45 protein-coding genes, 1 tRNA gene and 1 pseudogene are annotated in these 45,793 nt (G+C 67.7%); 16 read left to right on the top strand and 31 right to left on the bottom strand.

Annotated elements, in window-relative coordinates; genetic code table 11:
- Positions 1 to 125: 125 nt before the first annotated feature.
- Positions 126 to 1,307 carry an ABC transporter substrate-binding protein gene (locus ACWGST_RS11620; RefSeq protein WP_452046823.1) on the bottom strand — a complete coding sequence of 394 codons (1,182 nt, stop codon included), beginning with the start codon at positions 1,305 to 1,307 and terminating at the stop codon, positions 126 to 128.
- 110 nt (positions 1,308 to 1,417) lie between these two features.
- A complete protein-coding gene (locus ACWGST_RS11615) occupies positions 1,418 to 2,512 on the bottom strand; it encodes an ABC transporter ATP-binding protein (protein ID WP_452046822.1) in 1,095 nt (364 codons plus the stop codon).
- Between the two features lie 130 nt (positions 2,513 to 2,642).
- On the opposite strand from ACWGST_RS11615, the gene ACWGST_RS11610 reads away from it, so the two are divergent.
- A complete protein-coding gene (locus ACWGST_RS11610) occupies positions 2,643 to 3,455 on the top strand; it encodes a FadR/GntR family transcriptional regulator (protein ID WP_452046821.1) in 813 nt (270 codons plus the stop codon).
- Positions 3,452 to 4,267: a PDC sensor domain-containing protein gene (locus tag ACWGST_RS11605; protein ID WP_452046820.1), complete on the top strand. Its 816-nt coding sequence runs from the start codon at positions 3,452 to 3,454 to the stop codon at positions 4,265 to 4,267. The genes ACWGST_RS11610 and ACWGST_RS11605 overlap by 4 nt, the downstream gene beginning before the upstream one ends.
- 1 nt (position 4,268) lies before the next feature.
- On the opposite strand, the gene ACWGST_RS11600 is transcribed toward ACWGST_RS11605, so the two are convergent.
- Entirely contained in the window at positions 4,269 to 4,928 is a 660-nt protein-coding gene (locus ACWGST_RS11600; protein WP_452046819.1) for a TetR/AcrR family transcriptional regulator, read from the bottom strand.
- 83 nt (positions 4,929 to 5,011) lie between these two features.
- Between ACWGST_RS11600 and ACWGST_RS11595 the strand changes: the two genes are divergently transcribed.
- Together ACWGST_RS11595 and ACWGST_RS11590 are read left to right on the top strand one after the other, a co-directional pair.
- The gene (locus ACWGST_RS11595; protein WP_452046818.1) at positions 5,012 to 5,965 is read left to right on the top strand and encodes an alpha/beta hydrolase family protein; all 954 of its coding nucleotides are present in this window, start codon (positions 5,012 to 5,014) and stop codon (positions 5,963 to 5,965) included.
- 323 nt (positions 5,966 to 6,288) lie between these two features.
- Positions 6,289 to 6,864: a dihydrofolate reductase family protein gene (locus ACWGST_RS11590; protein ID WP_452046817.1), complete on the top strand. Its 576-nt coding sequence runs from the start codon at positions 6,289 to 6,291 to the stop codon at positions 6,862 to 6,864.
- Here the strand turns inward: ACWGST_RS11590 and ACWGST_RS11585 are convergent.
- Together ACWGST_RS11585 and ACWGST_RS11580 are read right to left on the bottom strand one after the other, a co-directional pair.
- Positions 6,854 to 7,447: a dihydrofolate reductase family protein gene (locus ACWGST_RS11585; protein ID WP_452046816.1), complete on the bottom strand. Its 594-nt coding sequence runs from the start codon at positions 7,445 to 7,447 to the stop codon at positions 6,854 to 6,856. The genes ACWGST_RS11590 and ACWGST_RS11585 overlap by 11 nt on opposite strands.
- A gap of 332 nt (positions 7,448 to 7,779) precedes the next feature.
- Positions 7,780 to 8,400, bottom strand: a complete 621-nt coding sequence (locus tag ACWGST_RS11580; protein ID WP_452046815.1) for a hypothetical protein — start codon at positions 8,398 to 8,400, stop codon at positions 7,780 to 7,782.
- A gap of 158 nt (positions 8,401 to 8,558) precedes the next feature.
- Between ACWGST_RS11580 and ACWGST_RS11575 the strand changes: the two genes are divergently transcribed.
- Positions 8,559 to 8,963, top strand: a complete 405-nt coding sequence (locus ACWGST_RS11575) for an SRPBCC family protein (protein ID WP_452046814.1) — start codon at positions 8,559 to 8,561, stop codon at positions 8,961 to 8,963.
- Positions 8,939 to 9,304, top strand: a pseudogene (locus ACWGST_RS11570) (DUF1990 family protein); the annotation flags it as partial. The gene ACWGST_RS11575 and the pseudogene ACWGST_RS11570, both read left to right, overlap by 25 nt.
- Before the next feature lie 111 nt (positions 9,305 to 9,415).
- Here ACWGST_RS11570 and ACWGST_RS11565 read toward each other — a convergent pair.
- From ACWGST_RS11565 to ACWGST_RS11530, 8 genes are all read right to left on the bottom strand, one after another.
- Entirely contained in the window at positions 9,416 to 10,819 is a 1,404-nt protein-coding gene (locus tag ACWGST_RS11565) for an aromatic amino acid lyase (protein ID WP_452046813.1), read from the bottom strand.
- Positions 10,820 to 10,978: 159 nt separating this feature from the next.
- Complete coding sequence (locus ACWGST_RS11560; RefSeq protein ID WP_452046812.1) at positions 10,979 to 11,923, bottom strand: 3-carboxyethylcatechol 2,3-dioxygenase; 945 nt, start codon at positions 11,921 to 11,923, stop codon at positions 10,979 to 10,981.
- Positions 11,924 to 11,951: 28 nt separating this feature from the next.
- Complete coding sequence (locus tag ACWGST_RS11555) at positions 11,952 to 12,818, bottom strand: alpha/beta fold hydrolase (protein ID WP_452046811.1); 867 nt, start codon at positions 12,816 to 12,818, stop codon at positions 11,952 to 11,954.
- Positions 12,815 to 13,840 (bottom strand): 4-hydroxy-2-oxovalerate aldolase, encoded by a 1,026-nt coding sequence (dmpG, locus tag ACWGST_RS11550; protein ID WP_452046810.1) that lies wholly within the window; start codon positions 13,838 to 13,840, stop codon positions 12,815 to 12,817. The genes ACWGST_RS11555 and dmpG overlap by 4 nt, the downstream gene beginning before the upstream one ends.
- Positions 13,837 to 14,787 carry an acetaldehyde dehydrogenase (acetylating) gene (locus tag ACWGST_RS11545; protein WP_452046809.1) on the bottom strand — a complete coding sequence of 317 codons (951 nt, stop codon included), beginning with the start codon at positions 14,785 to 14,787 and terminating at the stop codon, positions 13,837 to 13,839. Before ACWGST_RS11545 ends, dmpG begins: the two co-directional genes overlap by 4 nt.
- A gap of 1 nt (position 14,788) precedes the next feature.
- The gene (locus tag ACWGST_RS11540; protein ID WP_452046808.1) at positions 14,789 to 15,571 is read right to left on the bottom strand and encodes a 2-keto-4-pentenoate hydratase; all 783 of its coding nucleotides are present in this window, start codon (positions 15,569 to 15,571) and stop codon (positions 14,789 to 14,791) included.
- Positions 15,571 to 17,400, bottom strand: a complete 1,830-nt coding sequence (locus tag ACWGST_RS11535; RefSeq protein ID WP_452046807.1) for an FAD-dependent monooxygenase — start codon at positions 17,398 to 17,400, stop codon at positions 15,571 to 15,573. Before ACWGST_RS11535 ends, ACWGST_RS11540 begins: the two co-directional genes overlap by 1 nt.
- A gap of 97 nt (positions 17,401 to 17,497) precedes the next feature.
- Entirely contained in the window at positions 17,498 to 18,715 is a 1,218-nt protein-coding gene (locus tag ACWGST_RS11530) for an amidohydrolase family protein (RefSeq protein ID WP_452046806.1), read from the bottom strand.
- A gap of 181 nt (positions 18,716 to 18,896) precedes the next feature.
- Between ACWGST_RS11530 and ACWGST_RS11525 the strand changes: the two genes are divergently transcribed.
- Together ACWGST_RS11525 and ACWGST_RS11520 are read left to right on the top strand one after the other, a co-directional pair.
- Complete coding sequence (locus ACWGST_RS11525) at positions 18,897 to 20,129, top strand: M24 family metallopeptidase (RefSeq protein WP_452046805.1); 1,233 nt, start codon at positions 18,897 to 18,899, stop codon at positions 20,127 to 20,129.
- Positions 20,126 to 21,034: an alpha/beta fold hydrolase gene (locus ACWGST_RS11520; RefSeq protein ID WP_452046804.1), complete on the top strand. Its 909-nt coding sequence runs from the start codon at positions 20,126 to 20,128 to the stop codon at positions 21,032 to 21,034. Before ACWGST_RS11525 ends, ACWGST_RS11520 begins: the two co-directional genes overlap by 4 nt.
- Here ACWGST_RS11520 and ACWGST_RS11515 read toward each other — a convergent pair.
- On the bottom strand, positions 21,000 to 22,184 hold the full coding sequence (locus ACWGST_RS11515) for a PucR family transcriptional regulator (RefSeq protein WP_452046803.1): 1,185 nt from the start codon (positions 22,182 to 22,184) through the stop codon (positions 21,000 to 21,002). The two genes, ACWGST_RS11520 and ACWGST_RS11515, sit on opposite strands and share 35 nt — an antisense overlap.
- A gap of 122 nt (positions 22,185 to 22,306) precedes the next feature.
- Here ACWGST_RS11515 and ACWGST_RS11510 point away from each other — a divergent pair, with 122 nt between their 5' ends.
- Positions 22,307 to 23,755, top strand: a complete 1,449-nt coding sequence (locus ACWGST_RS11510; RefSeq protein WP_452046802.1) for a peptide MFS transporter — start codon at positions 22,307 to 22,309, stop codon at positions 23,753 to 23,755.
- 100 nt (positions 23,756 to 23,855) lie between these two features.
- Here the strand turns inward: ACWGST_RS11510 and ACWGST_RS11505 are convergent, their stop codons facing one another.
- The 4 genes from ACWGST_RS11505 to dcd all read right to left on the bottom strand — a co-directional run bounded on the left by ACWGST_RS11505 (position 23,856) and on the right by dcd (position 26,596).
- Positions 23,856 to 24,275, bottom strand: a complete 420-nt coding sequence (locus tag ACWGST_RS11505; protein WP_452046801.1) for a hypothetical protein — start codon at positions 24,273 to 24,275, stop codon at positions 23,856 to 23,858.
- A gap of 28 nt (positions 24,276 to 24,303) precedes the next feature.
- Entirely contained in the window at positions 24,304 to 25,554 is a 1,251-nt protein-coding gene (locus ACWGST_RS11500) for a type II toxin-antitoxin system HipA family toxin (RefSeq protein ID WP_452046800.1), read from the bottom strand.
- On the bottom strand, positions 25,551 to 25,847 hold the full coding sequence (locus tag ACWGST_RS11495) for a helix-turn-helix domain-containing protein (RefSeq protein WP_452046799.1): 297 nt from the start codon (positions 25,845 to 25,847) through the stop codon (positions 25,551 to 25,553). Before ACWGST_RS11495 ends, ACWGST_RS11500 begins: the two co-directional genes overlap by 4 nt.
- Before the next feature lie 143 nt (positions 25,848 to 25,990).
- Positions 25,991 to 26,596 carry a dCTP deaminase gene (dcd, locus tag ACWGST_RS11490; RefSeq protein ID WP_452046798.1) on the bottom strand — a complete coding sequence of 202 codons (606 nt, stop codon included), beginning with the start codon at positions 26,594 to 26,596 and terminating at the stop codon, positions 25,991 to 25,993.
- 80 nt (positions 26,597 to 26,676) lie between these two features.
- On the opposite strand from dcd, the gene ACWGST_RS11485 reads away from it, so the two are divergent.
- The 4 genes from ACWGST_RS11485 (at position 26,677) to ACWGST_RS11470 (ending at position 29,972) form a co-directional block, all read left to right on the top strand.
- Positions 26,677 to 26,750 (top strand) — tRNA-Gly (locus tag ACWGST_RS11485).
- Positions 26,751 to 26,846: 96 nt separating this feature from the next.
- Complete coding sequence (locus tag ACWGST_RS11480) at positions 26,847 to 28,217, top strand: TrkH family potassium uptake protein (RefSeq protein ID WP_452046824.1); 1,371 nt, start codon at positions 26,847 to 26,849, stop codon at positions 28,215 to 28,217.
- On the top strand, positions 28,210 to 28,908 hold the full coding sequence (locus ACWGST_RS11475) for a potassium channel family protein (RefSeq protein ID WP_452046797.1): 699 nt from the start codon (positions 28,210 to 28,212) through the stop codon (positions 28,906 to 28,908). The genes ACWGST_RS11480 and ACWGST_RS11475 overlap by 8 nt, the downstream gene beginning before the upstream one ends.
- Before the next feature lie 359 nt (positions 28,909 to 29,267).
- Positions 29,268 to 29,972: an SOS response-associated peptidase gene (locus ACWGST_RS11470; protein WP_452046796.1), complete on the top strand. Its 705-nt coding sequence runs from the start codon at positions 29,268 to 29,270 to the stop codon at positions 29,970 to 29,972.
- A 7-nt stretch (positions 29,973 to 29,979) separates the two neighbouring features.
- On the opposite strand, the gene ACWGST_RS11465 is transcribed toward ACWGST_RS11470, so the two are convergent.
- From ACWGST_RS11465 to ACWGST_RS11440, 6 genes are all read right to left on the bottom strand, one after another.
- The gene (locus tag ACWGST_RS11465) at positions 29,980 to 30,375 is read right to left on the bottom strand and encodes an SHOCT domain-containing protein (RefSeq protein WP_452046795.1); all 396 of its coding nucleotides are present in this window, start codon (positions 30,373 to 30,375) and stop codon (positions 29,980 to 29,982) included.
- Between the two features lie 54 nt (positions 30,376 to 30,429).
- On the bottom strand, positions 30,430 to 31,908 hold the full coding sequence (locus ACWGST_RS11460) for a DUF2252 domain-containing protein (protein ID WP_452046794.1): 1,479 nt from the start codon (positions 31,906 to 31,908) through the stop codon (positions 30,430 to 30,432).
- Positions 31,909 to 31,940: 32 nt separating this feature from the next.
- The gene (locus ACWGST_RS11455; RefSeq protein WP_452046793.1) at positions 31,941 to 33,563 is read right to left on the bottom strand and encodes an MFS transporter; all 1,623 of its coding nucleotides are present in this window, start codon (positions 33,561 to 33,563) and stop codon (positions 31,941 to 31,943) included.
- A gap of 40 nt (positions 33,564 to 33,603) precedes the next feature.
- Positions 33,604 to 34,452 carry a class II glutamine amidotransferase gene (locus ACWGST_RS11450; RefSeq protein WP_452046792.1) on the bottom strand — a complete coding sequence of 283 codons (849 nt, stop codon included), beginning with the start codon at positions 34,450 to 34,452 and terminating at the stop codon, positions 33,604 to 33,606.
- A 119-nt stretch (positions 34,453 to 34,571) separates the two neighbouring features.
- Positions 34,572 to 35,915 (bottom strand): serine hydrolase domain-containing protein, encoded by a 1,344-nt coding sequence (locus ACWGST_RS11445; RefSeq protein ID WP_452046791.1) that lies wholly within the window; start codon positions 35,913 to 35,915, stop codon positions 34,572 to 34,574.
- A 61-nt stretch (positions 35,916 to 35,976) separates the two neighbouring features.
- Positions 35,977 to 37,332 (bottom strand): ATP-dependent DNA helicase, encoded by a 1,356-nt coding sequence (locus ACWGST_RS11440; protein ID WP_452046790.1) that lies wholly within the window; start codon positions 37,330 to 37,332, stop codon positions 35,977 to 35,979.
- A 159-nt stretch (positions 37,333 to 37,491) separates the two neighbouring features.
- On the opposite strand from ACWGST_RS11440, the gene ACWGST_RS11435 reads away from it, so the two are divergent.
- On the top strand, positions 37,492 to 38,538 hold the full coding sequence (locus tag ACWGST_RS11435; RefSeq protein ID WP_452046789.1) for a hypothetical protein: 1,047 nt from the start codon (positions 37,492 to 37,494) through the stop codon (positions 38,536 to 38,538).
- Positions 38,539 to 38,556: 18 nt separating this feature from the next.
- Here ACWGST_RS11435 and ACWGST_RS11430 read toward each other — a convergent pair whose 3' ends face one another.
- From ACWGST_RS11430 to ACWGST_RS11405, 6 genes are all read right to left on the bottom strand, one after another.
- Positions 38,557 to 40,524: a cytochrome c oxidase assembly protein gene (locus ACWGST_RS11430; protein WP_452046788.1), complete on the bottom strand. Its 1,968-nt coding sequence runs from the start codon at positions 40,522 to 40,524 to the stop codon at positions 38,557 to 38,559.
- Positions 40,525 to 40,616: 92 nt separating this feature from the next.
- Complete coding sequence (locus tag ACWGST_RS11425; protein WP_056007305.1) at positions 40,617 to 40,904, bottom strand: HU family DNA-binding protein; 288 nt, start codon at positions 40,902 to 40,904, stop codon at positions 40,617 to 40,619.
- A gap of 308 nt (positions 40,905 to 41,212) precedes the next feature.
- Positions 41,213 to 41,518, bottom strand: a complete 306-nt coding sequence (rpsN, locus tag ACWGST_RS11420) for a 30S ribosomal protein S14 (RefSeq protein WP_452046787.1) — start codon at positions 41,516 to 41,518, stop codon at positions 41,213 to 41,215.
- A gap of 3 nt (positions 41,519 to 41,521) precedes the next feature.
- Positions 41,522 to 41,689 (bottom strand): 50S ribosomal protein L33, encoded by a 168-nt coding sequence (gene rpmG / locus ACWGST_RS11415; RefSeq protein ID WP_022892462.1) that lies wholly within the window; start codon positions 41,687 to 41,689, stop codon positions 41,522 to 41,524.
- Positions 41,689 to 41,925 (bottom strand): 50S ribosomal protein L28, encoded by a 237-nt coding sequence (gene rpmB, locus ACWGST_RS11410; RefSeq protein WP_056007296.1) that lies wholly within the window; start codon positions 41,923 to 41,925, stop codon positions 41,689 to 41,691. Before rpmB ends, rpmG begins: the two co-directional genes overlap by 1 nt.
- 234 nt (positions 41,926 to 42,159) lie before the next feature.
- Positions 42,160 to 42,840 carry a hypothetical protein gene (locus ACWGST_RS11405; protein ID WP_452046786.1) on the bottom strand — a complete coding sequence of 227 codons (681 nt, stop codon included), beginning with the start codon at positions 42,838 to 42,840 and terminating at the stop codon, positions 42,160 to 42,162.
- Between the two features lie 204 nt (positions 42,841 to 43,044).
- Between ACWGST_RS11405 and ACWGST_RS11400 the strand changes: the two genes are divergently transcribed.
- Positions 43,045 to 44,499, top strand: coding sequence for a glutamate decarboxylase (locus tag ACWGST_RS11400; protein WP_452046785.1), 1,455 nt, complete (start codon positions 43,045 to 43,047; stop codon positions 44,497 to 44,499).
- Here ACWGST_RS11400 and ACWGST_RS11395 read toward each other — a convergent pair.
- A complete protein-coding gene (locus tag ACWGST_RS11395) occupies positions 44,489 to 44,659 on the bottom strand; it encodes a hypothetical protein (protein WP_452046784.1) in 171 nt (56 codons plus the stop codon). The two genes, ACWGST_RS11400 and ACWGST_RS11395, sit on opposite strands and share 11 nt — an antisense overlap.
- Positions 44,660 to 44,754: 95 nt before the next feature.
- Here ACWGST_RS11395 and ACWGST_RS11390 point away from each other — a divergent pair, with 95 nt between their 5' ends.
- Positions 44,755 to 45,696 (top strand): amino acid permease, encoded by a 942-nt coding sequence (locus ACWGST_RS11390; RefSeq protein ID WP_452046783.1) that lies wholly within the window; start codon positions 44,755 to 44,757, stop codon positions 45,694 to 45,696.
- Positions 45,697 to 45,793: the final 97 nt, after the last annotated feature.

Here is a 45,793-nt window from a genome sequence, read left to right as displayed (position 1 = left end):
CCCTTTCGGCGGCGGGCTCTTTGTTTTATACCCCCCGGGGCGGGGGGGGGGCCTGGGGGGGTCCTTGCGGGGGCGGGCGGGGGTGGGGGGCCGGGGGGCGCGGCCCCCGCCCCCCGGCTCGGGTGTCAGCCCTTGATCTCCTGCCAGGCCTGGGTCCAGGCCGAGTAGTCGACGCACTCGACATCGGTGCGACCGTCGACGCACTCGGCGATCGGGGTCGTCCAGTACCAGATCTGCGAGGCGTACTCCTCGTCACCGGCGTGGTAGGCCTCGCACGATCCCTCGGAGCGGAAATCGCACGCCGCCTGGTTCGAGGGCGCCTCGCCGAAGTACTCGGTCGCCGCGGCGTTCGCCTCGGGGCTCGCGATGTGGTCGAGCCACGCGTAGGCGCAGTTCGGGCTCTTCGCGTTCGAGGCGATCATCCACGTGTCGGACCATCCCGTGGCGCCCTCGTCGGGCAGGGTGACCGCGGTCGACGCGCCCTCCGACTCGAGCACGTTCTGGATGACCTGCCACGTCGTGCCGACGACGGAGTCGCCGGACTGGAAGGCCTGGATCTCCTTCAGGTAGTCCGACCAGTACTCGCCGATGGAGGCGCGTTGCTCCTTCAGCAGATCGACGGCGGCCTGGAACTGGGTCTCGTCGAGCGCGTAGGGGTTCTCGATGCCGAGCTCGGGCTGGTGCGCCATCAGGTACATCGCGGCGTCGGCGATGTAGATCGGCGAGTCGTATGCGGTGACCTGCCCGGCGTTCGCATCGGCCTTGTCGAAGACGACGTCCCACGAGGTCGGAGCCTCGGTGAAGGTCTCCGTGTTGTACATGAGGAGGTTGGCGCCGTACCCGTGCGGCACGCCGTACGAGACCCCGTCGACCGAGTTCCACGCCTGGTCTTTCAGGAAGGGGTAGATGCCCTCGTAGTTCGGGATGAGGTCGGTGTTGACCGGGGCGACGTCGCCCGCGGCGATGAGGCGCAGCGTCGCGTCGCCCGAGGCGGCGATGACGTCGTACTCGCCCGACTTCATGAGGTTCACGGCCTCGTCGGAAGTGCCGTAGGTCTTCGAGGTGACCTCGCAGCCGGTCGCCTCCTCGAAGCTGCTGACCCAGTCGACCGCGGGGTCGTTCGACCCGTCTTCGACGTAGCCGGGCCAGGCGAGGATCGAGACCTGCCCTTCCATCTCGCCGAGCTCCTTCGCGGCCTCGCCGCCGCCACCGCCGCCGCCCGAGGTGCCGCAGGCCGTGAGCATCGCGACCGAGGCGATCGCGAGTCCGACGGTCGCGCTTCGTCGCGCATTCCGCATTCGCATCATGGTTCTCTCCTTGTTTCTCTTGGTGAAGCCTGGTTGCCGACGTGCCCGAATTCGTCAAGATATGGGCAAGTCGATGGGTGGTGCAGTGGGTTGACAGACGAATGGATGTCTCAGCCGGACGTGCCGGGGAACATGGCGCCCACCGCCGCGGTCGGCGTGGGGTTCTGCGCCCCGATCGGCGCGCCGTGCACCGCCACGACGTCGTCTTCGTGCCACGAGACGACGACCCGGTCGCCGCGCTCGTCGTCGTGCAGACGACCGCGGACGTTCTGCTCGAGCACGCTGACGCGAAGACCGGCATCGAGGTCGATGACGATGCGGACGCCGCTGCCGAGGTAGATCGCCTCGACGACGGTGCCGGGTGCGTTGTGCACGCCGGGCCCGCTCTGGGGCGTGGCGCTCACGGTCATCTTCTCGGGCCGGAGCGAGTGGTGCCCCTCGCGCCCGATCAGTGCCATCGAGCGCTGCTCGTCGAAGAGGTTCGAGGTTCCGACGAAGTCGGCGACGAATCGCGAGGCGGGGCTCTCGTAGAGTTCGGCCGGCGTGCCGAGCTGCTCGATGCGACCGGCGTTGAACACCGCGATGCGGTCCGAGAGGGTGAGCGCCTCCTCCTGGTCGTGCGTCACGAAGATGAACGTGATGCCGAGTTCGCGCTGGATCTGCTTCAGCTCGACCTGCATCTGCTCGCGCAGCTTGAGGTCGAGCGCGCCGAGCGGCTCGTCGAGCAGCAGCACCTTCGGCTCGACGACGGTGGCCCGCGCGAGTGCGACGCGCTGGCGCTGGCCGCCCGAGAGCTGTGCGGGTGTTCGATCGGCCATCTGCTCGAGCCGCACCGACTCGAGCGCGCGCATCGCCCGCTCGTTCCGCTGCCGCTTCCCGATGCCGCGCACCCGCAGCCCGTAGGCCACGTTCTCGAGCACCGACATGTGCGGGAACAGCGCGTAGTCCTGGAAGACGGTGTTGACGTCGCGGTCGAACGGCGCCCGCTTCGTGACATCCTGCCCGAACAGCTGGATCATGCCGCTCGTGGGCTGATCGAAGCCGGCGATGAGGCGAAGCACCGTGGTCTTGCCCGACCCCGACGGGCCGAGCATCGAGAAGAACTCGCCGGGGGCGATCTCGAGGTCGACGTGGTCGACAGCGGTCACCGCGCCGAATTCCTTCGTGAGTCCGGTGAGGCGGATTGCCGGCTGCGGGGTGGTCATGGACATCTCCTTCGATGTGCTCGCCAATCATCTGGCGCCAGATGATAATGAATCATATGGCTCCAGATGTAAAAGTCAACCCCTCGTGTTACGGTCGTCACACCGTCATCGACCGACGCCTGGAGGACGGATGCCACACGCCACCGGCCGCGCCGACGCCACACGCGCGGTCGTCTTCTCACCGCTCGACGCCGCCGGGCGCGCCGAGCTCGTCGAGCAGCGACTCACCGACGCGATCGTCGCGGGCGTGCTGCGCGACGGCGAGCGCCTGCCGAGCGAGTCCGAACTCGCCCGCAACCTCGGCGTCGCGGTCGTCACCGCCCGCGAGGCGCTCCTCTCGATGCGAGACAAGGGCCTCGTGCACACCAAGCGCGGCCGCGAGGGCGGCAGCTTCGTGACCCATGATCGGGATGCCTCGGTGCGCGTGATCGACGGCCGACTGCGTGCACTCAGCCGCATCGAACTGCGCGACATCTCACTGCACTACGCCGCGATCGCCGGCATGGCCGCCGAGGTCGCGACCGACCGGGCCAGCGACGACGACCTCGCGAACCTCGTCGCGATCGACGCGCGCTCCGACCTCTCGACGCCGGGCGGCGCCCGCCGGGCCGTCGGCCGATTCCAGCTCGAGATCGCGGCGGTCAGCCAATCGCCTCGACTCGTGCGCGAAGAGCTGCGCCTGCAGGCCGAGAGCGGTACGCTGCTCTGGCTCTGCCTGCGCGAACCGCAGTATCGTGAACGAAGCAGGCAGGCGCGTCTCGACGTGATCCGGGCCATCCACGATGTCGACCCGGCTGGGGCGCGTCGGGTGACGACCGAGCACATCGCCGGGGCCGTCGACTGGCTCATCGACGAGAAGGAGCGGCTCGAGGCATACGTGACCGACCCTCGACCGGCAACAGAATCCTCAGGCAACGAAGCACTGGAAGGAGCCCGCTCATGACCGCGACCCCCACGGCCGCCGCCGCGGTCGACGTCATCGCGCAGCGCGTCGCCTCGACGATCGATCCCGTGTTCGCCCTGATCGACGGGTGGCGCGACACGCTCGAGGCGAGGCTCGCCCGGTCGCCCGCGCCGAACTCCGACGAGCTCGATGCGTTCGTCGCCGAACTCGTGCGGCCCGCACTCGACCATCCCAGCGCCGGCATCACCGGCGCCGGATTCGTGGCGGCGCCCGGCTTCCTCGCTGTCGACCCCTGGCACCTCGCCTGGTGGTTGAGCGGCTCGAACACGTTCCGCGCCGGCCCCGACGGAGGTGTGCGCCGCCTCGAGGTCGTGAACGATCCCGATGCCGAGCAGTTCCGCGACTACACGAGCCTCGAGTGGTGGCGTGTGCCCGCCCGCACCGGCACGCGCCACCTCACCGGCCCGTACGTCGACTACCTCTGCACCGACGACTACACGGTCACGATCACGACGCCCGTGCGGCTGGCCGGCGAGATGGTGGGCCTCGTCGGCACCGATGCGTACGTCGCGCGCATGGAGCAGGAGCTGCTGCCGGTGATCCGCGAGGCGGAGCATCCGTGCACGCTCGTGAACGCCTCGGGACGTATCGTCGCCTCGACCGACTCGCGGCGCGCGACCGGCGCGCTGCTGCGCCTCGACGGCCTCTCCGACGCGCTCGCGCCCCTGCGCCAAGAGGCCTGGGTGAACGATGGTGCGGGTTCGCCCCGGGTGGACGCCGTGCGCCTACCCGGCGCACAGCTCGTCGTGCCGTGCGGCGACACCTCGCTGGCGCTCGTGATCGAGAGCTGAGTCAGGCGGCGAGGTCGTCGACGTCCGCGAGCCGGGCGAGCAGCGCGTCGTCGGCTCCGGCGGCCCGAAGCCGTGCGACGAGCGCACGGCGCGCCAGCACATACGGCTGGTTCGAACCGCCGAGCAGCGACCGCATGTTCGCGGCGTCGAGCAGCGCGGTCGCCTCGAAGGCGAACTGCTGCGGATCCTCCCCCGCGCCGACCTCACCCTGCACGATCGCGTAGCTGAACGAAGCCGCGATGTAGCCGTTCCATCCGGCCAGGCCGGCGGCGAGCGCGTCGCGCACGGGCCCCGGCTTGGCGTCGAATTCCGAGGTCGTCGCGGCGAAGAAGCATCCACCCGTGAAGACACGCCCGCGAGAGTAGGCGAGCCAGCCGTCGAGCAGGGCGACGACACGACGGATGCCTCGGGGCTCGACCCGTGCCGGTTCGATGACGCTCTCGACGAAACGTAGCCGGGCCGCTTCGACGGCGGCGAGCTGCAGGCGCTCCTTCGTGCCGAACAGGCTCGCGATGCCGCTCTTGCTGACGTGGGCGGCCTCGGCGAGACGCCCGATCGTGAGGCCGTCGAGCCCCTCGATCGAGGCGAGATCGACGGCGTAGTCGAGCACGTGGCGTCGCGAAGCCTCGCCCCTCAGCCGCCGACCGTCGGTTTCGATCATGCCTTGATTGTACGCACGATCGTCTGTAAATTATCAGTACGAACGTTCGTATTGTTGATTTGACCCTGTTCGAGGAGAGACCCGTGTCAGCAGCAGCATCCGCCATCGCCACCGGAGTGCGTACGGCAGCGCGCGTCTCCCCAGAGCTCGGCGCCGCCCTCGCCCTGCCGCTCTTCATGCGGGTCGGCCGGCGCACGCCGGTCGCCGCGACCGACCTCGCGACGCACCGATCGGCCCGACGCGGCACCGTGCGCATCCCCGGCATCCGCGGTACGGGCGTCGACGTCGTCACCTACGAGTGGGGCGCCGGCGAGCGCTCGGTGCTGCTCGCGCACGGGTGGCAATCGCGCGCGAGTGTGTTCGGGCCGCTCGTGAGGGAGCTCCGCAGCGAGGGATTCCGTGTACTCGCCTTCGACGCGCCGGCGAACGGAGACTCGCCGGGCCGCCGCACGTACCTCGTCGACCACCTCGACGTCATCGCCGAGCTCACTCGCCGCGAGGGGCCGTGGCACGCGCTCGTCGGCCACTCGTTCGGCTCCCTCGCGGCACTCGTGGCGGCGCAGGGCGGAGTGCCGACGACCCGGGTCGTCGGCATCGCCGGGGCCGCCGATCCGCGGGTCTTCGTCGAGGGGTTCGGCGACCTGCTCGGTCTCGACGCGGTCACCCGCGACGCCCTCGCGGCACGGTTCGCCGATCGCGTCTTCTCCGGGAGGCCCGACCCGTTCGAGCGCTACTCGGCGGTGCGGCATCCGCTGCCCGATGCCATGCCGCTGCTGCTCGTGCACGACCGCGGCGACCGGCGCGTGCCGTTCACCGAGTCCGAGCGGCTGCTCGAGGCGAACGCGTCGCAGGCGCGACTGCTTGCGACCGAGGGGCTCGGGCACAACCGCGTGCTGCGCGCCGACGCGACGCTCGACGCGGTGATGGAGTTCGTGCTCGCCGACGAGCGGGCGCTCGGCGCGACAGGCGCAGGCGGCAATGCTCTGGCCGGCGTGCCGGTGGGTACTCCGCGGCGAGATCGCCGAGCCGGTAGCTGAAGTCTGCCCCGGTACGTGGGGTCAACGAGTCTGCCGGCGTCTTCGTCGACACCCCGGACCCTCACGACCCAGGCTGTGGCATCAGCATAGGCCCGACCGCGTCAGGCAGTCCGAGAGTTTGCTGCGAACTTCTCAGCGGCCATGAACGCCTCGAGAGCTGAGTGGGGCGCGCTCGGTCTGCGGCCCGATTCGCATCACGGCGTTACAGTGGGTGCGTTCGGGGCGCCCATGCGAAACGGCGCCAGCGGTCGTCTCAGTACCGGTCCGGTGCATGCAGGGCGCGCATCATGCATGCACGGCGCGCATCAAAGGAGAGCAACGCGATGAGACCACTTCGATACTCGATCAACGTCACGCTCGACGGCTGCTGCCATCACGAGGCGGGGCTGCCCCCCGACGAGGAGTCGATGCGCTTCTGGACCGCTGAGATGGAGCGAGCCGATGCCCTCCTCTTCGGCCGGGTGACCTACGAGATGATGGAGTCGGCGTGGCGGAAGCCGGCCACGGGCACATGGCCCGGCTGGATGAGCGAGTGGGAGATCCCGTTCGCCGAAGCCATCGACCGGGCGAAGAAGTACGTCGTGTCGAGCACGCTGAGCGGGGCCGATTGGAATGCCGAGCTGGTGGGTGGCGACGTGGGGCCGGCGGTTGAGCGGCTCAAGCAGGAGGCGGGCGAGGGCCTGTGGGTGGGCGGCGTGACACTCCCGCTGGCGCTGGCGGATCTGGGACTGATCGACGAGTACGAGTTCGTCGTGCAGCCCGTACTCGCCGGGCACGGGCCGACGTTGCTCGCCGGTCTGCGCGAGCGCATCGAGCTCGAACTCGTCGACCGCAACGAGTTCCGGTCAGGGGCGGTCGCCATGCGATACCGGCCCATCGACGCACCCGCTAGCCGGTAACCGAACGGCGCACCTGATAGCGCAGGTGCAGCACCCGGCTGCCCTGAACGACGACGTCCGGGTCTTCCAGCAGGTGCTGCGAGTCGACGGAGCCGAAGTAGCGCTTGCCGGACCCGAGCACGACGGGTGCGACATCCATGCGCACCTCGTCGACCAGGCCCGCGGCGAGCATCTGGCCGCCGACGTCGCCGGCCGCGACCTCGACCGTGCGGTCACCCGCGAGCTCCTTCGCCGTGCTCACTGCCGCCTCGATGCCGTCGACGAAGCGAAACGGCGCCGTGGAGTCCCAGCCCTCGGGCGCCGGCCGGTGCGTCACGACGACGACATGATCGACCCCGCTCGGCGGCGTTCCGTCCCAGCCGTCCGTGAGGTCGAAGACGTGGCGCCCGGCGATCGTCACCGCGATCTCGTCCCAGTAGGGCCGGATGTGGTCGTATGACGCCTGCGACACGTTCAGCACGCCGCTGTCATCGAGTGGCACGTCACCGCTGACCAGCCACTCGAACAGCGGGCCGGGATCGTCGTTCTCAGCCGCGATGAAGCCGTCCACCGAGACCGACGCATTCATGACTAGCTTGCCCATGGGTTCCTCCTCTGTTCGGAGTCCAAGTCTCGTGTGTCGTGAGCGGTCGCGCTTGTGAGAATTCAATCCGCCGGAAGGGGCCAGAGCCGGCGGCGACCTCGCCCCAGTCGACAGGTGCGGCGACGTCGATCGCCAACACCATGGCGGTGAAGCGGTAGCTGCGTGCCAGCCGCTTCGGCGTGACGCCGACGACATCCTTGAACCGCTTCGCCAAGTAGGTGCTGCCGGTGTCGCAACTCGGCCGCGGCCATCGGACTCCACGCTGACATTATCGCCGACCGTGCGTCTGGCGCGACGGGTCGCTTCGGGCTGCTCGTGCAGGCCAGGTGATTTCAGCGATCGAACTCCGGTCGGACTTCGGCGAAGGCTCCCACCTCTTGGCGCATGAGCACGACGAGGCGCCGGCCTTCTTCGAGCCAGGTGTTGTCGGGTTCCCAGTCGATGCCACCACGCTCCCAGTCGTCGTACCACGCGCAAAGGCCGTCGGCGAGCGTGTGCGACATGCCATAGTCGGACGGCTTCATCGAGTACTGGTCAGTGAAGCTCTCCCACAGCGGCCACCGGTGGCCGTGGTCGGGAAGGACTCGAATCACGCGTCGTCCATCAGGGAGCAGCGGAGGCTCTCCCCGCGCCGACTTGGCCATGAGGTATCGGTTCTGCATGGTCGCGCGCATTCGCCACTCCGCCGCGGTCGTCGGCGTGCTGTTGTAGTCCATTCCGGAGAGCCAGACCAACCCGCGACCCAGGTCCGCTTTCTCGACGACGAGCGCGATCGACCACAGCTTCCCGTCCTTGCCCGCCAATGCCGCCGCCTCGAGTACATCGTGGATCTGGGCGTCGACGAAGTCGAGCGTGGTCACCGCGTTCCCGGGTCCATCGAAGAGATAGAGCCGGAATCGGGCACTGAGATCCTCCCAGGATGAATCCCGCTCATCGACCTCGAACGCGCGCACATCGGCAGGGTATCGCCGCTGCCTGCTTCTCCGCGTCTACCGAGCGCTCGAGCGTGCGGAGGTCCGCATGATCCCGCGCCATCGGACGCGTCTGAGCAACGATCTCGATCGCCGTTCCCATGGCGGGTCGGAAGCGACGCGCCTGAGAGGATCGATGCGTGGTCAGTTCCTTTGCGATCGTCACTCGAACGGCAGTTCCGGTCGAGCAGCTGTTCGACGTGTCCTTGAGCATCGACGAGCACCTGGCGTCGATGGCGCACTCCGATGAGCGCGCGATCGGCGGTGTAACCGGCGGGTCGATCGGACTCGGCGAGACCGTGACCTGGCGTGCGAGGCATTTCGGGATCTGGTTCACGATGACCTCGCAGATCACCGCCCTCGAGCGACCCACCCGGTTCGTCGACGAGCAGACCCACGGTCCGTTCCGGTCGTTCCATCACGAGCACTCGTTCAGCCGTGACGGCGAGGGCACCGTCCGTATCGTCGCTCCGAGGTATCGACCCGGGTCGGCGGCGGCGAGGTCTGGGAACGCGTCGCACGCGATGTCCTTCGTTGGAAGGTGAAGACCCGCAGCGGGTTCTTTGTTGCCGACTCGCGACCGGTCTCACCCGGCACGGAGGTCACGATCACAACTCGAGTGGCCGGGATCACCATCCACGAGCCCGTCCAAGTGGCGACGGTCGTCGCGACCGAATCACGCGTGGGGTTCTCGTACCGAACGCTTCCAGGCCACCCCGTCGCGGGCGAGGAAGCATTCATCGTCCACCGCGTCGGCGAGGACGTGTTCCTCACCATCCGATCGCTCACGCGCCCGGCGCCGCAGCAACCGTGGCGAGCGCTCTACCCGCTCCTTCGCATCGCTCAGCTGATCGCCCGTCGCCGATACCTCCGCGCTCTCCGGTGACCTTTCGAGCTCCAGGAGGGCGACTCGTGACCAGACGAGATCGGATGCCTCGCCTCGCGCGATCGGGTCGATGAAGGTGCGGGGCGGTTCAGCGTGACGAAGTCGGCGCGTTCACACGAGGCCTTCGAACGTCTGGTCATCAATCAGGGATCGGACGCTGGTGAGGCAGATTCCGAAGTCGATCGGGCTGGTTCCCACCGGGAAGGCGCTGAGGATCTGCCCCATCAACGACTGAAGAGCGGTAGGAACTGGGCGGTCCGTACGCGTGATCGTGTGCGCTGCCACGACGGCGAGTACCGCGAGAGTCACGTCCAGTGCTTCGCCGGCTTCTCGCGCGTGACGCCAAGCCAACAGATCGGGTGTACCCGTATCGGTCTGCGGCGACCCTCCAAGCCCGATAAACGATGGCTGAGCGGCGGCTCGCGCTTCCTCGGCCCATCCAAAAGCAGTGTGGTAGAGGAGACCGACCTCATGCTCGGGCTCCGTCGCAGCCAAGCCAGTAGGCAAGTCGCACAATCGAGAAACTTGCGCCGCTGCGAGTTGTGCGAGGTCGGCCGACGAACGCGCGATCGCATCCATGGTCGGCGCGGCCCAAGGGTTGTGGTAACCGCCATTGGGGACGATCTGCCCCACTGGAGGACGTAGGTCAGGACCCACGAAGATCGGGTTATTGGACGACGCCTGCAGGGACAACGTTGCCGCGACTTCCGCCTCTGCGACTACCCTCCGCGCCCACCCGACCACTCTCGGCGCGCTTCTGAACGATACCGGCGCTTGGTACTGCAGTCGCACCGTCGCGCCGCCCTCGAGCAACTCACGAAACCGTGCCACGGTCGTTGCCTGATGCTCGTCGAGCCACGCTGTCTCTAACAGCTGGTCGTAGTGACCCAGGGGTGCCAGGACCGCTTCAGCAGACAGTGCAAAGATCGCCTCGACCGCGCGGAGCCGATCTCCTTGCGCGATGGTTGCGTCAGCGAGCGCCGCAGAGGCCACTGGTGATCCGTTCACCACCGCCATTCCCTCGCCCAGCTCGAGGGTCCCGTTGAGAGTCGCTCGAAACAGGTGGCCGAGAGGGATGATGTCGCCCGGCTCACCACTGCCGCGTTCGGGAACGAACGGCATCTCTCCATCTAGCAGGCCGAGCATTCTGCGGAGTGTGTCTGTCCTGAGTGGGGCCGTTCCGTTCAGTACGTCGCTCAACCGGGCCAGGACGATCGTCCTGACAAGACGCTCCGGGAGCCCCGGGCCGACGCTGGCCGGTGTTGCCGGCAACCGTCTTGCGTACTCATTTCGGTCGTGCTCCGCCATGACGATCTTGGCGCCGAGGTGGTGTTTCGTCGTGATGCCATACAGGTGCCGATCCAGGTTCGCGTTGACGAAGTCAAGGAACTGCTCTCGCCGACCGCTGATCCTCTCCAGAGCCTGCGGCGAGAGCCGAATGTCCGCCCTTTTCCATGCCACTTCTCGAACCACGTCCAAAGTCAGGTCACGGCTGCATTCGATTTCGATAACCATCTCTGTCTGTCCTTCTCTTGTGTCGTGGGCTGACCCTGTCGCCTCAGGGCTCGCGTGCCGGTAGTACCGTTTGATGGTCTGAGCGCTTGTTTGCGGCGGTCCAGGATCTGGGCCTTCAGTCGCCGCGAGAAAGCCGCGCCTGATGCCACGTCACAGCGATCAGGCGGCTGGACGCGCCAACGTGACGCCGAATCCCGCGATGTACTCCCTGATCGGTTTGTAGAAGGAGAACTCCACGGCGTACTGACCGGATGCCGCGAGCGCTTCGTATCCGGCGATCCACGTGCGTACCTCATGCGAGCTGTTGCCGGCGACCTCGGTCATCCAATCCGGGCTCCACGCGTCCAGCGGCGAGAGGTCGCCGGAGGCGAGGATCCGCATGAGCTCCTGATCCCATTCGGGCGCGAGCTCCTTGATGCCGGATTCGCCGCGGACGAACGCGTGAGCGGCGGCGATAACGCGCTGCTGGCGGGCATCGCGCGCTTCGGGCGTGAGGTGCCGCCCGCCGCCGAGCAACTGCGCGCGCTGCTCGGGAGTCGCCGTCGCGATGCGCGGCACAGGAGGGTCGTGGGAGAGCCCGCCGGACGCGAGGAACAGCACACGCTCGTCGCGATCGCGGAAGAAATCGCCGATCGCGCGCCCGAGATCGCGGATACGACCGATCGGTACAAACGGCGCAGCGACGGAATTGATGAAGACCGGGATAACGGGCTTTGCCCCGATGTCACCGTAGATGACCTCCATCGGCTGCACAGCGCCGTGATCCACCTCCATGCGCAGCGAGATGGCGGAGTCCACACCCTGGCCGAGCACGTACTCGGCCATCTGCTTGGCCAGCTCGGTTGGCACGTCAAGCGGACCGGCCTGGCTGCCGTAGTCGCCGATCGAGACCGCGTCGTAGCCGATGCAGTAGGGCGGCATCAGCTCGTAGAAGAACCCGTTGTAGTGATCAGGACCGAAATTGACGACCACATCGGGATCGAACTCGGTGACGAACGCGCGCACCGCGGCAAAGGCCGCATCCACAGCATCCTTCACCTCGGGCGCGGGCTCGATGTATTCGAGCAGGGGGCTGTGCGACATCGTCGCGAGTGCTACCGGCATCCTTGTGCTCCTTGCGTGGGAATCGTGATCAGTTCGGCTGGCCGAGGCCGTGAGCGCGGAGGTACTGACCGACGACCATGTTGAACTCGCGCGAGCGCTCAACCTGCGACCAGTGACCACACTGGCTGAAGATGTGCGCGTCCGCGTTCGGAATGATGTCAAGCAGTTCCCATGTGCGTGAAACGGGAATGACGACGTCCTGCATCCCGTGGATGAGGAGCACCGGAATGTCGAGCACGCCGAGCACATCGAAATCCAGAGGCAGTTCGATTCGGTCACGATCCCGAGCCGCGACGACCTCGCCGAGGCGAGCCGAGGCGGTGTCGTTGAGCGCAGACTGGTACCGCAGCGACACGAGCTCGTCGGTCACGAGGGACTTGTCGACCACGAACATCTCGAGCGTCTTTCGAATGCCTTCCTCCGTCAGTACCGGATTGGAATGACCCTGGAGCGCGCCCGTGAGCTTGGCACCGCCGGTGCCCATCGACACGACGCCCAGAAGCCGTTCCGGGAAGTCGATCGCGAACTGCAGCGCGAGCCAACCACCAAGGGAGTTGCCGACGATCCACGTCTTCTCGATGCCGAGCGCGTCGAGTACCCGGACCGCGTGGCGCACCCATTCGCGGATGCCGTACTCGGCGCCCTCGGCGGCGACGCTCTGCCCGTAGCCGATCGTGTCGATCGCGATGCACCGTCCGAGCTCCGACAGCTCGGGAAGATTCAACCACCAGTTCGCAGCGGCCGTGACCCCGGTGCCGGACCCATGCAGGAACAGGATCGGGGCCCCCTCGCCGAGTTCGTGGTAGTGAGTCAGCTCGCCCGGGGCGGTCTCGAGCCAGCGATCCTCGAGGCCGAAGAATGAAGCGGTCTTGTAGTCGGGAACTGTTGCGCTCATGCGAGCACCTCATTTTCACGCGCCCCGAGAAGATCGAGGGCGACATCAGTGATCATGTCCTCTTGGCCGCCGATGAGATTCCTCTCACCGACGCGCACCAGGATGTCGCGGGCATCGAGCCCGTATGTCTCCGCAGCCCGCTCCGCATGGCGGAGGAAGCTGGAGTATACGCCGGCGTAGCCGAGCGTGAGCGTTTCGCGGTCGACCTGTACCGGGCGATCCTGCAGGGGCCGAACCAGGTCGTCGGCGGCATCCTGCAACATGAACAGATCCGCGCCGGTCTTCCACCCGCACAGCTTTGCGACGGCGATGAACGGCTCGATGGGGGTGTTCCCCGCGCCGGCACCGTGGCCACCGAGCGAAGCATCCACCCGATACGCGCCCTGTTCGACCGCAACAACCGAGTTCGCGACAGCGAGCGACAGGTTCTGGTGGGCGTGGATGCCGATCTGAGTACCTTCATCGAGTACGTCCTTGAAGGCACGCACACGCTCGCGGACGCCGTCCATCGTGAGACGTCCGCCCGAGTCGGTGACGTAGATGCAGTTCGCGCCGTACGACTCCATCAGCTTCGCCTGCGCGGCGAGAGCCGGGGCGTCTGACATGTGCGACATCATCAGGAACCCCGACACGTCCATGCCCCACTCCCGCGCCGTTGCGATGTGCTGCGCCGAAACATCCGCCTCGGTGCAGTGCGTCGCCACTCGCACCGAGCGCACGCCCAGATCGAAGGCGCGCTTGAGATCGTGGAGGGTGCCGATGCCGGGAAGGATGAGCGTCGTGAGCACGGCACGATCGATCGCGCTGGCCGCTGCCTCGAGCCACTCCCAATCCGTGTTGCTTCCCGGTCCGTAGGTCAGTGACGACCCGGCGAGGCCGTCGCCGTGCGACACCTCGATCGCATCGACCCCGGCGGCATCCAGCGCCCCGGCGATACGGGAGACCTCGTCCGGCCTGATCCGATGCCGGATCGCGTGCATCCCATCTCGCAGGGTCACATCCTGCAAGTAGATCTTGGTCATGCGACGGCCGCCTTCTTCTCTCGTGCGTGCGCGAGGCTCTCGGCGGCCTTCACTGCCGCGGAAGTCATGATGTCGAGATTTCCGGCGTATGCCGGTAGATACATCGCCGCGCCCTCGACCTCGAGAAACACCGACACGCGTGTGAATTCCCCATCTCGGGACTCTGCGGGAACGAGGCGATTCAGCTCGACACCCTCATCGAGGAACTGCACAGGCTGCTTGAGTCGGTATCCAGGTACGTACTCTGCAACCCGGTCGACCATGGCTCTTACTGCTACGGCGACCTCCTGCCGCCCGCCCTCGTCGAGTCGGCCGACGATCACCTGCACCGTGTCGCGCATGATCATCGGCGGCTCCGCAGGATTCAAGACGATGATCGCTTTACCCACGGCCGCGCCGCCGACCACTTCGAGCGCTCGGGATGTGGTCTCGGTGAACTCGTCGATATTCGCGCGTGTGCCCGGGCCCGCTGATCTGGAGGCGATGGACGCGACGATCTCGGCGTAGAGAACCGGCGCCAGCTGGGATACGGCGGCGACGATGGGAATCGTCGCTTGCCCCCCGCAGGTGACCATGTTGATGTTCCCGGCATCGAGGTGCGCATCCAGGTTGACCACCGGCACCACGTACGGGCCAATTGCCGCAGGAGTGAGGTCTACGAGGAGCCTGTCGTACGGAGCGAGGGCGGCGGCGTTGTGTTCGTGTGCCCCGGCAGACGTGGCGTCGAACACGATCTCGATCTCATCGAAGCCGTCCAACGCGATGAGTCCTTGGACCCCCTCGTGGGTAGTGGGGATGCCGAGGCGATCCGCGCGAGCCAGCCCGTCGGAAGACGGATCGATGCCGACCATCGCCGCCATCTCCAAGGTCTCGCTCAGACGTATCACCTTGAACATGAGGTCCGTTCCGATGTTGCCGGACCCGATGATTGCTACTTTGGTTCCCATCTCACTCCTTCGATGCAGTCGCGGTCACGGTGCCGAGCGAGGAGATGCGCGCGGTGGCAGTCGCACCCGGCACGAAAGGCACCATCGGGCCTAGCGCCCCGGAGAGGATGACCTCACCCCTCCGGAGGGGTCGTCCCAGATCGTGCGCGATCTGCGCTACCCAGATGAGGGCTCTCCGCGGGTCGCCCATGCATTCGCTGCCGTTCCCGGTCGAAACCACGGCGCCGTCGATGAGCATCTCCATCTTCACAGCGACGGTGTCGACGTCAGCGAGTGGCCGGCGACTCTCTCCAAGCACGAACATCCCGCCGGACGCGTTGTCCGCAACAGTATCGACGATCGAGATGTCCCAACTCCGGACCCGGCTGTCGACGATCTCCAGGGCGGGGCAGACGCACTCGACCGCGTGCAGAACTTGAGCCGGATCGGACACATCCTTGCCGAGCACGAACGCGATCTCGGCCTCGATGCGTGGCTGAATCAGCCGAGAGGAGGGCACCTCACCAAGGCCGGTCGCATCCATTCCTGCGAGCAATACGCCGAAGTCCGGCTGCTCTACGCCGAGTTGACGCTGCACCGCTTCAGACGTGAGCCCCACTTTGCGACCCACACGCGGGTTCCCCAGCGATTCCGAGGCTCGCAGCACGCGCTCTTGCACTTCGTAAGCTGCCGCCAGATCCTCGCCCAGTTCATCCCTAACGGGGTCGACGGCCACGCCATTGCGGGCCGCCAGCAGGAGCCGGCCTGCAGCGCGCGCAATCAAGTCCTCACGCAATGTTGCCATCACTGCGCCTCCACCACTCGCGCCGCCCTGCCCAGGAGCGCCTCGAGCACCTCGGTAAGCGTCTGGCGTGAGGCCGCCGCACTCCCCACTCCGGTCTTTGCACGCCAGGCCACAACTCCGTCAGGGCGAACGAGGACGGCGCCCGACTCAGCAACATCCCGCACCCGCTGCCACTCCAGGTAGAGGTCCTGGGCGTCCGAGCCGCCTACGACAATGGCACGCAACGCGGGATGGGACATCTCGTCAACCGCTTCGACCCAGGCTGAACCTGTCGGACCGGTCAGGAGCGTCAGGTAAGGACCCTCGACGACATCGAGCGTTGAGATCCGGCGACCGTCCGCACCGACAAGCCACACGTGCGGAATCTTCGCCCCGGGACGTGTGGTCGCCTGTGCATACAAGTCCCGGTCGCGCAAGAAGAGTTCGGGCTCGGCGTCGACGTCTTCGATGATCGCGCTGGATGCATACCGCTGGTTCATCTCCACGCCTTGCGCGTTGAACTCGTATTGCTTGAGGTCGATCGCTGCCTCCAGGGCTGCACGAGTGGTCTCTCCCTCGGGTGTGGCGGCGCGGGCTTTCGCGACCCCGGACATGCCGCCAGCAATCCCAGCGAGGGCTTCACGGATCGGTGCATAGTCACGGCGCGACTGGTTGGCGCGCGCGACGATCTGGGCGCCCACGGGCGCGCGTTCCGCGGTATAGGAATCGAGGAGCCCCGCTTGCGCACGACCATGAATCACGAAGGCGAGCTTCCACGCGAGGTTGAACGCATCCTGGATGCACGTATTGGAACCAAGGCCGCTCGACGGCGGATGCCGGTGCGTCGCATCGCCTCCGCAGAAGATCCGCCCTGAGGAGTAGACCGGCGCGACGGCCTCGTTGACGTACCACGGGCTGATGGAGATGATCTCCGGCTCGAAGTCCGGGTCGCCTACGTAGCTGCGGATTCTCGCGGTTGCGGTCTCAACACTCAGGTCCGGGTCGCCCTTGCTGATGTCGATCCCCCAGCCTGCGATCCACTCGTCCCAGGGGCTGACGGCACGCAAGAGACCGAGTCCGATCTCCCCCACAGCGGCATCCGTGTTCACAATCCAGTTGAGGACGCTGGGCCGATGAGCCACATACGAGCTGAGATCCCCTCGGAACTGCGCATAGACCGCGCCAGCGCGGGCGAGGACGCCGTGAACCTCAAGTCCCGCATCCTGCATGACACGCGACTTCGCGCCGTCCGCTCCCACGAGATAACGCACCCGCTGGGTGTACTCCTCGCCGGTGAGGCGGTGCACGAGGGTGACGGTGACCCCGCATTCGTCTTGGACGCTGCCCCGATACTCCGTATTGAACGAGATCGCGGCGCCTCGCCGGCCGGCGGCATTCACGAGTATCGGCTCGACGAGAGTCTGGGGGATGTCGAGCATGGTGCAGGGACTGGAGCGCTCGTAATCGCCGGACCGATCATCACCCGTCCCCCACGTGCGCATCCGGAAAAGCTCGGGTCCCACGAGCGAGGTCGTGAACAGCGTGTCGCCCATCGACTCCCATGGCGTCGCCTGGCGCTTGATCTCCTCCTCCACGCCGAGGCTGCGAAGAACTTCCGCAGCACGGAGATTCGTGATGTGTGCGCGGGGCGTGGCTGCCAACCAGTTCTGGCGCGAGATGGCATGAACCCTCACGCCGTAAGTCGCGAGAGCCAAAGCGCTCGTTGCCCCCATCGGCCCGAGCCCCACCACGAGAACGTCCGCGTCAAAATCATCGTCTTTCCGATGCATGATTCCTCTTATTCCCTTGCCGTTCGTGTAGTCACGAACGATCTGCTTTTCATGAATCAACGCTGTCTGCGTCTGGTCGACGTGTCTGGGCCGGACGCTCCATCGTGTTTGGGTCCGACAAGCGACCCCGCCCGAACTGCTTCAACGCTGTCGACAGCTACGCGACGACGGCACCGCCTTTGACGACGAGATCCACGTTCTGGAACACGCGCACGTCATCTGCATCGCGAATGCCTTTGATCGCGATGAAGTCGGCAAAGCGCCCCGGCTCGATGGCGCCGACTTCCTCGGTGCCTATCGCGTCTGCTGCGTTGAGGGTCGCTGTCCGCAGGATCTCGATGCCCGGCATACCCGCCTCCGCGAAGTCGACCATCTGGATGGCGTTCGCACCGTGCGGGAAGATGATCGCGTCGGTGCCGTAAGCGAGTCTCACACCTCGACGCACGGCTGTGCGCAGCGCCTCCATCGAGATCTCAAGCCCCTCGTGCACCTTGCGCCGTACCTCGGCGGGGAAATCGGATGCGCCATGGCTCTCAACCCACTTGATGACGAACGTCGTCGGAACGTAGAAGGTGTCGCGCTCGAGGAGCAGGTCGAAGATCTCGTCGCCGTCGATGTACGAGCCGTGGTCGAGGGTGCGCACACCCGCGCGCACCGCGCGCATCGCGCCGAGCGTCCCATGCGCGTGAGCCGCGACGTACTTGCCGTAGAGCGCCGCCTCCTCCACTGCGGCCCGGATCTCCGCCTCGCTGAATTCGGGAGCTCCTGGCGCGGTGCCTGCGGTGAAGCCGGCGCCTGTCGCGATGATCTTGATGAGGTCTGCACCACCGTGGATGTACGTACGCACGGCTCTACGCACTTCATCGACCGAATCGGCGACGCCGATGCGGAAGTCCGGCGGAAGTGGGATGTCGCCGACGAGGTCGGTGATCTCGCCGCCGCCCGTCGAACTTGTGACGTACCCGCCCGTCGTGAACATGCGGGGGCCCGGCACGATGCCGTCATCGATCGCGTCGCGGAGGTCGCAATCGATGAAGGCGCGGAACGTGCCGAGGTCACGAACGGTCGTGAAGCCCGACCGCAGCGTCGCGGCGGCATTGCGCACGCCTTGGAGTGCCGCCCACGACGCCGACTTCGTGATGAAGGGTGCGGAGCTGCCGTGGTCGAGACTCCCGATGAGGTGCGTATGCAGATCGATGAGGCCTGGAGCAACGAGATGGTCGCGCAGGTCGACGTAGTCATCAGGCCGCTGACCGCTGCCCCACGGCTCGACCGCGACGATCCGGTCGCCCTCGATGACGATCGCTCGGTCGTCGAGCAGCTGCAGGTTGCGCACATCTGCGAGTGTTCCTGCGCGATAGGTGGTGGTCGACATCGTTCGGTCCTTCCATTGGCGACTCCGGTCAGTCTCGTCAAAGGGAGTGACAATCTATTTGGACAAATGTTGGATGCTCATCGTCATCTAGTGAACAAGCGTGCAAGACGACTCGGACGGGTGCGGCGAAGAATCGAACGGAGGCGCCAAATGGGCGCTGACTCCGACGAAAGCGACACTCATGACGCATCCATCGCTCGCCGAGCCGACCCGTGAGAACTCCATCGGTTCCCCCGTCGAGCTCGCGTTCGACGCCGCCGAATACGACCGCCGGCTCGGTGTGCTGCGCGAGTCCATGTGCGTTGCGGGCGTCGACGTCGCCATCATCACGGCCCCAGACACGATGGCGTGGCTGCACGGCTACCGTGCGCGCTGGTACCGGCAGCACACCTCGACCTCGATGCCGCCTGCGCAGTGCACGATCGTGCACGCGAACGAGGACGTCTACTTCATGATCGAGGCGGGCTACCACCTCGACGTCGTCGCTGCGAACTCGGTCGTGCCCGAGATCCGTCCCCTCCCCTCATCCTTCGAAGAGGAGGTGACGCTGGCCGAGTACGTCGCCTTCCTCGAGCACGAGTTCCGCCGCGAGGGGTGGCAAGGCGCGACCGTCGGCATCGAGCGCTGGTCGTGCATCCCGAGCCCCGCGGTCGCCGACGTCGTCGAGGGCATGCTCGAGAGCATCGGCTGCCCCGTCGTCGACACAACGATCCCGTTCCGCTCCGCGCGCGCCAAGAAGTCGGCGGCCGAGGTCGAGAAGATCGAGCGCGCACAGCGGGCGTGCGACGCAGGCATCCTCGCCCTGCAGACGGGTGCGACGCGCGAGATGACCGAGCTCGAGGCGTGGGCGCTCTACACGTCGGGCATGGTCGCCGCGGGCGGCGAGCCCGCGGCCCTGCACGAGACCGTCGCGACCGGCACATCCCTCTCGGGGCTGCACCGCTTGAGCGGCCGCACGCCGCTCGGCGCGAGCTACCTCTTCCACCCGGATGCCGCGGCGGCGTACGACGGATACCACGCTCGCGCGACGCGACCCCTCGTCTTCGGCGCGGCGCCCGCGGAGGACATCGCGAACGCAGCCGTGCAGGCCGAGTCGTTCGAGGTCTTCGCCGAACACGCGGTGCCCGGCACCCCCTGGCGGAACGTTCAGGACAAGCTCCGCGAGCACTATCGTCGTGCAGGCCTCGAGCCCGCTGGCTCCGGCTACGAGCTCGGCGTCACGGTCGCACCCGCCGACTGGGTGGGCGAGTTCGCGTGGACGATCGGCTCTGAGAACGATGCTGTCATCGAGGCCGGGATGGTCATGACCTACGAGACGTGGAGCACCGTCGTGCTCGTCGACACGATCGTGTTCGAGGAGACGGGCCCACGCTTCCTCTCCTCACTGCCACGGACCGTGCTGGAGGTCGCGTGAGCGGCGCGGCGCGGTCGACCGTACCGTGGACCGCCGAGCGCTTCGTCGCCGACGGACACGGCGGGTCGCTCCGCGTACGCCAATGGGGGCCGGATGACGCGCCCGCGGTCGTGTTCCACCATGGCACGCCGAGCACGGGAGCGGCGATCCCCGGCGGCTGGGATGCGCCGGGCGAGCTCGGCATCCGGGTCATCAGCTACGACCGCCCGGGCTACGGCGGCTCGACCGCGCGAGCCGGGTACGCCATCGCCGACGGCGTCGAGTGGGCGCGGCGCGCGGCCGACGCGTTCGGCGTCGACATGTTTGCAACGATGGGCACGTCGGGCGGGGGACCGTTCGCGGCCGCGACCGCCGCGCTCGCTCCCGATCGCGTCACGCGGCTCTGCGTCTGCGTCGGCATCGGCCCCGCGCAGGAGCCGGGGTTCGACTCGAGGGCGGGCATGCTCGCCGCGACCGTCGAGGAGATCGACGCTGCGTCGGGCGGCGAGGCGGAGCTGCGCGCCTTCATCGATCGGCTCGGTCGCGGTGAGGGCGATCTGAGCGCGTGGATGTCGCAGCTCCCGGCGCGCGATCGCGCGATCCTGGGCGACGCGGCCGTGCAGCACGAGGAGGCGGTCGAGCACGAGGAGTGGACGACCGCGGGAGTTGAGGGCTGGGTGAACGACGACCTGGCGATCTTCAAGCGCCCGTGGGGGTTCGATCTCGCGTCGATCGCGGTGCCGACCTTGCTCGCATACGGCGCGGCCGACGTGCTCGTGCCGCTCTCGCACGGTGTCGCCTACCAGGCAGTCATCCGCGGCGCGCGACTGTCGATCGCGCCGGATGCCGGCCACTGGCTACGCCCCGAGGAGCGCGAGCTGCTCGTCTGGCTCACCCGCGACGACGGAGCTGGATCCAGGCGTTGAGGGCGAAGCGCGTGTCGCCGTCGTCGAGGTCGATGCCGTAGGTGTCGGCGAGTCCGCGGAGCCGGTAGTAGACGGTGCCGCGATGCACGTTGAGCCGCGCCGAGATCTCGGCGACGCTCCCGCCGGCGTCGAAATACGTCTCGAGCAGCTCGAGCACGTCGGCGGGAGCTGCCTCGAGAGCCGCGAACAGCGGTGGCAGTAGGTGGGGCGGGGGAGTCGAGAGCATGGCGCTGATGGCGGCCGGCATTGCGGCATCCGCCCAGTGGATCGCGGCGTGTCCCGTACGCCGGGCAAGGCCGGCCGCGACGCTCGCCTGGTCGAAGGAGCGCCACACGTCAGCGAGGGCGGATACTGCACTGCCGACGCCCACCCTCGCGGCATCCGCGAGTCCTGGGTCTTTGAGCTCACGCACGATGTTGCCGCAGATCGTGTCGAGCGAGTCCCGCGGCGGGCGGTTGCGGTAGCCGACGATGATGATGGTGTCGGGCGTGGACGGCGCGAACGCGTAGGAGTCGATCGTGGGCGCGGCCATCGCCCGCCAGAGCGCTTCGAAGATCGTGCGCCGCGGCGATGGGCCGGACCATGCCGTCCACTGCACGGGGAGATTGAGGACGAGCGCGACGAACCAGTTCGATCGGTTGAACATACCGAGGTCCTTGAGCTCGAGAGCCGCCGACTCGCGCGTCGGCTGATCGTCGGCGAGGAGCATGATGGTCTGCGACTGGATCTCGTCGTTGACCGAGCTGATCGACTCGAACATGTTGTGCAACATGTGCTCGAGGGTCTCGACGGCGTCGGCGATCGCGTAGCAGTCGGGAGGAAGCAGGGGCCCGGTGACCGTGACCCACAGGTAGCCGAGCACCTCGACGCGGGAACGGATCGGCACGCATATGCGCGGGTTCACGAAGCCCGACTCCACGTGCGGCTCGACCATGGTCGGCGCGTGGCGCGTGTTGAGTCGGAGGGCGCCGAGGTGCTCACGCTGGCGGGCGTCCGGCTCGCGATCGACCAGCGTCCTGAGTCGCGCGGGATCGACGTCGCCGAAGTGCGGGCTGGATGCAAGAAGGTGGAAGGCGGCGTCGTCGAGCACGACAGATCGCGTGAGGGCGATCGAGAGGCGATCGATCGTCTCCTGCAGGGCATCAAACATGTCAGCTAGCCAAACGTTCGAACGGAGGCTTCAATCTTACGACGTGTGTTCAGAGAGTTGACTCATCGGCTCTACTTGAGTTGTCCCGACAGCATCCCCATCACATTGGAGTGACCATGGCCGTGACCGACACAGGTGTCGAAGCCCCGCAGCAGCCGCACCGGACGATCCTCGGCCTGCCCGTCAAGGTGTGGCCCGTCTCGATCATCGGGGTCTTCGAGAGCTTCGCCTTCTGGGGCACCCAGACAGTCCTCGTGTTCTACGTGTACTTCGCGGTCGGCGACGGGGGGCTCGGGCTGCCGACGAGCCTCGCGATCGCGGTGTCGTCGGCGTACGGCGGCAGCGTCTTCCTCGCGACGGTCTTCACGGGCTGGGTCGCCGACCGTCTCCTCGGCGCCGAGCGCACGCTCCGGCTCGGAGCAGTCGTCGCCTTCGTGGGCTACGTGCTCCTCGCGTTGATCCCGGGCGCACCGGGACTCATCGCGGGACTCGTGGGCATCGCGTTCGGCACGGCCGCGATGTGGGTGAGTGAGGGGACGCTCGTCGACGCCGCGGTCGCCGACGAGGAACCGAAGCGGGATGCGGCGTTCACCGTCTATTACCTCGCGACCGCGACGGGCGCGCTGCTCGGCATCACCCTTTCGGGCGTCTTCCAGTCGACGGTCGGGTTCCGCATCGGCTTCGGCATCACGGCCGTCGCGCTGCTCATCGGCCTCGCCATATACCGTCCGTTCCGCAAAGGCATCGCCGCGATCGCGCCGGCGCCGAGCGGGAGCGCCGCCCGATCGACCACCCTCGTCGTCGCGATCGTCATGGCGATCGTGCTCGCGCTCGTGGGTGCCACCGTCGTCGGCGTCAACCCCGCGCTCATCGTGCTCGTGCCGAGCGTCATCCTCGCGCTCGTCTTCTTCACGCGCTTCTTCGTGAGCGACCGCGTGAGCCACGAGGAACGCGCCGGCATCCGCCGCTACCTGCCCTTCTTCGTCGCGACGCTCATCTTCTGCGCCCTCTACCAGCAGCTCTACACGACGGTCGCGATCTACTCCGAGGAGAACACCGACCGCTTCGTCTTCGGCATCGAGCTCCCGCCCTCGACGATCCTCGGCATCGCGCCACTCTGCACGATCGTCGTCGCGCCCATCCTCGCAACCATCTGGGGTCGCCTCGGTGAGCGCCAGCCGGCTCTGAGTAGCAAGTACGCCGGCGCGTTCGCGTTCTGCGCGATCGGCCTCGGGCTGCTTGCCGCGGCATCCGGCTCGTCTTCGCTCACTCCACTCATCGTGCTCGCGACCGTCGTGTTCATCTTCGGTGCGTCGGACATGGTCGTCTCGCCCGCGGGCATGTCGATGGCCACCTCGATCGCGCCCAAGAGCTTCCAAGCGCAGACGCTCTCACTCCACTACCTCGCGGTCGCGATCGGTACCGCGGGTGCGGGCATGATCGGCGAACTCTACCGCCCGGGCGAGAACGAGACCGCGTACTTCTGGACGCTCTCCGCGACGGCGATCGCGATCGCGATCTTCATGGTCGTCGTTCGCGTCATGAGCCGCAGGAGTGCGGTCGCCCGCTAGGCATCCATTTCCCGACCCAGCCGCGCATCTACCGCGCGCGAGCGGCGATCAGCGTCAGAGTATCGAACTGTGTAGGAAGACGCCATCTACCGCGTGCTAGTCAGCACGGAGATGCACCTCGTCGGCGCAGGCCGACTTCCGGCGTGCTCCCAGTTGTGAAGTTCCGACCGAAACGGGTCCCGTCCGGCAGGCGAGCTTCGCGACGTCGCTTGTCCGTGCCGGCCGCGAGGCCGCGCACGGACTCTCGCGGAGCGGCCGCCGGGTTCGCGAGTCCGCGATCGGCGTGATCGCGTTCCAGTGCGAATACGAACTGCTCCCGCGCGTCATCCCGGTCAGCCGCGACAACCTGCAGGCGGTTGGAGTTTCGTCCGCGGGTCATGCCCACATAGACGCCCGCCGCATCCATTGCATCGCCGAGGATCGTGTTGGACTCGCATACAGTTGCGCCCTGCATCCCGTAGGCAGTCGACGCGTACGCCAAGTGGGTGTGCTCGGCGACGTACTCCTTCGGCAGCCGCACAGTGGCCGTTCTCGCTGAGCAGCGGACCTCAGGCTTCGCGGAGAGTGCGGAGCCCGGCGGTGAACGAGTCCCCGAAGCGCCCGAGTTGCGACTGCGGCACGTCGTTCCCGGTCGCGACCTCGCGCCATGCGGCGAGCGCGTCAGCTACCTCGGCGAGTACGGCCCGTGCCTCGACCGGGGGTAACCGACACGCGCGGGCGAGTTCGATCAGCCCGTCTCCTTCGTCGACGGGCAGGTCGGCGCCGGCGATCGTGGTCTGGCGCAGCTCTGGGTCGGGGTTCGGGTTCACATCGAAGGCCGGGCTCAACGTCCAACCTCCTCGAGCGCGGAGGAAGCCGTGGTTACGGAGGTGGTCGTCGGTGTTGTTCAGCCCGACGCTGACCGCGACCCTCCGAAAGAGTTCGTGCGCGTCATCCGTCGCTCGAGCACTGATCTCTGCGAGACCATCGGCGATGTCGACGTAGTCGGCATGTTCGCCGTCGCGATGCTCGAGCATCGTCATCGCGCTGGCATAGCCGATGCGGTGGTCGTTGTCGTCGCGGTCGAACCGCTCGAGTAGCAGCACATGTCGGCTATCGACTCGTACGAGACGATGGCGCGCGACCCGAACACCGGCAGCGGCCGCGAGATCGAGCGCCGTCGCCTCCCAGGCCATGACGTCCCAAGCGTCCTCGAGGTGCGGGAACTTCGCGATCAGTTGACGATCGTTCTCATCGAGCACCGCGGCCTTCGGCCTGGCTCCGCCGAGCGAGCCGGTCCCTGCGGCGAGAAGTAGCTTCACCGCCTCGAAGTCATCGTCATTGTCACTTGCTGCCGCATCCGCCGCCCGCATGAGCTCGGGCAGTCGGACCATCCGCGGCACACCGTGGCCCGGGTCGAGGAACGGGGCTGTCGGGTCTTCACCGGACCGATATCTGAGCGCGCCTTGGCGGGTGATGTCGCTGACGCCGGCCAGGTAGTCCGCGTCGTCGAAATCGCGTGGTCTCCGCGACTCATGGCGGGCGAGGGTGCGCTCGCGCTTCTTGATGAGGTTGCGACCCCAACGGTCCGGCGCTGAGTCCGCGAACGCACCCGGGAGACCGGGCGTCTGCTGGGTGCCGGAGACGAGGGGGAATGCGGGATCGAGCTGATAGGCCCTCGTGTGCTCGAGGTATGCCGGGTCGTACTGAAAGGTCGTGGAGGTGAGGTTGCCGCGGCTGCGATGGAATTGCGCGCGGCCGACCAGCGCTGTTGCGCCGTCGAGTTCGACATGGACTTCGAGCGCGCCGTAGCGCGTCATCGGACGCGCTTCCGCTCGAGCTGGCCCGCTCGGGCTCGGCCGAGGTCGGTGTCGAGTGGATCCAGCGCTGCCGTGAGCGTGTCGAGAATGCCGAGGGCGCGCGCCACGCGCAGCACCACATGGAAGCTCACACTCGGATCACCATGCTCGAGCTTGCGAAGGGTGCCTCGAGTGACGTCGGCCCGGTCTGCGACCTGCGCGGCGGTGAGCCCCAGAATCTTGCGCCAGCCGGCGAAGTCCTGGCCGATCTCGCGGGCGGACCTGAGGATCACGGCGGGAAGGTTGGAAGCCATGAGGATCTCCCGAGGTAATGGTAAGCGTCTTACCCATTATATGAGTTAGTGGCCTGATTAGTGACCATTATCTGGAAGGTTCAGACACGTGCGCATGACCCGCTGAAACAAGAAAACCACCGGTCCACCGGCGGTTTGAGACCTCAGTCCCCCACAGCCCCCGCGTCAGTACCCCCGACATCCGTGCGGTGAAAGCTCTGAAATGAGCGCGACGCCGTCGGCCCACGCTGCCCCTGGTACCGCGAGCTGTACTCAGCAGACCCGTAGGGCCGCTCGCTCGGCGACGACAGGCGGAAGAAGCACATCTGCCCGATCTTCATGCCCGGCCAGAGCTTGATCGGCAGTGTCGCGACGTTCGAGAGTTCGAGCGTGACGTGGCCGGTGAAGCCCGGGTCGATGAACCCGGCCGTCGAGTGCGTGAGCAGGCCCAGGCGACCGAGCGAGCTCTTGCCCTCAAGGCGCGCGGCGACGTCGTCGGGCAGGGTCACGGCCTCGTAGGTCGAGGCGAGCACGAACTCGCCCGGGTGCAGGATGAACGCCTCGTCGGGCCGCACCTCGATGAGGTGGGTGAGCTCGGGCTGGTCTTCGGCCGGGTCGATGAAGGGGTACTTGTGGTTGTCGAACAGCCGGAAGTACCGATCGAGACGCACATCGATCGACGAGGGCTGCATCATGCCCGGTTCGTACGGGTCGAGTCCGATGCGGTTCGCGTCGAGTTCGGCCCGGATGTCACGATCTGAGAGCAGCACGCTGCCAGCGTAGCAACGCACTTGCTAGGATGACTGACGATGCCTCTGCAGCCAGATTTTCAGGCCGGCGGATGCTTCGTGCCGATGTAGTTCAATGGCAGAACTTCTGCTTCCCAAGCAGATAGCGCGGGTTCGATTCCCGTCATCGGCTCCATATGTGATCCGCTCCGGAACTTCGCTGTACACAGCAGATGAAATGGCGCCGCCCCCTGCGCTCCGCCCTTGCACGGGCTACAGTTTCCCGGTGACCATTCGCGCAGCCGCAACCGCGAGACGGCAACGGCGCCGACTCGTGCCGATCCGGCTGCATCCGGCCCAGACGGTCGTCGCGGGTTTCGCTGTTGCTGTGCTGGTCGGCACCGCGCTGCTCATGCTGCCGATCTCGAAGGCCGGCCCCGGCGGCGCCTCCTTCGTCGACGCACTGTTCACAGCGACGTCGGCGGTCTGCGTCACCGGACTGACCGTTGTCGACACACCGACCTACTGGACTCCGTTCGGGCAGGTGGTCATCATGCTGCTGATCCAACTCGGCGGACTCGGCATCATGATCTTCGCCTCACTCATCGGCCTCATCCTCGCCCGCAAGCTGTCGGTCCGCTCGCGGCTCAACACTGCCGCTGAGGCGAAGGCGGTCGGCTTCGCCGACGTCCGTGGCCTGGTCCGCGGCATCCTGAAGATCACCGTGTTCATCGAACTCGGCGTCTTCGTGCTCCTCGGCGTGCGATTCATGGTCGGCTACGGGTACGGCCTCGGCGAGGCGGCCTGGCATGCCGGATTCCTCGCGGTGTCCTCGTTCAACAACGCCGGCTTCGCCCTCTACACCGACAACCTCATGGGATTCGTCGCCGACCCGTTCATCTGCCTCCCGATCTCGGTGTCGATCATCCTCGGCGGGCTCGGTTTCCCGGTCATCATGCAGCTGCGCAAAGAGTTCACCCGACCGCTGCACTGGTCGATGAACACGAAGCTCGTTCTGTGGGGCACCGCGGTGCTGCTCGTCGCAGGCACGGCCTACATCACGCTCATCGAGTGGAACAACCCCGACACACTCGGTGCTCTCGACCCTGGTGCTCGCGTGCTCGCGGGGTTCTTCCAGTCCGTGCAGACCCGCACCGCCGGGTTCAATTCCATCGACATCGGCGGGATGCACGACGCGAGCTGGCTCGGCATGGACGTGCTGATGTTCATCGGCGGCGGGCCGGCCGGCACCGCGGGCGGCATCAAGGTGACCACGTTCGCGGTGCTCTACTTCATCATGCTGACCGAGCTCCGCGGCGAAGGCTCGGTCAACATCTTCGGCAAGCGACTCTCGCGCGCGGTGCATCGGCAGGCCATCACCGTCGTGCTCATCGCCGTCGGCGCGGTCGTCACCGGCACCGCCATCCTGCTGTTGCTGACCGGTCTCGACCTCGACCGGGTGCTCTTCGAAGCCGTCTCCGCATTCGGCACGGTCGGCTTGTCGACCGGCATCACCGCGGACCTCCCTGACGCGGCGAAGGTGGTACTGGTACTGCTCATGTTCCTCGGACGGCTCGGCCCGCTCACGCTCGGCAGCGCCATCGCGTTGCGCGAACGGCGCGTACTCTACGAATTCCCCAAGGAAAGGCCCGCCATTGGTTAAGTTCCCGTTCTTCGGCGGCGACACCTCGCGCCGCATCGCCGAGGCCGACTCCGTCGCCGTCATCGGCCTCGGCCGCTTCGGCAGCGCCCTCGCCATCGAGCTCATGGCCGGCGGCACCGACGTGCTCGGCATCGATCTCGAAGAAGATCTTGTTCAAACCATGAACGGACAACTCACGCAGGTGGTGCGCGCGGACTCCACCAGGGAGGAGGCGCTCCGCCAGCTCGCGATCGACGAGTTCGACCGTGTCGTCGTCGCCATCGGCGGCGACGTGTCCGCTTCGATCCTCACCTGCTCGGTGCTGCTGAGCATGAAGATCCCCGTCATCTGGGCGAAGGCGGTCGACGACCGCCACGGCCTCATCCTCGAGCAGCTCGGCGTGCACCACGTGATCTACCCGGAGAAGGACATGGGGCGGCGTGTTGCCCACCTCGTTCGCGGCGCTGCGCTCGACTACATCGAAGTGGCGCCGGGCTACGCGCTCGTCAAGACCGCCGCACCCTCGCTTCTGCACGGCAAGCACCTGGGCGACACCGGAATCCGCGCCAGCCACGGCATCACCATCGCCGCCTACCAGCACGCCGACGAGGCCTGGCGGAACGCCGACAACACCACGGTCCTGCACGCCGGCGACACCGTCCTCGTCGTCGGCCCGACGGCCAGCGCCGAAGCCTTCGCGCAACTGCGCTGAAGATTCCACCCGCGCGCCCACCCCCACAATGGGGGTGGTTCGGATGGTAGCCTCGACGCACCACCACGTTCGGCGGCGACTGCGATTCGGGTTCGCAGCCTCCTCTCCACCGAGCGTGTTGGTCGGATGAAGAGAAGGAGGGGGCGAGCCGCTCTTCGTCCCTGAATGACGCGCTCGCCTTCGCGAGCGCCATCGATGCGACCGCGACCCTACCCGCGCAGGTCATCGATGGCCGGGCCGGTGAGACCCCTTCGCCGGCCCGGCGGCCCCTTCGGCGGCCCCTCGGCCCCGGGTCGGCGGCGCCGTTCACCGACCAGCATCGGCTGGCCGGTGTCGGCGGCCGGGTGCAGACTGGAAGCATGTGCGGACGATTCGCGAACGACGCCAAGATCGACGAGCTGATCCAGGAGTTCGTCGCCGAGGGAGGCGACTACCGCGACTGGCGGCCCCAGTTCTCGATCGCGCCGACCGAGGTCGTGCCGATCGTGCGCGAGCGCAAGAACAACGAGACGGGCGAGGTGCGGCGTTCGGTCGACCCTGCAGTGTGGAACTTCCACCCCTCGTTCATGAAGGAGTCGAAGCGCCCCCAGTTCAACACGCGCATCGAGACCGTCGCGACCAACGGACTGTGGAAGGGCGCGTTCGCTTCATCCCGCTGCCTCGTGCCGATGCGCGGCTACTACGAGTGGACGGGCGAGCCCGGCAGCAAGCAGGCCTGGTTCCTGCACGGCGACGAGCCGCTGCTGGCCGCCGCCGGCATCTACACGGTGCGAAAGGTCGGCGACGACTGGCAGGTCTCGACGTCGATCATCACGCGAGAGGCTCGGGATGCCTCGGGCGAGGTGCACGACCGCATGCCCGTGTTCCTCGACCGCGACGCCTGGAACGACTACCTCGCACCGGTGAAGCTCGACGAAGCGGGCAAGGCCGACATGCTCGCGCTCATGACCGCCGAGTCCGAGCGCGTCGCCGCCACGATCACGAACTACGAGGTCGACCGCCGGGTCAACAATTCGCGCGCCGTCGACCCCGCCGACCCGACCCTGATCGAACCGCTCGGCTGAAACCGACTCAGAACGTGCCGCCGAGCGCCTTGCTCTTGATCGCCTCGAACTCGCCGTCGCTGATGACGCCCTGCTCGCGCAGCGACTGCGCCTTCGCAATCTCCTCCGACGGGCTCGCGAACGAGATCGACCGGATCTCCTCCGGGGAGTACTCCTGGTACTCGACCTGCTTGCGGGCCGAGCGCTCGGCCATGCCCTTGCCCCGAACGATCAGGTACACGAGCACGGTGAGGAACGGCACGAAGACGAGCAGGACGACCCAGAGCGCCTTCCATCCTCCGCCCAACGAGCGATCGCGGAAGAGGTCGATCAGCACGTACACGATGGCGAGCAGGTACGCGACGTAGGCGAACATCCAGAAGCAGAACCAGAACCAGTCCCAGATGCTGTTGAGGAAGCTCATGTCGTCAACCTAGCGCAGCCCCGGCCCGCACGACAGAGCGAAGAGGCGAGCCGCTCACACCTCGCGCGCCGCCTCGAGCCGCCCCGACTCCACCGCGGCGACGAAGGCGCGGTGATCGCGCTCGTTCTGGTCGGCGTACGCCACCGCGAAGTCGGCGATCGCCTGATCGAAGCGGTCGCTGTCGCCGAGGTAGCCGGCGATGGCGACGCGGTCGCCCGAACGGGCGTGCGCTCGCGCGAGGGTCTCGCCGCAGATCCGCGCGTAGAGCTTCGCGCCCGACGGCACACTGGTCTCGACCTCGAACGCGCCCTTCCAGTCGTGCAGCTGTCGAAGGTAGAAGTCGCGCTCGACGCCGTCGCCGCCCCGCACCCGCTGCCACCCGAGGAACAGGTCGCTCGCGGCCTGCATGATCCGCTGCCCCCGCACGACCCGCTCGCCGTGGTGGTCGTACACGCTCGGCGCGATGAAGCGCTCGAGCACCGACGCCTGCGCCTCCTTGGCCTGCAGCAGCAGCGGATCCTCGTCGTCGCGGCCACGGAGCAGCACGATCCAGGCACGGGTGCCGACGCTGCCGACGCCGACGACCTTGCGCGCCATGTGCACGTAGGTGAACTCGTCGAGCGGGTGCCGCGCGAGCGGCAACGTCGTGCGGTAGGCGCGCAGCAGTTCGCGCATGGCCTCCTCGTCGTCCGCGTGCGTGCGGCCGACGGGCGGGAGGTCTTCGACCGGCACGATGAGCGGTGGATCCCCGGCGATGCGGAGCCGCCCGTCGACGACGCGCACGAGCTTCGAGAACGCCTTCATGCTGTCGCGGGTTCTCGCTTTCGCGATGATCGCCTCGGTGCGCTTCACCTGCTCCTTGTCGGCATGGCCGGCCTGCCGCTCCGCCTGCACCCACTCGGTGAGCGTCTCGGCGTCGAGCCGGTCGTACCAGGCCTCGAGCACCCGGGACTCGGCGGCCCGATGCGTCCGCTCGCGATAGCCCCGCACCGCCTCGACCGTCGCCGCTCGCCGCTCGGGTTCGGTGAACCCGCGGTGCCTGCCGGCGATCTCGAAGCTCGCCGCGAGCCGCTTGAGGTCCCACTCCCACGGACCGGGCAGCGTCTCGTCGAAATCGTTGATGTCGAAGGCGAGCTTGCGCTCGGGCGTACCGAAGACCCCGAAGTTCGACAGGTGCGCGTCGCCGCAGATCTGCACCGTGATGCCCGAGCCCGCCGTGCGCGCGAGATCGGCCGCCATGATCAGGGCCGCACCGCGGTAGAACGTGAACGGTGAGACCATCATGCGCGCATGGCGGATCGGCACGAGTTCGGGCACGCGGCTCTGCGCCTGCTCCTCGAGCAGCTCGATCGGGTCGGGTCGGTCGGCCGCCGGTGCCCAGTCGGCGTGCGCGGCCCGCGGCGAGCGGCGGCGCGCCGCGCGCCCCCACTCGGCCCGCGCCGCGAAATCGGTCGGGTCGGGCAGCGTGCTCGCGCCGGGCGGGTCGGCTCGCCCCGTCGTTCCGGTTATGGATGCCCCGTGCTGCATGTTCATCGTTCCCCCGGTTGTTCGAGTCGCCGTCGGGCTCACATCGCCCGCGGGGCATCCATTCGCTTCGTTGCTCGCCCCATGACCTCGGTGGGGATGCCCCGCGAGAAGAAGAGCGCGAAGAAGGCGATCACGGTGAGCGCGAAGAACGCCGTGTGCAGCGACGAGATCTGCGATTCGGCGTAGATGCGGGTGAGCTCTGCGCTCTCGGCCGTGTCGAGCCCCGCCTCTTCGGCGATGCCGGCGACGTCGGCCGCCGGCAGGATCGCGACACCGGACTCGGTCTGCTCGACGACGAGCGCCTTCGTCTCTGCCGAGAGCTCGCTCGACGAGACGCCGAGGGCGAAGCTCGACGCGAGCGCGCCGATCAGCACCGAACCGATGAGTGCGGTGCCGAGTGAGGAGCCGAGGTTCTGGAACACGCCCTGCAGGCCCCCGACCTCGCTCGTCTGCGCCTCGCCGACGCTCGACATGTTGACGTTGCCGAGCTGCGAGGCGAGCAGACCGAGAGCCGCGCCGGCGACGAACATGCCGAGGCCGAAGGCGAAGCTCTGCAGTTCGAGGTCGACCGAGGCGAGCAGCAGGATCGAGCTCAGCACGAGCGCGACCTGTCCGACGCGCACGATGCGCCGGGGCGACCACAGCCGCGACAGGCGCGTGCCGACGATCGAGAACAGGATGAGCGAGATCGACAGCGGGAAGATCTTGAGGCCCGTCTCGAGCGCGTCGAGGCCGAGCGTCATCTGCAGGTACACGGGCACCATGAAGAAGAGGCCGGCCGTGATCGCGTACTGCGCGCCGAGCACCGTGAGTCCGCTGCGCAGCCGGGTGATGCCGAACAGCGCGACGTCGACGAGCGGCTGGCGGCCGGCGGCGGAGAGATGACGTTGACGGCGCACGAAGAGCGCGAGCAACCCGGCGCCCGCGACGATCAGCCACGCGCAGAGCGAGATGCCGAGCGGCGCGATCTCGACGCCGCCGATCTCGGGCGAGTGCAGCGGCGTGATCCAGCCCCAGGTCTTGCTCTGCAGCATGCCGAGCACGACGAACACGAGCCCGACTGCCGAGAGCAGCACGCTCCAGATGTCGATGCGCACGGCCTGCCGTGCAGTGCGATCGTGGATGACGCGCGTGAACAGCACGACGAAGAACATGATGACGACCTCGCCGACGAACACGTAACGCCAACTCGCGTAGGTCGTGAGGAACCCGCCGATGAGCGGCCCGGCGGCGACCGCGGCGCCCGACACCGCGCCGATGACCGCGAACGCCGTGATGCGGTCGTTGCCCTCGTAGTTGTCGGCGATGAGCGCCGCGACCGCCGGGATCACGAGCACGGCGCCGACGCCCTCGATGACCGACCAGCCGAGGAAGAGCACCAGCACGTTGGGGCTCAGCGCGGTCATGAGCGACCCGAGGGCGTAGATGCACGAACCGATCACGAACGCGCGGCGCCGCCCCCACACGTCGCCGAGCTTCGCCCCGAGCAGCATGAGTGACGCCATCGTGAGGGTGTAGAACGTGATCGCCGCCTGCATCGCGGTGACCGTCGTGTCGAGGTCTGCGACGACCGTCGAGATCGACACGTTCATGACGGTGCCGTCGAGCACCATCACGAACTGCGCCGCACCGAGGATCGCGACGACCGACCACTTCTTCATCCGAGCCCCCCGCTCTGCCGTCGGCGTTCGAACGTCGCGGTCAGGCCGGCACTGCGCCGGCCATGAACGGCTCGTACCGGTAGCCGTCTCGCCCGAGGATCGCGACGGAGGACTCGGGCACCTCGACGAAGGCACCCGGCAGGTTGTTCAGCGGTTCGGAGACCACGACCCGCGCCCGCTCGCCGAAGAGCTGCAACCGCGGGACATCCGGATACATCTCTTGCAGCGTGGGGATGTCGACGGAGTGGAACAGCGAACGCGACCGCCCCCGCGACGAGTACCGGAAGGCCCAGATCGTCGCGCCGTCGGCGAGCGCGACCGTGCCCTGCATCGGGTACTCGATGTCATGCCTGCGGCCGGTCTCCTCGACGAACTGCACGGCACGAGTCATGCCCGCGACCGGGTCGTCCCGCAGGCCGAAGGTGAGCGCGAGGTGGAACAGCACCTCGGAGTCGGTCGTGCCGAGGATGTACGGGTACAGCTCGGGGTCGACGGCGAGGGTGAGGTCGCGCTTCATCTCACGGAAGCCGTGGATCGCCCCGTTGTGCATGAACAACCAGTTCAGGTAGCGGAACGGATGGCAGTTCGTGCGCTGGATCGGCGGACCGGCGGCGGCGCGCACGTGGCTGAAGAACAGCGGGCTCTCGACCGCGTCGGTGATCTCGCGCAGGTTCTCGTCGTTCCAGGCCGGTTCGACGCTGTGGAAGATCGACGGCAGGCTGCCCTCGGTCGACCCGACGGGATACCAGCCGAAGCCGAAGCCGTCGCCGTTGACGGTCTCGGCGCCGAGCGGCGAATCGAGCGACTGCGCGACGAGCGAATGCTGTGCGTCGAGGATCACGAGTGATGCTTGGAGCGGTTCTCCCGCGTAGGCAAGCCAACGGCACATACGGCTCAACTCCCTCGTTCGTCATCGGAATGCGAACGAGGGCAAGCCTAGTGCTGTCACGAAAGATCCTCACCTGTCGGGATCGAACCGATCAGCCGAGCGGATGCCGCGGCCGGGCCTCAGCCCTCGGTTGCGGGCTCCCCCTCGGGAGTCGGTTCGGCCTCGGGTGCAGGTGCGGCCGCGGGATCGGGAGTCGGGCACTTCGCCAGCTCGGCCATCTTCGTCGTCGCCTGCTCGAACGACCACGGCAGCTCGACCATCGGCTGCTCGTGCTCGGCCGCCGCCTTCGCCTTCGACGCGAGCGACGCGAGCGCGAAGGCCGTCTCGCGAGCGAAGTCGCCGCCCGACGTGGAGTTGTTGAGCGCGACGACCACCGTGAGTCCGCTCTTCGGGTCGGTGAAGGCCGCCGTCAACGACCCGGTGGACTCCCCGGCGAGACCGCGCATCGGGCCGAACTCGGCGCCACCGAGGCCCCAGCTCTGCCAGGCCGGAGCGTCTCCGCCGGGCGCGATCGTGGTCCACTGGGTGCGAGCGGTCGCCTCTTTCAGCAGGGCGCCGGTCGCGAAGGCCACGCTGAGCCGGCGCGCGTCGTCGAGACTCGACACCGCACCGGCCGCAGCCCCGCCGATCGAGCTCGACTGCGAGGTGTCGTCTCGCATCACGGCGCAATCGGCCGTGCCGTCTTGCGCGATCGCGGCGGAGTACGCGCCCAGGCCGCCGGAGAGCTTCGTGTCATCCGGCGCCGGCAGCGAGGTGTGCTCGAGGCCGAGGGGGGCGAAGACGTACTGCTCTGCGAGGTCGTTCCACGAGCGGCCGGTGCGGCGCTCGAGGGCCATCGACAGCAGCAGCACACCGGTGCGCGAGTACGACCACTGCTCGCCGGGCGCCGCGGTGCGGGCCATCGCGAGGCCACCCGACACGAGTTCGTTGGGCGGCCACACGCGCTCGGGGTTCGAGACGAAATGCGGGCGCAGGCCGGGGTAGTAGTCGGCGATGCCCGAGGTGTGCGCGCAGAGCTGGCCGAGCGTGATGCCGTCGATACCCGGCACCCAGTCGACGTACGAGGCGACCTCGTCGTCGAGCTGCACCTTGCCCTCATCGACGAGACGCAGCAGCACGGTGCACGTCACCTCGGTCGTGATCGGACCCAGACGGAACTCGGTGTCGGCGGTGACCCGCGCCGGCTTCTCGCCGAACCCGGTGACGCCCGACGCCCCGATCCACTCCCCCGCCCACGGCGCCCAGACGCCGGCGATGCCGCCGCTCGAACCGCTCAGGGTCACGGCCTGGTCGAGCACCGCCTCCAACTGGCCGGAGAGCTCGTCGCCCAGGGCCGTGTGAACGGGATCGAGCGCGGCCAGCGGGTCGACGCCGCCGCCGGTGCAGCCCGCGAGCGCGAGTACGCCGACGAGCGCGGCGGCGAGGATGCCGCGCTGCCGTGTGACCTTGGTCGTGCCAGCCACCGTGCTCCCCTCAGCCGTGTGTCCGGTGAAATTGTAACCTGTCGAGAGGGCCGGGCCCGCGTCAGCCCCGCGGCGCGCTCTGCGTCGCATCCTGCGTCGCATCCTGCGGCGCGTTCTGCGGTGCGCCGATCTCGCGGTCGGCCCCCGACATGAAGCGTTCGACGTTGCGGTCGACGATGATGTCGCTCGGTCGCAGCGGCCGCTCGAGGTAGAGCCCCTCGAGCGAGGTCAGCCGGCTCAGCGCGACGTAGGTCTGGCCGGGGCTGAACACCCGCTGGCCGAGGTCGACGATGGCCGTGTCGTAGCTCGCGCCCTGCGACTTGTGGATCGTAACCGCCCACGCCAGTTTCAACGGGAACTGCGTGAACTCGGCGACGATCTGCTTCTCGAGCTTCTTGCGCGTCGGGTCCCAGGTGTACTTGTACTTCTCCCATGTGACCTGCTCGACCTCGTGCTCTTCGCCGTCGACGTCGACGCGCACGGCGCGATCGAGGGAGGTGACCGTGCCGATCGTGCCGTTCACCCAGCGCTGGCCGTCGGGGCCGATCGCGGTGTCGTTGCGCAGGAACATCACCTGCGCGCCGATCTTCAGCTCGAGGTTCTCGTCGGCGGGAAAGGCCCGGCCCCCGAAATCGCCGTTCACCTCGGCCTCGTTGGCCTGCGACTGCCCCGGCAGCCGGTGCAGCTGCGTGCGGTTGATGCGGTTGACCGTGTCGTTGCGGGTCGCGAGCGTGATCGCACCCTGCTCGGGCAGCGGCCGACGAGCGCCGACGCTGTTGAGCACGCCCGCGATCTCGGCCGTGACCATGCCATGCCGCACGGCGTTCAGCATGTGCTTGAACTCGTCGTCGTGCTGGCGGTGGATCTCGCCGAGCTCGAAGATGCGCAGCCCCGCCTCGCGCCACACCTTCGCATCGAAGAACCACATCGACTCGTACGTGTCGGCGAAGTAGGCGCGCTCGTCGGCGTCGCCCGGCACGGGTGCGAGTTGGTACGGATCGCCGAACAGCACCACCTGCGCGCCGCCGAACGGCTCGAGCGGGCGCTGCCTGGCCTGCCGCAACGAGCGGTCCATCGCGTCCATGAGATCGGCGTTGACCATCGACACCTCGTCGATCACGAGCGTGTCCATCGCGTTCAAGATCTTGCGCACCGTGTCGTTCTGCTCGATCACGTGGTCGGCGATGACCCCGATCGGCAGCCGGAACAGCGAGTGGATCGTCTGCCCGCCGACGTTCAGCGCGGCGACGCCCGTCGGCGCGCAGATCACGATCTGCTTCTGCGTGTTCCAGTTGAGGTGGTTCAGCAGGGTCGACTTGCCGGTGCCCGCTCGACCCGTGACGAAGACATGCTCTCGCGTGCCCTCGATCGCCTGGAACACCGCGGCCTGTTCGCGGCTGAGGGTCACGTTCTGCACTGGGTCGCTTTCGAATCGGTGAGCGGATGCCGCGGGGCGGGCGCCGAACGGCGATCCCACTGTAACCGGCTCACCGCAACGGTCGATGGGGCCTGGGGATATCCCTCCCCCGCCGCCGACCTCCGGCTCGCCGGTCGCGGGCATCGTACACTTGTGCGGGTGAGCAGCTCGGGGGTACGCGGCAAGCGGGTTTCGCCGTTGTTCGTGGCCGGATGGGTCGGGCTCGCCGTGGTGCTCGTCGGCGCCTTCTTCGCCGCCCTCGGCGCGCTGAACCTGACGATCTACGGCTCGTCGAGCTTCGTCGAGCGCTACCTCACCGCCATCGCGAACGACGACATCGCCGAGGCATCCACCACCCCCGGTGTCGCGCTCGACGAAGCCGACCTCGCGGCGCTCGGCCTGCCCGCGAACGTCTCGACCGCGATGCTGCGCACCGGCGTCGTCGACTCGGGCCCTGAAGACGTGCGCATCATGAGCGACGAGCCGCACCCCGACGGCTCGCACACCGTCACCGCCAGTTACCGGCTCGCCGACGCGATCGTCGAGTCCTCGTTCGTCGTTCGGCCGATCGAGCCGCTCTACGGCGTGCTCAACCGGTGGGAGTTCGCCGTGAGCCCGCTCGCGGTCATCGACGTCACCGCCGCGCACAACCCCACGTTCACCGTGGGTTCGCTCACCCTCGACGCCCGCGCGACGAAGACGGGCGACGAACTCGCCGCCTTCACCCAGGTCACCCCGTACATCGCGATCGCGCCGGCGGTCTACGAGTTCTCGTACACCTCGACCCTGCTCGAGGCCGTGCCCGTCGCCCTGCAGGCCGACGCCTCTGCTCGCGCGGCGGTCACCGTCGACGCGCAGCCGACCGCCGCGTTCGTCGACCGCGTGCAGGTGCAGGTCGACAAGTTCCTCACCGACTGCGCCGCGCAGACCGTGCTGCAGCCGGCGGAGTGCCCCTTCGGCATCGAGATCGACGACCGTGTGGTCAGCGACCCGGTCTGGAGCATCCTCAGCATGCCGCAGGTGACCCTCACGCCCGGCGAGACGTCGTTCGACATGCCGCCGACCGAGGGCGTCGCCCACATCTCGGTCGACGTGCAGTCGCTCTTCGACGGCCACCACTACACCCTCGAAGAAGACCGCACCTTCACGCTCGCGCTCTCGGCGACGATCAAGCCCGACGGCAACATCGCCATCCAGCTCAAGTAGCGCGGGCGATCACGGCGGCTACGCGTCGTGCTCGGCGATCGCGGCGAGCCGGGCGTTGTAGGCCTCGAGTTCGGCGTCGCCCGTGCGGTCGGCGTGCCGGTCGCGCCGCTTCGACTCCTTCTCGTCGCTGCGCGCCCACTGCACCGCGACCGTGATCGCGAGTGCCACCGTCGGGATCTCGCCGATCGACCACGCGATGCCGCCGCCGAGCTGCTGGTCGATGAGCGCGTCGGTGCCCCAGCCCATCGCGCCGTACCAGTCGGCGAGCAGCAGGCTCGTGCTCGACATGATCGTCAGGCCGAAGAACGCGTGGAACGCCATCGTGCCGAGCAGCAGGAGCAGCCGGAACGGGTACGGCAGGCGGTACGGCACCGGGTCGATGCCGATGAGCGACTGCACAAACAGGTAGCCCGTGATGAGGAAGTGCACGATCATCCACTCGTGCCCGATGTGGTCGAGCATCGTCCAGCGGAAGAGCGGCGAGTAGTAGAAGACCCAGAGCGAGCCGACGAAGAGCAGCGCGGCGACGATCGGGTTCGCGATGAACCCGGCGAACCTCGAGTGCACGGCGAGCAGGATCCACTCGCGACCGCCGCGGCTGCCGTCTTTTCGGGCACGGATGGCGCGTGCCGCGAGCGTCACCGGGGCGCCCGGCACGAGCAGCACCGGCACCGCCATCGTGAGCACCATGTGCGCGAGCATGTGCGCCGAGAACAGGTACTGCTCGTAGACGTTCACGCCGCCGTTGGTGATGTAGGCGAGCAGCAGCAGGCCGCAGACCCAGAGCACCGTGCGGTACACGGGCCAACGATCGCCGCGCTTCCGCAACCGGTGCACCCCGGCGAGGTAGAAGAAGATGCCGAAACCGCACGCGAGCAGCCAGATGAGGTCGGGCTTCCACTCGGTGAAGTAGTGGGTCCACTCGGGCCACGGGGGCAGGGGGTCGCCCGTGAGGATCTCGGCCGGGGTGCGGGCGAGCGAGCCGGCCTGCTCCTCGGACACCGGGGTGGCCGTGCGGGCGAGCGCCGCGGCGACACCCGAGGCGAGCCCCATGAACGCGAGTTCGGCCACCACGAGCCACCAGAACGAGCCGTTGCGGGACCCGTCGCCCCGCGACATCCGGCCGATCAGGAAGCGGCGCTGCGAGGCGCCGAACAGTCCGAGCGCGATGAGCGCGGCGACCTTCGCCACGACGAGCCCGCCGTAGGGCGTGAGCAGCTGGCTCCAGTCGCCGATGCGCAGCGCGGCGCTCGCGTAGCCCGAGAGCGCCACGACGATGAAGCAGATGAGCGCGACCGTCGAGTACCGCGCCAGCACGACGGGCAACCGCTTCGCGGTGAGCTCGCCCTTCAGCAGCACGATCGTGATCAGCCCGCCGATCCACACGGCCGCGAAGACGAGGTGCAGGCCAAGCCCGGTGACGGCGGCGGCGTGCCCCGCGGCGCCCGCGGCATGGCCCTGCTGGGCGAGCGGTACGAGCGAGGCGACCGCGAGCACGGTCACGAAGACGAGCGCCGTGTGATTTCGCACCGCGAAGCACAGCACGGTGACCGCGGCGGAGGCGAGCATCGTGATGAGCCACGCCTGCCCGAGCTCGATGGCCGTGACGAACTGGCCGAGCTTCTGCCCGAACGCATCGCTCAGGTCGAACGGCACGCCCGTGACGAGCAGAAAGGTGAGCAGACCCGTCGCGCCGCTCGCGACGGTCATGACGGCGGCGGATGCCGCGGCGACATCGAGCGCCAGATCGAACTCGCGTCGCTTCGGGCTGAGCGCCCAGACCGCGAGCACGAGGGCGCCGATCATGCCGGCCGCGCCGAGATTGACGAAGAGCTTCGCGATCGGCACGCCGTATCGGGCGACAGGGCCCGGGTCCTGGATCAGCTGCTCGGCCGCTCCCCCGCCGTAGGCGAGGCCGATGAACGTCGCGGCGAGGGCGACGGCGATGAGTGCGGCGGGGCCGAGCACTCGCACGGAGCGGGGCACCGAACCAGCCTAGACGCCGCGGCTGTGCGCTCCCTCCTCGAACGACGAAGGGGCGCACGGCTCACGCCGCACGCCCCTTCGGGAAGTCGCAGTTACTTCGCAGCAGCCTTGAGCTTCGAGCCGGCCGAGACCTTGACCGAGTAACCGGCCGGGATCTGGATCTCGGCGCCGGTCTGCGGGTTGCGGCCCGTGCGCGCAGCACGGTGCGTGCGCTCGACGGCGAGCCAGCCCGGGATGGAGACCTTGGTGCCCGAGCCCACGGACTCGGCGAGCGCCTCGAAGAGGCCGCCGAGAACGGCGTCGACGGTGGCCTGGCTCTGTCCGGTCGACGCAGCGACCTTCGCGACGAGCTCGGTCTTGTTGAGCGACTTGTCAGCCATTGAATGTCCTCCTCGGACCTTCGCTGTTCGGTACAGCATGTGTGAGTTCTCGGGAACGATCGTTCAACCGCCCCCATGGCCGATCAGGCCGCCTCGAATGTAACAGAGTTCCGCGGAATCTCGCGGATTTCGGGCGGTTTCCGGCACCTTCGCCCCGGCGTGTCGCGCCGGAGTTCGCTCTCGGCGCACGCGAGGGGGCATACGGGGGTGCAATGCGTGGTGCATGCGGGGCACGCACGAGGCACGCGAAAGGGGCGCCCCGGGAAACCCGGGACACCCCTTTCAGAAGCGTGAAGCCTCGCTGCTGCTTACCAGCTCGACTTGGTGATGCCGGGCATCTCGCCACGGTGCGCCATGTCGCGGAAGCGGACACGCGAGACACCGAACTTCGTGAGCACGCCACGGGGGCGGCCGTCGATGGCGTCACGCGAGCGCACGCGAACCGGCGACGCGTTGCGGGGAAGCTTCTGCAGGCCCTTGCGAGCGGCCTCACGGCTCTCGTCGGTGCCGTTGGGGTCGACGAGCGCCTTCTTCAGTTCGAGGCGCTTCGCGGCGTACCGCTCGACGATCACCTTGCGCTGCTCGTTGCGCGCGATCTTGCTCTTCTTCGCCATGTCTTAGCGCTCCTCTCGGAAGTCGACGTGCTTGCGCACTACAGGGTCGTACTTCTTGAGCACGAGGCGGTCGGGGTTGTTGCGGCGGTTCTTGCGGGTCACGTAGGTGTACCCGGTGCCTGCCGTCGACCGAAGCTTGATGATCGGCCGAATGTCTTGCGCCTTCGCCATTAGAGCTTCACCCCACGTGCCTGCATGTCTTTCACCACTGCTTCGATGCCACGAGCGTCGATCACCTTGATGCCCTTGGCGGACACGTTGATGGTGATGTTACGACGAAGCGACGGAACGAAATAGGTCTTCTTCTGCACGTTCGGGTCGAAGCGGCGCTTCGTCCGGCGGTGCGAGTGCGAGATGTTGTGCCCGAAGCCGGGAACGGCTCCAGTCACCTGGCACACTGCTGCCATTGGTTTCCTCCAATACCGAGGGGCGGATGCCCCTCCCAAGGTCTCTTGTCTGCTGACCTTCCCCATGCAGAAGACCCGCGATCTCTCGCGTGACGTCAAGGGGATTGTCGCGGCATGGGCAGTGGAAGTGCCCAGCCAACGAGCCAGCTTACCAGACCGGGGGCGGGCGGCCGAACCGAGCGCTGAGCGTCGTGCGTCATGGCTGCGAGCGATCGGATGCCTCGTGGCCGCCCATCACTCGCCGAAGACCGGCCCGATCACCCCTTCGTGCCGCTCGAGGGGTCGGCGCGACAGCACCGCGGCGAAGAAGAAGCAGAGTGCGCCGCTGAGCGTGCCGAAGTTCGCCCAGAACTGACTCACGAGGTCTCCGGTTTCGGGCGACACGTAGGCGCCGACCGCCGACGCGGCGAATGCGATCGAGCCGATCATGCCAAGCCAGGTGCCGTGCCAGGTTCTCGCGTGCGCGTCCCAGAGCGCGAGTCGGTGCCGGGTTGCGACCACCGCGAGGACGCTGGAGACGAGGAACGCGATCGAGCCGATGGCGTCCGGTCGCCAGCCGGCGCCGGTCGCCTCGGGTCGGGCGATGGCTGCGGCGAGCGCGACGCCCGTGCTGACGTTGAACGCGAGGGTTCCGGCGAACTGCACGGCGGCCGACCACCAGTCGGCACGATCCGCCAGGTTCGTGTGCTCCCGCGGCGGCCGCCGGCCGCTGAGGCTGAGCTGGATGAACCCGGCCCCGGTGAAGAACAGGGAGCCGACGAAGAACGTCACGCCGACCAGCACCGGTCCGACCCAGTCCGCGTACCAGGGCAGCGCCCCCGCCATGAAGCAGAGCGAGCCGATCGCGAACCCCCAGGCCTCACGGCGGAGGCGGAGCGGTCGGCGGCTGCCTGGCACGGCTGGCTGGACACTCATGGTTCGAGGCTGCAACCTGGGGCCGCGCCCGTCAACCCGCACCTCGTTTTCACGCGATCTGAACTATTGACGCACCTTCCCGTCAGGTACACACTCGGGCCTTGGGACGTCTCTGGGGGGCCGGTACCCACCAGCTTCCAACCGACGCACCCGGTACGTGCAGACGGAACGCCATGCACGAGAAGCCGAGCACGGGGGAAGCACATGACCGATCAGAAGCCACGATCCCATTCAGGCAGCGGCAGCAACGCTCCGATCACACCGGATCGTTCGCGACACGCCTTCGCCGGCAGCGGGGGCAGCAACCAGCTGAACCCCATCTTCGCGCGGGCGGGTGAGGCGACCGACTTCCCGACCGACAAGATCCCCCGTGGGGAGTCGCTGCCCGAGACCGCCTACCAGATCGTCCACGACGAGGCCATGCTCGACGGCAACGCGCGCCTGAACCTGGCGACGTTCGTGAGCACATGGATGGACCCCTTCGCGTCGAAGCTCTACTCCGAGTCGGCCGACAAGAACATGATCGACAAGGACGAGTATCCGCAGACGGCGGCCATCGAGACGCGGTGCTGGAAGATGATCGCCGATCTCTGGAACGCGCCGAGCGCGGAGGGCGCCATCGGCACCTCCACCATCGGCTCCTCCGAGGCATGCATGCTCGGCGGGCTGGCCCTCAAGCGGCGCTGGCAGGTGGCGCGGCGCGCCCAGGGCAAGTCGACCGAGAAGCCGAATCTCATCCTCTCGAGCGCGGTGCAGGTGTGCTGGGAGAAATTCTGCAACTACTGGGACGTGGAGGCGCGCTACGTGCCCATCAGCGACGAGCACAAGGTGCTCGACGGCCACGACCTCGACACGTACGTCGACGAGAACACGATCGGCGTCGTCGCGATCATGGGCGTGACCTACACCGGCATGTACGAGCCGGTGAAGCAGATCGCGGCGGCGCTCGACAAGATCCAGGCGGACACGGGGCTCGACGTGAAGATCCACGTCGACGGGGCGTCCGGAGGCATGATCGCCCCGTTCCTCCAGCCCGACCTCGAGTGGGACTTCCGCGTCGAGCGGGTCGTCTCGATCAGCACCTCGGCGCACAAGTACGGTCTCGTCTTCCCTGGGCTCGGGTGGGTCGTGTGGCGCACGGTCGCCGACCTGCCGGAGGATCTCGTCTTCGACGTCACCTACCTCGGCGGCCACATGCCGACGTTCGCGCTGAACTTCTCGCGCCCGGGCGCGCAGGTGCTGCTGCAGTACTACCTGTTCCTCCGACTCGGTTGGGACGGCTACCGCAAGGTGCAGCAGGCCTCGCAGGATGTCGCGGTGTACCTGTCGGGCGAGATCGCGAAGATGGACGCGTTCGAGCTCTGGAACGACGGCACCGACATCCCCGTCTTCGCCTGGCAGCTGAAGAAGGGCCACACCGACAAGTGGAACCTCTACCACCTGTCGGAGCGCCTACGGCTGAAAGGCTGGCTCATCCCCGCCTATCCGATGCCCGATGACATCTCCGACCTCGTCGTGCAGCGCATCGTGGTGCGCAACGGCCTGAGCCGAAACCTCGCCGAGTCGCTCATGCTCGACATCCAGGATGCCGTCGAATACCTCGACGCCCTCGAAGCGCCGATGCCGGCAGAGGGCCAAGTGTCCTCCTTCACGCACTGAGGTGAGGCATGACCGATCGCAAGGGGCCGGCGATCGGGTCGCCGGGCACGACCGCGCAGAAATTCATGTCGCTCACCCAGCTCGCGATCCTGACCGTCGTGGCGGTCGCGTCGCTGCGGAGCCTGCCGGCGATGGCCGGATACGGACTCGGATCGATCACGCTCTTCATCATCCCGGCGATCTTCTTCCTCGTTCCGACGGCGCTCGTCGCCGGCAGAACTGGCGACGGGCTGGAAGGGCGGCGTCTTCACCTGGGTGCGCGAGGCGTTCGGCGGCAAGTGGGGATTCCAGGCGATCTGGTTGCAGTGGGTGCAGAACGTGGTCTGGTACCCCACGCAGATCGCGTTCATCGCGGCCTCGCTCGCCTTCGTGTTCCTCGATCCGAATCTCGCGAACTCCGGCCTCTACACCGCGATCGTCATCCTGGTGCTGTACTGGTTCTCGACGTACATCACGCTGAAGGGCGGCAATCTCTTCGCGAAGGTCGGCTCCTGGAGCGGCCTGGCCGGCACGATCTTCCCGGGCCTGCTGCTGATCGTCTTCGGCATCATCTGGGTCTCCACCGGCCAGACCAGCCAGATCCCGCTCACGGCGGCCTCGATCATCCCGCCGTTCACCGGGCTCGCCTCGATCGTGCTCATCGTGTCGAACGTGCTCGCGTACGCCGGCATGGAGGTCAACGCCGTGCACGCGAACGACCTGAAGAACCCGGGCAAGCAGTACCCGAAGACGGTGCTCATCGCGTCGATCCTGATCCTCGGCATCTTCATCGTGCCGACGATCGCGATCGGGCTCGTCGTGCCGTCTGACAAGCTCGGGCTCACGACGGGCATCAACCTGGCCTTCCAGGCGTATTTCGAAGCCTTCGGCGTCGAGTGGTTGACGCCGGTGCTCTCGCTGCTCATCGCGCTCGGCGCCTTCGCCTCGGTCGTCACGTGGATCGCGGGACCGTCCCGCGAAGCAGCCCCACGTCGTGCGCAGCTACCGGGTACCCGGCATGTACGTGATCGCGACCATCGGGTTCCTCGCGTGCTTCGCGGCCTTCGTCCTGGGCTTCATCCCGCCGGAGGGCTTCGGCTCCGGTGCCCCCGGGTGGGTGTATCCGGTGCTCGTCGGGGTGGTCGTGCTCGCGCTCGGCGTGCCGCCGCTCATCTTCTACGCGGCTCGCAAACCCTCATGGGACCAGCGCACCGATGAGGAGAAGGCGACCGTCGACGATGTGCTCGTCAACCCGCCGGCCGCGGGAGGCTAGCGAGTCGACTCGCCGAGACGGCGAAGGGCGGGTGACGGATGC

Source organism: Agromyces sp. NPDC055520 (assembly GCF_053619715.1).
This window is presented reverse-complemented; position numbering and strand designations above follow the sequence as displayed.

Bases quoted from the DNA above. Each gene is read 5' to 3' on its own strand.
- ACWGST_RS11620 (WP_452046823.1), bottom strand. From the start codon at position 1,307: ATGATGCGAATGCGGAATGCGCGACGAAGCGCGACCGTCGGACTCGCG.
- ACWGST_RS11615 (WP_452046822.1), bottom strand. From the start codon at position 2,512: ATGACCACCCCGCAGCCGGCAATCCGCCTCACCGGACTCACGAAGGAA.
- ACWGST_RS11610 (WP_452046821.1), top strand. From the start codon at position 2,643: ATGCCACACGCCACCGGCCGCGCCGACGCCACACGCGCGGTCGTCTTC.
- ACWGST_RS11605 (WP_452046820.1), top strand. From the start codon at position 3,452: ATGACCGCGACCCCCACGGCCGCCGCCGCGGTCGACGTCATCGCGCAG.
- ACWGST_RS11600 (WP_452046819.1), bottom strand. From the start codon at position 4,928: ATGATCGAAACCGACGGTCGGCGGCTGAGGGGCGAGGCTTCGCGACGC.
- ACWGST_RS11590 (WP_452046817.1), top strand. From the start codon at position 6,289: ATGAGACCACTTCGATACTCGATCAACGTCACGCTCGACGGCTGCTGC.
- ACWGST_RS11585 (WP_452046816.1), bottom strand. From the start codon at position 7,447: ATGGGCAAGCTAGTCATGAATGCGTCGGTCTCGGTGGACGGCTTCATC.
- ACWGST_RS11565 (WP_452046813.1), bottom strand. From the start codon at position 10,819: ATGGTTATCGAAATCGAATGCAGCCGTGACCTGACTTTGGACGTGGTT.
- ACWGST_RS11560 (WP_452046812.1), bottom strand. From the start codon at position 11,923: ATGCCGGTAGCACTCGCGACGATGTCGCACAGCCCCCTGCTCGAATAC.
- ACWGST_RS11555 (WP_452046811.1), bottom strand. From the start codon at position 12,818: ATGAGCGCAACAGTTCCCGACTACAAGACCGCTTCATTCTTCGGCCTC.
- dmpG (WP_452046810.1), bottom strand. From the start codon at position 13,840: ATGACCAAGATCTACTTGCAGGATGTGACCCTGCGAGATGGGATGCAC.
- ACWGST_RS11545 (WP_452046809.1), bottom strand. From the start codon at position 14,787: ATGGGAACCAAAGTAGCAATCATCGGGTCCGGCAACATCGGAACGGAC.
- ACWGST_RS11540 (WP_452046808.1), bottom strand. From the start codon at position 15,571: ATGGCAACATTGCGTGAGGACTTGATTGCGCGCGCTGCAGGCCGGCTC.
- ACWGST_RS11530 (WP_452046806.1), bottom strand. From the start codon at position 18,715: ATGTCGACCACCACCTATCGCGCAGGAACACTCGCAGATGTGCGCAAC.
- ACWGST_RS11525 (WP_452046805.1), top strand. From the start codon at position 18,897: ATGACGCATCCATCGCTCGCCGAGCCGACCCGTGAGAACTCCATCGGT.
- ACWGST_RS11515 (WP_452046803.1), bottom strand. From the start codon at position 22,184: ATGTTTGATGCCCTGCAGGAGACGATCGATCGCCTCTCGATCGCCCTC.
- ACWGST_RS11500 (WP_452046800.1), bottom strand. From the start codon at position 25,554: ATGACGCGCTACGGCGCGCTCGAAGTCCATGTCGAACTCGACGGCGCA.
- ACWGST_RS11495 (WP_452046799.1), bottom strand. From the start codon at position 25,847: ATGGCTTCCAACCTTCCCGCCGTGATCCTCAGGTCCGCCCGCGAGATC.
- ACWGST_RS11470 (WP_452046796.1), top strand. From the start codon at position 29,268: ATGTGCGGACGATTCGCGAACGACGCCAAGATCGACGAGCTGATCCAG.
- ACWGST_RS11465 (WP_452046795.1), bottom strand. From the start codon at position 30,375: ATGAGCTTCCTCAACAGCATCTGGGACTGGTTCTGGTTCTGCTTCTGG.
- ACWGST_RS11460 (WP_452046794.1), bottom strand. From the start codon at position 31,908: ATGAACATGCAGCACGGGGCATCCATAACCGGAACGACGGGGCGAGCC.
- ACWGST_RS11455 (WP_452046793.1), bottom strand. From the start codon at position 33,563: ATGAAGAAGTGGTCGGTCGTCGCGATCCTCGGTGCGGCGCAGTTCGTG.
- ACWGST_RS11450 (WP_452046792.1), bottom strand. From the start codon at position 34,452: ATGTGCCGTTGGCTTGCCTACGCGGGAGAACCGCTCCAAGCATCACTC.
- ACWGST_RS11425 (WP_056007305.1), bottom strand. From the start codon at position 40,904: ATGGCTGACAAGTCGCTCAACAAGACCGAGCTCGTCGCGAAGGTCGCT.
- rpsN (WP_452046787.1), bottom strand. From the start codon at position 41,518: ATGGCGAAGAAGAGCAAGATCGCGCGCAACGAGCAGCGCAAGGTGATC.
- rpmG (WP_022892462.1), bottom strand. From the start codon at position 41,689: ATGGCGAAGGCGCAAGACATTCGGCCGATCATCAAGCTTCGGTCGACG.
- rpmB (WP_056007296.1), bottom strand. From the start codon at position 41,925: ATGGCAGCAGTGTGCCAGGTGACTGGAGCCGTTCCCGGCTTCGGGCAC.
- ACWGST_RS11405 (WP_452046786.1), bottom strand. From the start codon at position 42,840: ATGAGTGTCCAGCCAGCCGTGCCAGGCAGCCGCCGACCGCTCCGCCTC.
- ACWGST_RS11400 (WP_452046785.1), top strand. From the start codon at position 43,045: ATGACCGATCAGAAGCCACGATCCCATTCAGGCAGCGGCAGCAACGCT.